52 protein-coding genes and 1 pseudogene (1 of these 53 running past the window's edge) are annotated in these 57,206 nt (G+C 68.1%); 29 read left to right on the top strand and 24 right to left on the bottom strand.

Translation table 11 applies throughout. The annotated features are described in order from the left end of the window. Nucleotides 1–139: 139 nt before the first annotated feature. Nucleotides 140–331 (bottom strand): YbdD/YjiX family protein, encoded by a 192-nt coding sequence (locus APZ21_RS33400; protein WP_082393517.1) that lies wholly within the window; start codon nucleotides 329–331, stop codon nucleotides 140–142. After that, nucleotides 328–2,583 (bottom strand): carbon starvation CstA family protein, encoded by a 2,256-nt coding sequence (locus APZ21_RS28155; RefSeq protein ID WP_054816310.1) that lies wholly within the window; start codon nucleotides 2,581–2,583, stop codon nucleotides 328–330. Before APZ21_RS28155 ends, APZ21_RS33400 begins: the two co-directional genes overlap by 4 nt. Nucleotides 2,584–3,066: 483 nt before the next feature. Between APZ21_RS28155 and APZ21_RS28160 the strand changes: the two are divergent. Next, nucleotides 3,067–3,417, top strand: a pseudogene (locus tag APZ21_RS28160) (carbohydrate ABC transporter permease); the annotation flags it as partial. A 6-nt stretch (nucleotides 3,418–3,423) separates the two neighbouring features. Here APZ21_RS28160 and APZ21_RS28165 read toward each other — a convergent pair. Next, nucleotides 3,424–3,846 (bottom strand): VOC family protein, encoded by a 423-nt coding sequence (locus APZ21_RS28165; protein WP_063125149.1) that lies wholly within the window; start codon nucleotides 3,844–3,846, stop codon nucleotides 3,424–3,426. 10 nt (nucleotides 3,847–3,856) lie between these two features. Further along, entirely contained in the window at nucleotides 3,857–4,693 is an 837-nt protein-coding gene (locus APZ21_RS28170) for a helix-turn-helix domain-containing protein (protein WP_054816386.1), read from the bottom strand. A 176-nt stretch (nucleotides 4,694–4,869) separates the two neighbouring features. On the opposite strand from APZ21_RS28170, the gene ychF reads away from it, so the two are divergent. From ychF to APZ21_RS28190, 5 genes are all read left to right on the top strand, one after another. Continuing rightward, complete coding sequence (ychF, locus tag APZ21_RS28175) at nucleotides 4,870–5,964, top strand: redox-regulated ATPase YchF (protein WP_054816311.1); 1,095 nt, start codon at nucleotides 4,870–4,872, stop codon at nucleotides 5,962–5,964. 331 nt (nucleotides 5,965–6,295) lie between these two features. Next, on the top strand, nucleotides 6,296–6,685 hold the full coding sequence (locus tag APZ21_RS34460; protein ID WP_156371375.1) for a PIN domain-containing protein: 390 nt from the start codon (nucleotides 6,296–6,298) through the stop codon (nucleotides 6,683–6,685). 378 nt (nucleotides 6,686–7,063) lie between these two features. Next, nucleotides 7,064–7,567: a hypothetical protein gene (locus APZ21_RS28180; protein ID WP_156371376.1), complete on the top strand. Its 504-nt coding sequence runs from the start codon at nucleotides 7,064–7,066 to the stop codon at nucleotides 7,565–7,567. Next, nucleotides 7,564–8,952: a KGGVGR-motif variant AAA ATPase gene (locus APZ21_RS28185; RefSeq protein WP_054816313.1), complete on the top strand. Its 1,389-nt coding sequence runs from the start codon at nucleotides 7,564–7,566 to the stop codon at nucleotides 8,950–8,952. Before APZ21_RS28180 ends, APZ21_RS28185 begins: the two co-directional genes overlap by 4 nt. After that, on the top strand, nucleotides 8,949–10,421 hold the full coding sequence (locus APZ21_RS28190) for a hypothetical protein (protein ID WP_054816314.1): 1,473 nt from the start codon (nucleotides 8,949–8,951) through the stop codon (nucleotides 10,419–10,421). The genes APZ21_RS28185 and APZ21_RS28190 overlap by 4 nt, the downstream gene beginning before the upstream one ends. A 45-nt stretch (nucleotides 10,422–10,466) precedes the next feature. Here APZ21_RS28190 and APZ21_RS36080 read toward each other — a convergent pair whose 3' ends face one another. The 5 genes from APZ21_RS36080 to APZ21_RS28215 form a co-directional block, all read right to left on the bottom strand. Beyond that, entirely contained in the window at nucleotides 10,467–12,059 is a 1,593-nt protein-coding gene (locus tag APZ21_RS36080; RefSeq protein WP_156371377.1) for an HD domain-containing phosphohydrolase, read from the bottom strand. Nucleotides 12,060–12,146: 87 nt separating this feature from the next. Next, complete coding sequence (locus APZ21_RS28200; protein ID WP_054816315.1) at nucleotides 12,147–13,466, bottom strand: tetratricopeptide repeat protein; 1,320 nt, start codon at nucleotides 13,464–13,466, stop codon at nucleotides 12,147–12,149. A 68-nt stretch (nucleotides 13,467–13,534) separates the two neighbouring features. After that, nucleotides 13,535–15,148 carry a DUF4331 domain-containing protein gene (locus APZ21_RS28205; RefSeq protein ID WP_054816316.1) on the bottom strand — a complete coding sequence of 538 codons (1,614 nt, stop codon included), beginning with the start codon at nucleotides 15,146–15,148 and terminating at the stop codon, nucleotides 13,535–13,537. Nucleotides 15,149–15,387: 239 nt separating this feature from the next. Then, nucleotides 15,388–15,888 carry a class I SAM-dependent methyltransferase gene (locus APZ21_RS36085; RefSeq protein ID WP_082393520.1) on the bottom strand — a complete coding sequence of 167 codons (501 nt, stop codon included), beginning with the start codon at nucleotides 15,886–15,888 and terminating at the stop codon, nucleotides 15,388–15,390. Nucleotides 15,889–15,903: 15 nt separating this feature from the next. Then, nucleotides 15,904–17,280 carry a metallophosphoesterase gene (locus APZ21_RS28215; RefSeq protein ID WP_054816318.1) on the bottom strand — a complete coding sequence of 459 codons (1,377 nt, stop codon included), beginning with the start codon at nucleotides 17,278–17,280 and terminating at the stop codon, nucleotides 15,904–15,906. 207 nt (nucleotides 17,281–17,487) lie between these two features. Here APZ21_RS28215 and APZ21_RS28220 point away from each other — a divergent pair, with 207 nt between their 5' ends. Beyond that, nucleotides 17,488–17,940 carry a nuclear transport factor 2 family protein gene (locus APZ21_RS28220; RefSeq protein ID WP_054816319.1) on the top strand — a complete coding sequence of 151 codons (453 nt, stop codon included), beginning with the start codon at nucleotides 17,488–17,490 and terminating at the stop codon, nucleotides 17,938–17,940. 209 nt (nucleotides 17,941–18,149) lie between these two features. On the opposite strand, the gene APZ21_RS28230 is transcribed toward APZ21_RS28220, so the two are convergent. From APZ21_RS28230 to APZ21_RS28250, 5 genes are all read right to left on the bottom strand, one after another. Beyond that, a complete protein-coding gene (locus APZ21_RS28230) occupies nucleotides 18,150–19,847 on the bottom strand; it encodes a serine/threonine-protein kinase (protein ID WP_204249166.1) in 1,698 nt (565 codons plus the stop codon). Nucleotides 19,848–19,967: 120 nt separating this feature from the next. Beyond that, entirely contained in the window at nucleotides 19,968–20,861 is an 894-nt protein-coding gene (locus APZ21_RS28235; protein ID WP_054816322.1) for a hypothetical protein, read from the bottom strand. Then, on the bottom strand, nucleotides 20,858–21,481 hold the full coding sequence (locus APZ21_RS28240; protein ID WP_054816388.1) for a hypothetical protein: 624 nt from the start codon (nucleotides 21,479–21,481) through the stop codon (nucleotides 20,858–20,860). The genes APZ21_RS28235 and APZ21_RS28240 overlap by 4 nt, the downstream gene beginning before the upstream one ends. A 129-nt stretch (nucleotides 21,482–21,610) precedes the next feature. Continuing rightward, nucleotides 21,611–21,940 carry an MMPL family transporter gene (locus APZ21_RS28245; RefSeq protein ID WP_156371378.1) on the bottom strand — a complete coding sequence of 110 codons (330 nt, stop codon included), beginning with the start codon at nucleotides 21,938–21,940 and terminating at the stop codon, nucleotides 21,611–21,613. A gap of 87 nt (nucleotides 21,941–22,027) precedes the next feature. Continuing rightward, entirely contained in the window at nucleotides 22,028–22,501 is a 474-nt protein-coding gene (locus APZ21_RS28250) for a MarR family winged helix-turn-helix transcriptional regulator (protein ID WP_054816324.1), read from the bottom strand. 75 nt (nucleotides 22,502–22,576) lie between these two features. On the opposite strand from APZ21_RS28250, the gene APZ21_RS28255 reads away from it, so the two are divergent. Then, entirely contained in the window at nucleotides 22,577–24,046 is a 1,470-nt protein-coding gene (locus APZ21_RS28255; protein WP_082393521.1) for an MFS transporter, read from the top strand. A 4-nt stretch (nucleotides 24,047–24,050) separates the two neighbouring features. On the opposite strand, the gene APZ21_RS28260 is transcribed toward APZ21_RS28255, so the two are convergent. After that, on the bottom strand, nucleotides 24,051–24,779 hold the full coding sequence (locus APZ21_RS28260) for a helix-turn-helix domain-containing protein (protein ID WP_054816325.1): 729 nt from the start codon (nucleotides 24,777–24,779) through the stop codon (nucleotides 24,051–24,053). Between the two features lie 578 nt (nucleotides 24,780–25,357). On the opposite strand from APZ21_RS28260, the gene APZ21_RS28265 reads away from it, so the two are divergent. The 3 genes from APZ21_RS28265 (at nucleotide 25,358) to APZ21_RS28275 (ending at nucleotide 28,263) form a co-directional block, all read left to right on the top strand. After that, nucleotides 25,358–25,966, top strand: a complete 609-nt coding sequence (locus APZ21_RS28265; protein ID WP_054816390.1) for a CHAP domain-containing protein — start codon at nucleotides 25,358–25,360, stop codon at nucleotides 25,964–25,966. A 255-nt stretch (nucleotides 25,967–26,221) separates the two neighbouring features. Continuing rightward, nucleotides 26,222–27,367: a hypothetical protein gene (locus APZ21_RS28270; protein ID WP_239476853.1), complete on the top strand. Its 1,146-nt coding sequence runs from the start codon at nucleotides 26,222–26,224 to the stop codon at nucleotides 27,365–27,367. Between the two features lie 173 nt (nucleotides 27,368–27,540). Continuing rightward, a complete protein-coding gene (locus tag APZ21_RS28275) occupies nucleotides 27,541–28,263 on the top strand; it encodes a DUF1906 domain-containing protein (protein WP_054816391.1) in 723 nt (240 codons plus the stop codon). A gap of 1 nt (nucleotide 28,264) precedes the next feature. Here the strand turns inward: APZ21_RS28275 and APZ21_RS28280 are convergent, their stop codons facing one another. Further along, nucleotides 28,265–28,642 (bottom strand): hypothetical protein, encoded by a 378-nt coding sequence (locus tag APZ21_RS28280; protein WP_054816327.1) that lies wholly within the window; start codon nucleotides 28,640–28,642, stop codon nucleotides 28,265–28,267. A gap of 75 nt (nucleotides 28,643–28,717) precedes the next feature. Continuing rightward, nucleotides 28,718–29,497, bottom strand: coding sequence for an Rv1157c family protein (locus APZ21_RS28285; RefSeq protein WP_082393522.1), 780 nt, complete (start codon nucleotides 29,495–29,497; stop codon nucleotides 28,718–28,720). Between the two features lie 368 nt (nucleotides 29,498–29,865). Here APZ21_RS28285 and APZ21_RS28290 point away from each other — a divergent pair, with 368 nt between their 5' ends. Beyond that, a complete protein-coding gene (locus APZ21_RS28290) occupies nucleotides 29,866–31,128 on the top strand; it encodes a mannosyltransferase (protein WP_371852339.1) in 1,263 nt (420 codons plus the stop codon). On the opposite strand, the gene APZ21_RS28295 is transcribed toward APZ21_RS28290, so the two are convergent. Then, nucleotides 31,046–31,363: a 4a-hydroxytetrahydrobiopterin dehydratase gene (locus APZ21_RS28295; RefSeq protein ID WP_054816329.1), complete on the bottom strand. Its 318-nt coding sequence runs from the start codon at nucleotides 31,361–31,363 to the stop codon at nucleotides 31,046–31,048. The two genes, APZ21_RS28290 and APZ21_RS28295, sit on opposite strands and share 83 nt — an antisense overlap. Nucleotides 31,364–31,595: 232 nt before the next feature. Between APZ21_RS28295 and typA the strand changes: the two genes are divergently transcribed. The 5 genes from typA to APZ21_RS28315 all read left to right on the top strand — a co-directional run bounded on the left by typA (nucleotide 31,596) and on the right by APZ21_RS28315 (nucleotide 36,984). After that, complete coding sequence (gene typA, locus APZ21_RS28300; RefSeq protein WP_054816330.1) at nucleotides 31,596–33,494, top strand: translational GTPase TypA; 1,899 nt, start codon at nucleotides 31,596–31,598, stop codon at nucleotides 33,492–33,494. Between the two features lie 131 nt (nucleotides 33,495–33,625). Continuing rightward, on the top strand, nucleotides 33,626–35,359 hold the full coding sequence (locus tag APZ21_RS28305; protein ID WP_054816331.1) for an ABC transporter family substrate-binding protein: 1,734 nt from the start codon (nucleotides 33,626–33,628) through the stop codon (nucleotides 35,357–35,359). A 102-nt stretch (nucleotides 35,360–35,461) separates the two neighbouring features. Next, nucleotides 35,462–36,334, top strand: a complete 873-nt coding sequence (mshB, locus tag APZ21_RS28310; RefSeq protein ID WP_239476857.1) for an N-acetyl-1-D-myo-inositol-2-amino-2-deoxy-alpha-D-glucopyranoside deacetylase — start codon at nucleotides 35,462–35,464, stop codon at nucleotides 36,332–36,334. Between the two features lie 45 nt (nucleotides 36,335–36,379). Next, entirely contained in the window at nucleotides 36,380–36,538 is a 159-nt protein-coding gene (locus tag APZ21_RS35250; RefSeq protein ID WP_169812088.1) for a hypothetical protein, read from the top strand. Further along, entirely contained in the window at nucleotides 36,535–36,984 is a 450-nt protein-coding gene (locus APZ21_RS28315) for a hypothetical protein (RefSeq protein WP_054816333.1), read from the top strand. The genes APZ21_RS35250 and APZ21_RS28315 overlap by 4 nt, the downstream gene beginning before the upstream one ends. Nucleotides 36,985–37,021: 37 nt before the next feature. On the opposite strand, the gene APZ21_RS28320 is transcribed toward APZ21_RS28315, so the two are convergent. After that, nucleotides 37,022–38,578 (bottom strand): PH domain-containing protein, encoded by a 1,557-nt coding sequence (locus tag APZ21_RS28320; RefSeq protein WP_082393530.1) that lies wholly within the window; start codon nucleotides 38,576–38,578, stop codon nucleotides 37,022–37,024. A 47-nt stretch (nucleotides 38,579–38,625) separates the two neighbouring features. After that, nucleotides 38,626–39,123 (bottom strand): PH domain-containing protein, encoded by a 498-nt coding sequence (locus tag APZ21_RS28325; RefSeq protein ID WP_054816335.1) that lies wholly within the window; start codon nucleotides 39,121–39,123, stop codon nucleotides 38,626–38,628. Between the two features lie 143 nt (nucleotides 39,124–39,266). Between APZ21_RS28325 and APZ21_RS28330 the strand changes: the two genes are divergently transcribed. The 6 genes from APZ21_RS28330 to APZ21_RS28355 all read left to right on the top strand — a co-directional run bounded on the left by APZ21_RS28330 (nucleotide 39,267) and on the right by APZ21_RS28355 (nucleotide 47,099). Beyond that, nucleotides 39,267–41,867 carry a bifunctional FO biosynthesis protein CofGH gene (locus APZ21_RS28330; protein ID WP_054816336.1) on the top strand — a complete coding sequence of 867 codons (2,601 nt, stop codon included), beginning with the start codon at nucleotides 39,267–39,269 and terminating at the stop codon, nucleotides 41,865–41,867. Between the two features lie 238 nt (nucleotides 41,868–42,105). Next, nucleotides 42,106–42,426 (top strand): ferredoxin, encoded by a 321-nt coding sequence (gene fdxA, locus APZ21_RS28335; RefSeq protein WP_011211287.1) that lies wholly within the window; start codon nucleotides 42,106–42,108, stop codon nucleotides 42,424–42,426. 4 nt (nucleotides 42,427–42,430) lie between these two features. Then, nucleotides 42,431–43,534 carry a succinyldiaminopimelate transaminase gene (dapC, locus tag APZ21_RS28340; protein WP_054816337.1) on the top strand — a complete coding sequence of 368 codons (1,104 nt, stop codon included), beginning with the start codon at nucleotides 42,431–42,433 and terminating at the stop codon, nucleotides 43,532–43,534. A gap of 70 nt (nucleotides 43,535–43,604) precedes the next feature. Continuing rightward, nucleotides 43,605–45,239, top strand: a complete 1,635-nt coding sequence (gene pruA / locus APZ21_RS28345; protein ID WP_054816338.1) for an L-glutamate gamma-semialdehyde dehydrogenase — start codon at nucleotides 43,605–43,607, stop codon at nucleotides 45,237–45,239. 108 nt (nucleotides 45,240–45,347) lie between these two features. Next, nucleotides 45,348–46,256: a proline dehydrogenase family protein gene (locus tag APZ21_RS28350; RefSeq protein WP_082393531.1), complete on the top strand. Its 909-nt coding sequence runs from the start codon at nucleotides 45,348–45,350 to the stop codon at nucleotides 46,254–46,256. A 210-nt stretch (nucleotides 46,257–46,466) separates the two neighbouring features. Then, nucleotides 46,467–47,099 (top strand): TetR/AcrR family transcriptional regulator, encoded by a 633-nt coding sequence (locus APZ21_RS28355; RefSeq protein WP_054816340.1) that lies wholly within the window; start codon nucleotides 46,467–46,469, stop codon nucleotides 47,097–47,099. Nucleotides 47,100–47,103: 4 nt separating this feature from the next. Here APZ21_RS28355 and APZ21_RS28360 read toward each other — a convergent pair whose 3' ends face one another. Beyond that, entirely contained in the window at nucleotides 47,104–47,955 is an 852-nt protein-coding gene (locus APZ21_RS28360) for an oxygenase MpaB family protein (protein WP_054816341.1), read from the bottom strand. 181 nt (nucleotides 47,956–48,136) lie between these two features. Here APZ21_RS28360 and APZ21_RS28365 point away from each other — a divergent pair, with 181 nt between their 5' ends. Continuing rightward, on the top strand, nucleotides 48,137–49,567 hold the full coding sequence (locus APZ21_RS28365) for an acyl-CoA synthetase (RefSeq protein WP_054816342.1): 1,431 nt from the start codon (nucleotides 48,137–48,139) through the stop codon (nucleotides 49,565–49,567). 45 nt (nucleotides 49,568–49,612) lie between these two features. Next, nucleotides 49,613–50,002 (top strand): PPOX class F420-dependent oxidoreductase, encoded by a 390-nt coding sequence (locus APZ21_RS28370; protein WP_054816343.1) that lies wholly within the window; start codon nucleotides 49,613–49,615, stop codon nucleotides 50,000–50,002. Here the strand turns inward: APZ21_RS28370 and dapD are convergent, their stop codons facing one another. After that, nucleotides 50,003–50,950 carry a 2,3,4,5-tetrahydropyridine-2,6-dicarboxylate N-succinyltransferase gene (dapD, locus tag APZ21_RS28375; protein ID WP_054816344.1) on the bottom strand — a complete coding sequence of 316 codons (948 nt, stop codon included), beginning with the start codon at nucleotides 50,948–50,950 and terminating at the stop codon, nucleotides 50,003–50,005. It abuts the gene before it with no gap. Nucleotides 50,951–51,053: 103 nt separating this feature from the next. Here dapD and dapE point away from each other — a divergent pair, with 103 nt between their 5' ends. From dapE to APZ21_RS28395, 4 genes are all read left to right on the top strand, one after another. Further along, a complete protein-coding gene (gene dapE / locus APZ21_RS28380; protein WP_054816345.1) occupies nucleotides 51,054–52,154 on the top strand; it encodes a succinyl-diaminopimelate desuccinylase in 1,101 nt (366 codons plus the stop codon). A gap of 103 nt (nucleotides 52,155–52,257) precedes the next feature. After that, on the top strand, nucleotides 52,258–53,067 hold the full coding sequence (locus tag APZ21_RS28385; protein ID WP_054816393.1) for an LOG family protein: 810 nt from the start codon (nucleotides 52,258–52,260) through the stop codon (nucleotides 53,065–53,067). Further along, a complete protein-coding gene (locus tag APZ21_RS34465) occupies nucleotides 53,061–53,651 on the top strand; it encodes an LOG family protein (RefSeq protein ID WP_054816346.1) in 591 nt (196 codons plus the stop codon). The genes APZ21_RS28385 and APZ21_RS34465 overlap by 7 nt, the downstream gene beginning before the upstream one ends. Next, complete coding sequence (locus tag APZ21_RS28395) at nucleotides 53,648–55,417, top strand: long-chain-acyl-CoA synthetase (protein ID WP_156371379.1); 1,770 nt, start codon at nucleotides 53,648–53,650, stop codon at nucleotides 55,415–55,417. The genes APZ21_RS34465 and APZ21_RS28395 overlap by 4 nt, the downstream gene beginning before the upstream one ends. A 9-nt stretch (nucleotides 55,418–55,426) precedes the next feature. On the opposite strand, the gene APZ21_RS28400 is transcribed toward APZ21_RS28395, so the two are convergent. Together APZ21_RS28400 and folP are read right to left on the bottom strand one after the other, a co-directional pair. Continuing rightward, complete coding sequence (locus APZ21_RS28400) at nucleotides 55,427–56,365, bottom strand: glucosyl-3-phosphoglycerate synthase (protein WP_054816347.1); 939 nt, start codon at nucleotides 56,363–56,365, stop codon at nucleotides 55,427–55,429. Beyond that, on the bottom strand, nucleotides 56,362–57,206 hold the 3' portion of the coding sequence (gene folP / locus APZ21_RS28405; RefSeq protein ID WP_054816348.1) for a dihydropteroate synthase. The gene runs 40 nt beyond the window's last position; only the last 845 of its 885 coding nucleotides appear in the window; the start codon falls outside the window, past its right edge; the stop codon is at nucleotides 56,362–56,364. Before folP ends, APZ21_RS28400 begins: the two co-directional genes overlap by 4 nt.

Raw genomic sequence — 57,206 nt, forward strand, 5'->3', positions numbered from 1 at the left:
TTGGTTGTTGCGTTGGTGTGTCGGGTGTTTCTTGGGCTGGGGTACGGGTGGGTGCGGGTTGAGCTGGGAGACATGGGGGTTGGAGACCACATGCTTGCCGGAAAGCACAGGGAATGGGCGGGGGGCGTCTGAGCCGTTGTCAGCAGCAGCGTTGCTGGGGATTACGGTCGGCTTCGGCGTAGCGGTCACGCCAGTACTGCTTTTCGGTGGGGATGGGGTGGTGGGGGTGGGCTCGGCGCAGATGTTCTGTGTAGCGGCGGTAGTCCTGTCCGCCGAGTACCGAACTGAACCACCAGACGACGGCCCGCGCCACGGCTCGCACCGATGTCATGACATACGGTCCGCGTGCGCGGCGCCGGGGGCGCGCACGGTGCCCGCGGCGATCAACGCGTCCCACTCCCGCTGCACCTCCCGCTCGGCGGGGGTGGGCAGGAATCCGCTCGGCGCGAAGATCTTCGACGGTTCCTCGGGCGCTTCGGTGGTCTCCGCGCCGCCGCGCAGGGAGCGTACGGACACGATCGCGCCGACGACCGCGACGATCAGCACCAGCACCGCGAACACGATCGAGAGGGAACCCTGGATGAAGGTGTTGCGTATCGCGGTGTCCACCTGATCGGGTTTCGCGGTGAGACAGCCTTTTCCGGCTGCCTTGGCCGCCTCGCACAGGCTGTGCTGTTTCCAGTAGCCGAGTTTGGGATCGGCGGAGAAGATCTTCTGCCAGGACGCGGTCATGGTGACCACGAGGTCCCAGACGAGCGGGATCCCTGGAATCCAAGCGTATTTCGCCAAACCCTTCTTGATCACGATGACCAGCACCACGGTCAGCGCGACGGCCGCGAGTAGCTGATTGGCGATGCCGAACAGCGGATAGAGCGCGTTGATACCGCCGAATGGATCGTGCACACCCATCAACAGCACCGATCCCCAGGCCGCGACCACGACGAGCGAGCACAGCCACGCGCCGACCCGCCACGACGGGTCCTTGAACGCGCGCAGCGGTCCGCCGAAATTGCCGAGCGCGTCGGAGACGATGAACCTCGCGACCCGGGTGCCCGCGTCGATGGTGGTGAGGATGAACAGCGCCTCGAACATGATCGCGAAGTGGTACCAGAAAGATTTCATGGCCGCGCCGCCGAGGAACTGCGAGAACACCTGGGAGATGCCTACGGCGAGGGTCGGCGCGCCGCCGGTGCGCGAGATGATGGACTTCTCACCGACATCGGCCGCGGCCTGACCGAAATCGGCCGGGGTCGCGGGCGGTCCTGACAGTCCGAGCGAATTGGTGTACGCGGCGGCGGTTTCGGGGGTGTTGCCGGTGAGCGCGCCCGAGGCGTTCATGCCGAAGTACAGGTGCTGGTCGATGATCGAGGCGGTGATGATCGCCATGACCGCGACGAAGGATTCCATCAGCATGCCGCCGTAGCCGATCATGCGCGCATGCGATTCCTTCTCGAGCAGTTTCGGTGTGGTGCCGGAGGAGACCAGCGCGTGGAAGCCGGACAGCGCGCCGCACGCGATGGTGATGAACAGGAACGGGAACAGGCTGCCCGCGAAGGCGGGACCGTTGCCCTTGCTCGCGAAACTCGAGATCGCGGGCGCTTCGAGCACCGGCATGGTGATGAGGATGCCGATGGCGAGCAGTCCGATGGTGCCGATCTTCATGAACGTCGACAGGTAGTCGCGGGGCGCGAGCAGCAGCCACACCGGCAGCACGGAGGCCACGAAGCCGTAGCCGATGAGCAACCAGGCGATGGTGGTGGTCGAGAGGGTGAACCAACTCTCGCCCCAACTCGTCTCCGACACCCACCCGCCCGAGACGATGGCGAGCAGCAGCAGCGTGATGCCGATCGCGGACACCTCGCCGACCTTGCCCGGCCGCAGATAGCGCAGGTATACGCCCATGAACACGGCGATGGGGATGGTCATGCCGATCGAGAAGACACCCCAGGGACTTTCGCCCAGCGCGTTGACCACGACCAGGGCGAGCACCGCGAGCAGGATCATCATGATGACCAGCACCGCGACGATGGCGGCGACTCCGCCCACCGTGCCGAGTTCGTCGCGCGCCATCTGACCGAGGCTGCGTCCGCGCCGTTTGGTCGAGGCCCACAACACCAGGTAGTCCTGCACCGCCCCCGCGAAGACCACGCCGACGACGATCCAGATGGTGCCGGGCAGATAGCCCATCTGCGCGGCCAGCACCGGGCCGACCAGCGGACCCGCGCCCGCGATGGCGGCGAAGTGGTGGCCGAACAGCACCCTGCGATCCATCGGCAGGTAATCCCTGCCGTTCTCGAGAATTTCGGCGGGCGTGGCCACGTCGTCGCGCGGTCTGGTGATCTTCCATTCGATGTACTTGGCGTAGCACCGGTAGGCGATGACGTAGGTGCAGACCGCCGCGATCACTATCCAGACGGCGTTGACGTTCTCCCCGCGCGCGACGGCCAGAATCGCCCATGCCACCGCACCGAGCGCCGCGATCGCGGCGAGGATCGCCTTCTTGGGCGCGGTCAGCGGGGTTCGGTCGACGACGCCCACCGGTGGCAGATCGGAATCGGTCCGCAGATATTCGATTGCCGCCATCTGACCACTCTCCCGTGAACGCGTCGGGGTGTTGCCGAAACAGCAGACAACGTAGCCGATCGGTGACCGTTATCGGGGCGAAATTCCGCTATCGCAAGACGATTGTCGGAAGTCGTCCCGTGTGTCGGTGACCCTTTGCGTGTTGCCGAAAGTATGCTGCCATGCCGTCCGTATTGCGTTGCCACCGTTGGGAGGAGAGCCCTACCTGACTGGATCGCTACGACACCTTCACCGCGGCAACGGCTCTCACCGAACACGGTGGGACGCCGGGCAGCACCCCGTGGGATTTCGTGGACGCGTGGTCCCGTACTTCTCGGCGGCATGCTCCGGCATGAACAACGGCGCGCGGTGTGGTTCACCCCGGCGGTGCGGCCCGCAGGGTCAACTCGATGACCCGCGCTTCGCCGAGGGATTCGAGTTCTACGCCGATCCGGCGGTGCGTCATCGGGTCGCGCCACGGGTCGGCGAACAGCGGTCGGTGTACGAACGCTGCCCGTCGAACTGGAGGAGGCGGCGATCTTGGACGGCTGCACCACCTGGCAGGTCTACCGGCGGATCCTGCTCCCGCACACCCGGCCCGCCCTGACGGTGCTCGCCGTCCTCACCTGGATCTCGGTACGGAACGATTTCCTCTGGCCGCTGGTCATGATCCAGCGCAACGAATACGCCACCGCCACACTGGGTCTGGTCCGGTTGCAGGGCCAGTACCACACCCGGTGGCCGATACTCATGGCGGCGGCGGTCATCGTGCTCCTGCCGTTGGCGGTTATCTATGCCCTCGCCCAGCGCGCGCTCGTGCGCGGTATCGCCATGTCGGGAATGGGCGGGCGCTGACCGCGCTCACTCCCCGGCGTAGGTGCCGAAACTCCAGATATTGCCCTCGGGATCGCGCGCCGAGAATCCGCGCGAACCGTAGTCCTCGTCGCGCATCTCCCGCACGATCTCCGCACCGGCCGCCTTCGCCCGGACGAACAGCGCGTCGGGTTCCTCGCACACCACGTAGATCAGTTCACCGCCCGGTTCCCGGCGGCCGAACGGCGTCTCGTCCTTGCCCGCGCTGCCGAACATGACACCGCCGCCCAGCGGCCAGCGCAGTTCACCGTGTTCGACCACGGACGGGTCGCCCTCGCGGTCGTACACGGCGGTCAGTTCGAAGCCGAAGGCCCGCACCAGGAAATCCGCCGTCGCGCGGGCATCGCGCAGGGCGAGGCAGGGCCACACGCCCGCGGCGAGACGGGTCAGGGGTTCTGTGTTGTCTGTCATGGTTCCAGCATCAATCCCGGCCATCGGAGGTGTCTTGGACGGATGTAACTTCCTGTGCCAACCACAGCGTCGGACTGCATCCGGCCAGGTCGGCGAAATCGCGATCGAGGTGGGACTGGTCGTAGTAACCGCAGGCCGCCGCGACCTGGGCGATCGTGACACGCGAAGGGATGTGCCCGATCATGCGCCGCGCCCGCTCGAACCGCGTGATCCGCGCCGCCAGCTTCGGACTCACCCCGAATTCCGCGCCGAAGCGTCGGGCCAGATGCTGACGGCTCCACCCGATCCGGTCGGCGACCATCCCGATCGAAGCGGAACCGCCGCTGTCCACCAGCGCCCGCCACGCCGACGACAACTCCGGGGTGACCAGTCGGGTCGGATCGGCCAGCCGGCCGAGCACCTCGTCGCAGATCGCGAACCGCCGCGACCACGGTGCGAGCCCCTGCAACCGCTCCCACAGTTCGTCGCCCACCGGCCCCGCCACATCCGCGCACTCGAGCGAGGTATTCCACAGCAGGCTCGCGGGCAGACCGAACAGCGTCCGGCACCCCATGGGTGTCAGCGCGATCGTCACCCCTTCCTGATCACCCGAATGCGCGATCGAGGCCGAACTGGCCTGCAATCCGCTCAATACGCACCGGTAGTCCTCCGGCCGCTGGCGCGGGTCGGTCTGGGCGACCACGTCGATGGTCGCTCCGATGGACACGATGAAGGTGAGGTGACGCGATGGCAGGCCCCTGTGCAGGCCCGCCGGATAACCCGTCATGCGATAGCCGAGGTAGTGGTCGATGACCCCCGCCAACGCGGGCGCCGGGCGTGCCTTCACCACCTCGGTGGTCGGCTCCATGGCCGTCACGCTACCCTCCGAGCCGCCGCGCGCAACCGGCTCGCGCTCGGGCCCGCCGACGGGCGCCGCACGGTCGCACGAGGGCATCGATGGCCGGGCCGATCCGGGCAAGGTCGTGCTGATCCCGCAGCACCGGACGCGGGAGGCGCCCGTCGTCCGCGTAGACTCCCTACCTCGTGAGTCTCACCCTCGGAATCGTCGGCCTGCCCAACGTCGGAAAGTCGACGCTGTTCAACGCGCTGACCAAGAACGACGTGCTGGCCGCGAACTACCCGTTCGCGACGATCGAGCCGAACGTCGGGGTGGTGCCGCTGCCCGATCCACGCCTCGACAAGCTCGCCGAGATATTCGGCTCCGAGCGCACCGTGCCTGCCACGGTCTCCTTCGTCGATATCGCGGGCATTGTGAAGGGCGCCTCCGAAGGAGCGGGACTCGGCAATAAATTCCTCGCCAATATCCGCGAAGCCGACGCCATCTGCCAGGTCGTGCGCGTCTTCGCCGACGACGACGTGGTGCACGTCGACGGCAAGGTCGACCCGACCGCCGATATCGAGGTCATCGAAACCGAACTCATCCTCGCCGATCTGCAAACCCTCGAGAAGGCGGTCCCGCGCTTCGAGAAGGAAGCCAAGATCAAGAAGGAGCGCAAACCGCTCGCCGACGCGGCCAAGACCGCCCAGGAGATCCTCAACGGCGGCACCACCCTGTTCGCCGCGGGTGACAAGGTCGACACCGAACTGCTGAAGGAACTGTCGCTGCTCACCACCAAGCCGTTCCTCTACGTCTTCAACGCCGACGAATCCGTGCTCACCGACGCGGCCAAGGTCGCCGAACTGAAAGCCGCGGTGGCCCCCGCAGACGCCGTCTTCCTGGACGCCAAGGTCGAAGCCGAACTCCTCGAACTCGACGACGAATCCGCCCTGGAGCTCCTCGAATCCATCGGCCAAACCGAACCCGGCCTGCACGCCCTCGCCCGCGCGGGCTTCCACACCCTCGGCCTCCAGACCTACCTCACCGCGGGCCCCAAAGAAGCCCGAGCCTGGACCATCCACCGGGGCGACACCGCCCCCAAGGCCGCGGGCGTCATCCACACCGATTTCGAACGCGGCTTCATCAAAGCCGAAATCGTCGCTTTCGACGATCTGGTGGAAGCAGGCTCCATGGCCGCCGCCAAGGCCGCGGGCAAGGTCCGCATGGAAGGCAAGGACTACGTCATGTCCGACGGCGACGTAGTCGAGTTCCGCAGCGGATTAGCGTCTGCGAAGAAGTAGCGCGACGCGCGCATCGCTGCTGGTAAAGGCCGCTGAGCCCTCACCTGGCACGTCCAATGGCCTCTCGTGAACAGTCGGCACGACCTCGCACTCCAGGTGAGGTTTGGTCCCCTGGGTCGGACGTTCGCCTAGGCTTGTCAGGAGTCGCGGCCGACGGTAGATGCCCGGTGACTTCTAGCGTTGTAAACACAAAGACGGCCTCTCCTGCGGAGAGGCCGTCGAGCCAACCGCCGCGAGGCGGTGGCGGGGTACAGAGCAGCATAACGCATGGATGGCGTGCCCAGTACTAGACCTGCGTCACGCATCCCTACGCCCGAAAGCTGCCATACCGGTGTCCGAAAAGTTCTCGGTCTACGTCGATGGGTTCAATCTGTACTACGGACTCAAGGCGAAGAGCGCGCACAAGTATCCATGGCTCGACCTGGTCAAACTTGCCGAGCGCCTTCGCCCGCGAAGCACCTTGGCCAAGGTTCACTACTTCACCGCGCTGGTGCTGAACGATGCGCAGGGCGCGGCGCGTCAGAGCGACTATCTGGCTGCGTTGAAAGCTACGAACGGCAGCCGGATCGAGATCGTCCAGGGGAGATACCAGTCGAAGACGACGGCATGCCGCCAATGTGAGAGGTCAGTGGCAGGGCGCTCACCGGCGAGCGATCGAACCGAGCCGTCCTCGACCTCGCGTTGCGCCGGCTCATCGCTTCGAAGCAGAAGGGCGCGATGATCGACGGTATCGCAGGATTGACCGACCTCGAGAACGAACTCGGCGCGCCGGTGGTGTCTCCGGGTGAGCCCCATCCCGCGTGACCGACTACCTGGTAGACAACTCGGTCTGGGCAAGGCCGGCTACTGGAGACCCGGGTGTCATCGCGCGGCTGCGGCGCATCGAGCGAGCGCCGTCCGATTTCTGGGCGATGAAGACGACCCGTCTGCTCGGTTCGTGTCGATGGTGGCGAATGGAATATGGCTAGGCACAAGAGATTTCTCGTGCTCGAGCCGAATGAGCAGCGCTGCGTGAATCTCTCTCGGCGTGACAAGGAAGTGAGCCGGAGCGAGGCGTCCGTATAGCGATTCTGGCGAACCTCATCCTATGATCCCTTGCGTGTCGGGGACTTTGGGGACGTCGTCAGCAGCATCGCCTGAGCACCACTACGCTTGCGCCGCTGAGCGGCACCACAGGGACGCCGTCTACCTCCACGATAGTGGTCGCCTACCCAACGCCGACTACCACTTCGGCTTCGCGGTGGAGTGCGCGCTGAAGAGTTTGCTGCTCAGATTCACGTCCGCCACAATGGCTCCGAAGAAGCCCGGGAAGCCTCCCGCAGTCGCCCCGTGGGTGAAGGATCCGGCGACGGGCAAAGTGAGCCACGAGTACGGCCATTTGCCTTGGCTCGCAGCTGATATCGCGCTGCTGACGCATGGACGGTCCGCGGCCAAATTGGCGGCAGTGCTCGGCAACCTCACAGCGTTCGACTCATGGTCGGTCGGCCAGCGTTACCTCGACGGAACCGCGGTCGCGGAAGCTGACGTATCGCAGCGGCGTACCGTGTCGCGAGAGATCCTTACCTTGCATGAGCAGGCCCTGATCACCGGAAGGCTGCAGTGAATCTCTCCCCTGCCCCAGTTCGTTTCGACAATGCTCGTCCTCGTGCCCTGGAGATTGCCTACGAGGTAGCTGCCCAGGGAATTGACGTGTTGCTCGTCCGGGATGTGCTGGGCCGGTTCGCACTCGTCGTCGACGACCGCGAGAACGATGTGCCGACCGAGCATGCGACCGCTTGGAGTGAGCGTCTGATCACCGGCCTGCATAGGTACGCCGCAGACCGGCCTCTGCTCCTGGCCTCGGGAATGTTCTCGGCCGACGACTTGCTCGGATCGGAGCGTGCCCAGCCCGACCCGCTATACCTCCGTGCAGAGGGACACGGCAGCGTCCGTCTTCTGGACAACACCGTGGTTGGGGAGGATTGGGCCCAAGTTTCGACGCCAGCTGTCGAGTTCGATGGGTCACGCACCCACCGCACCGCTTTGTACGGGTTCAAGGGCGGCGTCGGCCGGAGCACCGCTACCGCCATCCTCGCTCGCCACCTCGCCGACCAAGGGCACATTGTCCTAGTTGTGGATTTGGACCTGGAATCTCCTGGAGCCGGTCCGCTACTCGCGGCTGGGGCACGACTGCCTCTGCACGGTATCGTTGACCAACTCGTCGAGTCCGCCGTGGACAATGCGGACGGCCTGGAACTTGTAGCTCCTACCGGCTACAACCCCCGTACTGGCCGGGGCGAGCTATGGGTGGCGCCGGCACGCGGTCGGGACGCCGAGGGCGTTCCTTACTCCTACGTCGACAAGCTCAACCGGGTTTACGCTGACATCCCGGGCATGGACTTCGCTGACCGACTGGCCGCCGCGGTCCGTGCTTGCGAGTGCGCTGTAGCTCGAGAGAGCGAGAGCGGCCGACGCCCCAACATTGTCCTCCTCGACAGCCGCGCAGGAATTCATGACATCGCCGCCGTAACCATCTCTCGGCTGTGCGACCTTGCCCTGCTGTTCGGGGCGGACAACAAGCAGACGTGGGGCGGCTACGGCGATCTGTTCTTCGCCTGGCGCTCTTCAGGGCAAGCCCGCGCGATCCGGGAGAAGCTCCGAATGGTCGCGTCCATGGTCCCAGACTCACCGCAACGCCCTATGGACGGATATTTGGACTCATTTCGCGAGCACTCCTGGGAGTGCTTCTCCGTCCTGTACGACGACGACCTCCCGGAGCCGGATACCCGTCAGCTCATCCCAGGAGCATTTTCTCCATCCATGGAAGATGATTCAGCTCCGCACCACCCGATTCCCATCCTCTTCGAGCCCGGTTTGGTCGGTCTGGACGCGGACAAGGCGGCGGGTTGGCAGGACCGGGCTTTCGTGCAGGCGGCGTACCGTGACTTCCTGACTATCGCAACCTTATTGATCACCGCCAATCCACAGAGCGACGAAGGACCGCGATGAGGACTGTACTGGGGGCCGAAGAATACCGGGAACTACTCTCCGTGGCGCTGCCCGAGGCCACGGACGCCGACACGATTCTTCCGAATCTACACACTCTGTTCACCCCTGACAGCCACCGCGTCGCGCTCTACGTCGACAGCACCGTTGTGCGAGGCGGCAGGGGTGTCGGCAAGACCTTCTGGTATCGCTCGCTACTCGATGAAACCTTACGTGAAGTCGCCGCCGAGGAATACGGGATCGAACGGCTGCGGCAACTCACAGTTTCTCCGGGGTACGGAGCCGGCGTTGAGCCTGATCTGTACCCGGGCACCGGCGTATTGCGGCAGCTCGTGGAGGAGGGCGTGCGACCCTACAACCTGTGGTATGCCGTACTGCTGACTGCTCTCGGCCAATCTGAGCTGCACGAACTTCCGGAATGGCGCGACCGGGTCAGGTGGGTACGTGCCAATCCTGGCGCGGCGGAACGCACCATACAGAAAGCGGATCAAGCGGCACAGCACAGCAGAACTACGCACCTGATGATCTTCGACGCCTTGGAACATCTCCACCGCGATCGTGCCCAAGCTGACCGGCTGGTCGGCGGTATCCTAGAACTCGCTCTCGCTATGCGGCTGGGCACTCGCAACATCCGGTGCAAGGTGTTCATTCGCCCGGACATGTTCGAGGGTGCACTTCTCCACTTTCCTGATGCCTCCAAACTCACGGCCAATGCCGCTGGCCTGACCTGGTCCAACGCGAATCTGTATGGCTTGCTCTTCCACTACATGGGTAATCACGACAGCGACTATGCGGAGCGATTCCGCCGCCTCACGGGTGTCTGGGAAACTGACGCATTCGGCCGTCGCCATATCCCCCCCGCCCGGCTCAGGGCCGACGAGCGATACCAGGCTGAACAGTTCGCGCAGCTCGCCAGCCCCTACATGGGAGCCAACTACCGCAAGGGCAACACCTATACCTGGCTCCCCAACCATCTGATGGATGGCGTCGAGCAGGTCAGCCCACGCAGCTTTCTCAGTGCTTTGAACAAGGCGGTTGCCGAGACACGCGGCACGTACGCAGGCCATGAGTACGCCCTGCACCATGAGGGCATCCGCCGAGGCGTGCAGACGGCGTCCGAATCCCGGGTGAAGGAGGTCGGCGAGGATATGCCGTGGGTTCAGCTGGCCGTCAATCCGCTGGCCGGTCGGCAAGTCCCCATCGAGGAGGATTCGGTCATCGAGGAGTGGCGCGAGGCCGGGCTGACCGAGGTACTGCGCAAGGAGGCCGAGAGGTACGAGGTGGGAACGGAGGAGGACACACTCGTCCGCACCGGCCCCCGCTACCCGGACGACCCGGTCCGCTTGATCGAGGAGCTGATTGCTCTTGGCGTAATGCGCCGGCGACGTGATGGGCGTATCGACTTGCCCGACGTGTACCGGATCGCCTTCAACATCGGCCGAAAGGGTGGCGTACCAAGGGTCGCAAGCTGACCGCTGTGGTTCAGCCGTCAACATTATGCGCCCCTACACCGACGGTCAGTCGGGGAGTAGGCCGTGTTCCATGGCGAAGACGGCGGCGCCCGCGCGGGTGCGGCGGCCTGTCTTGTCGTAGATGTGGGCCAGGTGGTGGCCTACGGTGCGTTCGGAGAGGGTCAGTTCGGCGGCTATCAGGCGGTTGGAGAGGCCACGGGCGGCGAGGCGGAGGACTTCCACCTCGCGTTCGGTGAGACCGCAGGGGTATTCGGTGCGGGGTTTGCGCAGGCCCGCGGCCTCGAGGACGGCGGCGCAGGCCGTGGCGTCGAGGTGGCCCGCGGTGGCCGCGGACAGCAGGGTGCGGGCGGCCTGGTCTGGGGTGTGCGCGGGGCGGTGCGGGCGGGATTCGGTCAGGGCGGCGAAGACGTCGGCGGCGGCGAGGATGCGGGCGGGACGGGATTGGTCGTGGCCGCGGACGCCGCGGTGGTAGCCGCTGCCGTCGAGGCGTTCGTGGTGGCCCGACGCGATCTCGCGCAGATCGGACAGGCCGGGGCAGCGTTGCAGGACGCGGTCGGTCCAGTAGGTGTGCAGGCGGACCCGTTCCCAATCGCCCGCGCTGAGCGGTCCGGGACGATCCCAGATCGCCGAGGACACCGCGACCCGGCCGATGTCGTGGAGCAGGGCGGCGGCACGCAGGGTGTCGAGATCGGGCGCGTCGAGGCCGGCGAGGGAACCGGCGGCGTGGGCGAGGTCGGCGGTGTGGCCGGAGTGGCCGAGTAGCCAGCGGCCTTTCAGGTCGACGACTATGGCAAGCGCCTGACAGAGGCCGATCCGCTCGGCCGGCCGAACATACAGTGGGACACCGGGTTCGGCGCGCATGGCCGCGGCCAACGCGTCGGGCACGTCCAGGCAGTCCCAGACCTCACCCTTGGCGAACAGTTCGACCAGGTGCGGATCGAGATGTCCGCCTGCGCGCCTGCGCAATTCGGCGATGGCGCCGCGGCGTCCGAGGGTGGCGGCCGCCAGGATCGCCTGTTCGGCGACATGGACGATCCGGCCCGGCAACGAAATGTCCTCGCCGCGAAGCTGTTCGGGCGCACCGAGACCGTCCCACCGTTCTTTCACCTCGGTGAGCGCGAGCACCGCGGCATCGGGCAGCCCGAGTCTCGGCCCGAGCGCACGGCTGACCTCGCAGACCGAACGCACCGCCGTGGAGCGCTGCGCGGGTGTGGTGGTGACGAGTCGTTCGCGCACCTGTGGCCGGACCTCGGGGGCCCATGCGCCGAATTGGCTGACCTGCGCGGCGTGTACGGCGGGATCACCGGGGTCGAGCACGTGGTAGACCTGCTGGAAGGCGATGTCGTCGGCGAAGGCCGCGGCGTTCTCGGAGGCGCGGCTGGTGCAGCCGACCGCGCCGAGCAATGCCGCGTGGAACACGACCCGCCGGTCGGCCTCGTCGAGACCGACCTGTTCGGCGAGCGCGGTCGCGACCAGACAGGTCGACAAACCCTTCTCGAACGGCGCCCCGGTCGCCAGATCGGTGGTCAGCGACAGAGCGGCGAGAACCTCGGTGACCCGGATCGCCGCGGATGGGTCGGTCGGTCGGATGGTGGATCTTCGAGGATCGTCGCCGATAGGCCCCGCGGTACCGCTCACGCACCTACGGTATCGCGGGCGAGGTCTCGGTGGACGCTGCTCGGTGGTCGGCACGATGCGCGGTTTCGGACAGCCGTCTTCACTCGGTCAGCGCGCGGCGAGCGTCTCCAGCGCATGTCGGGCGCGCGGTGCGTGCAGGGGTGAGAAATGCGGGTTGATGCGCAGCGAGTCGGTGAGTGCGGCCGCCGCTTCGTCCGGGCGGCCCAGCGCGGCGAGGATCATCCCCCGGTGATAGGCGTGGGTCGCGTTGCGCCAGCCCAGGTCCGCGGCGCGCTCGGCGTATCCGATCGCCTCGGCGTCGCGACCGGCTTTGTGCAGCGCCCAAGCGAGTACGTCCGCGGTGATCACACTCTGGCGGCGGTCGTATTCCAGCTGCGCGAGCCGGACCGCCTCGGCCGGATCCCCGTGTTCGGACGCGAGTTGGGCGGCGTCGACGTTCTCGGTGGCGCCCTGTGCTTCCAGTCGCGCGAACTGTTCGGCGATCTCCCGGAATTTCGCGGCCGCCTCTACGGGTCTGCCCGCGGCCTCGAGGAGTTCACCCCATTCGATCAGGTACTCGGGTAGCGGCGCTCGCGCGGTCAGCGCCTCGTATTGCGCTATGGCACCGGCGAAGTCGGCACGGGCGGCGGCGACCTTGGCGATGCCCTGACGCAGCGCCGCGTTGTCCGGTGCGGCGAGCAGTCCCGCGCGGTATTCGGATTCCGCGCCGTCGACGTCGCCGGTGTTGAAGGCGAGTTCGCCGATGTGGTAGCGGCAGAACGCGATCTGATCGGCGGTGGTCGCCGCGGCCAGAGCCATGCGCAGCGCCCGCCGCGCGTCCTCGGTGCGGCCGTGCAGTTCGAGGTCGTACGCGGCGCGGGTGAACGACGGCACGCCGGGGCGCAGGTCGAGCATGCGCTGGACAGCCGCGGTCGCCGCATCGGTGTCACCGAGTTGGGTGTAGGCGTCGACGAGGACGCCGTACACGTCGGCGCTCTCGGGCCGGAGTGCGCGGGCCTGTTCGCCGTAGCCGCGGGCGGCGCCGAAGTCGTGCAGCGCGTTGGACAATGCGCCAAGGCCGATCAACGCCTCGGCATTGTCTTCGGGCCTCAGTTCCAGTGACCGATCCAGGGCACGGCGCGCCGCACCGTAGTTCTCCGGGTCACCCGTAATGCGCGCGAGCTCGACATAGGAGGCGCCGAGGCCGGCCCAAGCGGCTGTGTTGCCGGGAACGCGATCCAATTGCTCTCTGGTCCTGGCGATTTCGACCAGGATCGGGCCGGCGGGATCGGCTCCGGTGGTCTGCCGTCCCGCGGGCGGATCATCGGGCAGCGCCGCCCGCACGCTGATGACGGCGGCGAGGACACCCATCGAGACGAGTGCGATGAGAGCCGGTCTGTGGAAGATGCGAAAAGGGAAGTGGGGCATGACGAATCCTGTGGTGTGAGGTGGGATTCGCGCGGGCGGCCGACAGCTGCCGCCACCCGCGCGAAAGGTCAGTCTTCCGAGGATGATTCGGCGCGGCGGGAACGTCGGCGGATCAACAGCCAGGCGCCGCCCGCGACGAGCGCGCCCGTGCCGACCCCGGCGGCCACGAGCAGCGCGGCGGGCGTGGTGTCGGCGGTCTCGTCCAAGGGTGCCGCGGTAGCGGTGTTCGCGGGCGCACCGTTGGCAACGACGAGCCTGCCCTGCGCGGGCAGCGCGACGTAGGGGAACGACTTCGAGAACGCCGCGTCGTTGGCGTCGACCTTGTCACCCGCGGCCAGCGCGTCCACGAGTTTGCCGGTCTGCGCCGCACCCACCATCGCTTGCAGCGCGATATCGACAACGTCGTCGCCGAGCCGCCGACCGTTCGGGAACCCTTGCAGGTCACCGGCGAGAACGCCGAGACGATCCGGATTCGCGGTCACGGGTACGGACATGTTGAGCCGTAGCATCTCCGACGGCTGGAAGTTCGCCGCCTTGACGTCGGCATTGAGGATCTGCGAATTGAGATCGGCCTGGATGGGCGGTGCGCTGCCGTCCGGAATCGGCGCCTTCTCGGCGATTCCGGTGAGGAAGATCTCCACCAGATCGTTGCGCGGGGTGGCGGGGGCGGGCACCTTGTACAGCGACTCGATCAGTTTCGGCAGTTCCGGATCCGTGACTCGTCGCACCACTTCGGGAATCGTGGCGTCCTTGCTCGGCGACAGCGTGTTGAAGGCGTCTTTCAACCCGACCGGCACCACGACCTCGTTGACGAGCGGATTGCCCAGCCGCGAGACCTGCACGAAATCACCCGTCGCGGTCGCCGCGCCGGGTGTGAGTTGCATCGTGCGACGTTCGGTGTCGCTCCACACGCCGATCACCGGATTGCGCGCCGCGTCGTTGCGCAGTGCCAGATCACGCTTGGGGACTTGCAGCACAACGGTGTTCACGTTCATCCCGGCGAGGGTGTCGGTGCCGACCTCGGACAGGTTCGCCCCGTAGAGCAGGTCGAAGACACGCAGGTCGAGGAAGAACGGATCCTCCGCGGCGCCCACGTACGCCGATCCGCCGCCGGGCAGACTCGTCGTCGCTTGTTTGCGCAGTGCGCCGTAGTCGGGCATCGACGCCGCGCCGGTGTATGACGGGGCCGCTCGGCCGTGCGCGATCGGCCGCCAGTCGTCGACTCCCTGGCTGACCGACACCGTGTAGTTCTGCCGGAACAGTAGATTCTCGTCGTCGAGCGAGGTGACCGGTCCGTTGTTGTAGAGGAAGGTGCCGCCGCCGCGCCGGTCGTCCGTGGTGAAGGTGATGCGGTAACTGGTATCGGGTTTACCGTTGCCGTCGTTGTCGATATTGATGTCGTAGTTGGCGTCGGTGGCCCACGGGTAGAAATTGGGGCCGCCATTTGGTTCCTGAAGACCGAACCAGTTGGCGACGATGGTGACGGTGTCCTGATTATCGGGGCTGACGAAGGCGTAGACGTCGGTATTGTCCACCGCCGGATCGCCCGCGATGAGTGGCGCCTCGCGGTGGCTGGACGCATCGGCCGCTTGCGGTGCGATGGCGCCGACCGCGCCGAGTGCGACGGCGCTCACGAGAAGTCCGGCGCGGCGTCGCAGGCCGCGCCGAGGGTGACGGGACATGGGGATCCTTCGGGAAGATCGAGGGTCGCGCACACGGACGCGTTTGGTTGCGGTCTTCGAGAAGTGTTGGTGGGCAAGGCTATCGGCACGGGGCCTTCGAGCCTTCGATTGTGGTTATCGAGACCGTGTGACCAATGGTGGTCTACCGATGCGTTCGACACATCGGTCGATCGACCTATCCCGCGTCGTGGACGGTCCGGGAGCGTCGGGCTGGTTTCGTCACGAGCCCGTCGAACCGCTCAGGTGCGGGTGATCGTCGCGAACCAGGCGGATGCGCCGTTGTCGTGGAAACGGGTGTGGATGCGTTCGGATTCGACGCGCTCGATATGCCATCCGGTGTCCGGGCCGAATATCGAGGTGAGTTCGGTTCCGGAGAGGGGGTGGGGTCCTGTGTCGGGGCCTTCGTCGCTGAAGCAGAGGATGTGGAGGGCGCCACCGGACTGGAGTACGTCGGCGACGTTCGCCACGTATTCGCGGCGTTCGTCAGCGTCGAAGGTGTGCAGTAGTCCGCAGTCCAGGACCGTGTCGAAGGTGCGGCCGAGGCGGTCCAGGTGCAGGGCGTCCACCTCCGCGAATTCGATATCCAGGTTTCGGGCCGCGGCCTTGGCCCGGGCGCTCGCCAACGCGGTTCGCGCGACGTCGACGCCGAATACCGAAAGCCCCCGTTCGGCCAGGTACAGATCCTGGGGTGCGTGCGGTCGATGGGACCGCGGCCGTGGAAGCGAGGCGGATTCGGATATGCCGGGGCGGAGGAATCAGTTCAGGGCCGAGAAGTCGCGCAGCACAACGTGATTGCGGTCGGCGACGGTGCCGAAGGAATGGTCGGGATGCAGACCGAGGTACTGCCGTCGTGTGCGGGTGCTCCAGCGCCGCGCCGACTCCGAACGCGACTTGTAGAAGTTCACCGTGTAGCCGCCCTCGTACAGTCGCACCAGCATGTACCCGCCTGGATATTCCTTCGCGGCGGCGACTTCGAGGAATTCCACCTCGATACCGGAGTCCGGTCGGCTGCGCCGCGTCCGGTGGGTGTGGCCGCTGTGGTGCAGGAAGACGCCGGGCGCCTGCCGGTACAGGTCGTGCAGGGCATCGGCGCCTGCCCGGTCGAGGATGAATCCCGGACCGCCCGGATTGCTGATGGCGGCATGCCGGGTGACGGGGTGGTGTCCGTAGATCAGGGTCGGGCGGTCGGGCTCGGCGCGCAGTACATCGCCGAGCTGCCGCAATTGCGCCGGGTCCAGATCGCCGCGGGAGGTGCGCGGCACGGTGGTGTCGAGTCCGATGAGCCGCAGCCCGTCCACATGGTCGACGACGAGTTCCCGGCGGGGATGGAAATAGGCGCCCCAGTGGTCGTGGGGGCCGGTCCCGTTGTCGTGGTTGCCGCGGCAGACGAAATAGTCCTCGCCGAAGGTGCCCCAGGTGTCCAGACCCGCACGCACGCGACGGGATTCGTCGGCCGCGCCGGTGTGGGTGAGGTCGCCCGCGACCACGAGCGCGTCGGCCGCGCGATCCGGTGCGTGCGCGTCGTCGAGGATCGCCTCCAGCATGAACTCCGGGTACTGGCCGGAGTCCTCGCGCAGTCCCGACACCCGCGGGGGCACGAGCACGCCGTTGCCGCGCTCGCCGAAATGCAGGTCGTTGGTGAGGGCGATGGTGCGAAGCAGTTGGCCGGGCGGCCTGGTCAGGGTGGTGAAGACGCCGGTGGTCTCCGGCGCGTCGGGGCGGCGGGTGACCAGGGTGCGGGCGGGCAGCGCGCGACGGCCCGCCGAGTACGCCTCGAAGCGGTATTCGCGTCCGGGTTCGAGTCCGGTGATCTCGGCGTAGTGGTAAGCGGTCGGTTCGGGGTCGCGGTAGTGCGCGATACTCGGCCCGCGTCCGTCGGCGGCCGCGATCCTGACTTCGGTGTCGGCGGCCACCGGGTGCAGCAGACCGGAGTGGTCGCGGGTGCGGGTGGTCCAGGTCAGGATGACCGAATCGTGGGTGACGGTGACCACCTCGAGGTCCCAGGCCAGTACCGCGTGCCGCGCGGGTCTGGTCCCGACGGTGGTGATCGGTCGCTGCGCCCGGACCGCGACCGCCGCGGTCCCGACAACGACATTTGCCAGCCACAGTGTGCGAAGCCGAGGGTTAAGCATCCGTCCGCCCTTCGTCCCCGCTCACGGTAGGGGCGTCGGTTGAACGGTCCGAAACCCGCCGGTAACGGGGTGGCTGCCGTCGCGGGATCGTTCGGCGGCGCGGATGGCCCGCGCGAACTGTTCGGCAAACGGGCTCGGTAGGCCCGCCGCGGGCCCGGACCGTCGCTCGGGTGTGCGGGCGGGGCGGCCCGCGACCAAGATTGCCGTATGACCGCACATCTCGATCTGGCCGAGTTGATCATCGGCATGCACTGGGAACTCGCCGAATGGATGGGTTCGAATGCGCCGCCCAAGGTCTTCGACCGGTTCTCGACGCTGTTCCACGACGAGTTCACCGCCGTGACGATGGCCGGGCAGATCGTGGACCGCGACACCTTGCTGGCCGGTGTCTGGGCGGTGCGGAACAAGGTGCCCGGGTTGGAGATCGAGGTCTACGATGTCGAGGCGCTGATCGCCGACGGTGACCTGACGGTCGTGCGGTTCCGGGCGGAGAACCGGCTCGGCGCGGTGCGCCAGCCGCGTCTGGCGACCGCGACCGTGCTGGCCACCGAGAACGGCTATCTGCTGCGGACACTGCACGAGACGGCCGCCGCGCCGCCGGGCGCGCAGAATCCGACGATCGAACTCATCCGCGAGGGCTCGGCGACACTCGGGGAGTGAAAGTTCTTGCTCGGCAATAGGTTACGTCTCCAAGGCGATGCCGCTACGCGAGCCGCCGCCATGGCCGCGCTGCCTCGCCCTCGCCTGTCCGATACTGCGGCCGGTGCCCGGATGGGGCGTCGATCCGCGCTTCGATCCGACCGAGGCGATCGCCGAGACCGGTGCGCATCTGCCCGGTGATGACGAATACGATTCTGCCGCCGATGGATTCAGCGACCGCGCGGGTACATCGTGACGATCGAACCGTCAGGATTGGCGGCGAGATACGCGCCGCCGTAATCGTCGGTGAGGTACACCAGCAAGGTCGGCCGTCCGTCGTTGAAGGTCCACGCCGGATTGACGATCACATAGCGCAACGTCGGTTTGGGAACGCCCAATTTCTCGTTGGCCGTGGCGAAGAGGCCGGGCACGATATCCCAGTTGATCGAACTCAGCGTGATGGTCGCGGTATCGGTGAGCTCGCCGCCCGCGCCCTTGCGGGTGGCGGTGCCGTTGCGGTAGACGAACTCGTCGTAGAGCTTGGGCTGGTCGCGGACCGGGGCCTCGGCGTTGACGAAGGTCGGGTAGAACGTCGCCTCGGTGAAATCCTTTCCGCCGGAAGCCTTTTCCAGTGCGGTGACGGCGGCGCGCATGGCGGCCGGGGTCAGCAGGTCGGTGGAATCGTTGGGGGTGGTGGCGTCGGCGATGCGCACACCCGTGGCGGGAACGGTGCCGCTGGCCAGGATGGTGCCGGGAAGTGAACCTCCGCCGGGGCCGCTGTCCGTGCCGGTCGGCCGCAGGGCCACGACCGCGGCGGCCACGGCGGCGACGGTGACGAGAGCAGCGGCCGCCAGAGCGATCTTCGAGCCCGTCGAAGGTGAATTCCGGCCCGGATAGTTGGCGTGCTGAATCGGTTCCGGCGGATGCCCGGTCGAGTACGGCGTCGACGGACTTCCCGGGTACGGGGAAGTCGGTCCGCCCGGATACGGTGCGGCGGGCACACTCTGGTAGCCGGCGGGACCGTTCGGGAACGGTGTGGCCGGGCCACTCGCGGGCGAGCCCGCGAACGGCGCGGGCGGCGTGAAGGGGGCGGACGGCGCGGTGGCGCCTCCGGCGACCTGACCGAGCATGTGATCGACCTGCTCGACCGAGGGTCGCTGGTGCGGATCGGCCACCAGGATGGACTGGAGAACCGGTGTGAGGGGTCCGGCGCGATGGGGGACCGGGACGGTGCCCTGTAAGACGGCGGCCAGGGTCGCGACGGTGGTCTCGCGGCGCATGGGGTGATAGCCCTCGACCGCGACGAACATGAGCAGGCCAAGCGACCACAGGTCGGAGGCCGGATTGCCCTCCTGCCCGGACAGGCGCTCCGGGGCGACGTAATCCAGCGAGCCGACCAGGTTGCCGGTGCCGGTGAGTCCGGTGGCGTCGTTCAGCGCGGCGATGCCGAAATCGGTGACCACCGGCGACCCGTCCTCGCGCAGCAGCACATTCGCCGGCTTGATATCGCGATGCAGCACGCCGACCTGATGAGCCGCGCGCAGACCCGCCAGAATCCCGCGGCCGATCCGGGCCGCCTCTGCGGGCGGGATCGGTCCCTGCGCGAGATGATCCGACAGCGACCGGCCTCGCACCAGTTCCATGACGATCCACGGATGCGCGGGCGGCGGTGAATCCACGATGTGGTGAACGGCCACCACATTGGGATGGGTGATCCTGGCCAGCGCCCGTGCCTCGCGCAGCACTCGTTCGCGCTGCACGCCGGGTGCGCCGCCGGGACTGTCCGTATCGGCGGGCCGCACCTCCTTCAGCGCCACCTCGCGGTGCAAGGCCACGTCATAGGCCCGCCACACCGTACCCATCCCGCCGCTGCCGAGCGGTTCGAGCAACTCGAAACGCCCGTCGACCACTGTCCGCTCGGAAACCACCGCGCAAGCCTATGTGCCGGTGCCCACCCGCGCGAGGGCGCGGGTCCACGAACGCGTCGAACCGCACATCCGCCGCCGGACCGGGGCGGATATGCGGTTCGTGGCGGCAGGGCGATCCGCTCAGCCGGTCGGTGAAAGCAGCTGATCGAACAAGGCGCGATAGCGCCGCAACGCCTGGCGCAGTTCCTCGGTGTCAGTCCTATCCGACCATCCGGCGGCCAGTGCGTCCCTGCGTTCGGCGTACGCGGCGGTGAGCTGGTGGATCAACTCCGCGACCAGGTCGTCGGCCCGCGCCACCGCATCGCGCGGTGTGTCCACGAACGTCCCTTGGAGCTCACGCCACCGGGTGCGCAACAATTCCACTGTCGGCTCGTCGAACAGCGGTGCGGTCGCCACCTTCTCGACCGGCTCCCGCAGCATCGGAATCAACTCGGTGTGCGGACCGGGTCCTTCCGCCGCGCCGGAGTCGGTGGCCGAGTCCCGCGCCTTCCCGTCCGCCTGTCCCGGTTCCGAAGGCGGCCCGTCGTCGCCGCGCGCCGCGGCTTTCGGAGAGGCACCCGCCGCACCGGCCGCCCACAGATCGCGCGACGTCACGGCCCCGCCTGCCGCGCCATTGTCCGAATCTTCGCGCTTCACGGTTTCGGCGGAGCTCGACGTCTGCTTGCTCGTCGCCTCCCCGGCGGCGTGCGGTTTCTCCTCACGGGCGGCGTGCAATTTCTCCGTGTCGGCGGCGTGCGGTTTCGCTGTGCCGTCCGACCCGGCGGTGTGGTCGGAACGATCGACACCGCCTGCAACCGCTGTGGGGGCGATTCTTTCGGTGGCCTCCGCGGCCTGTGTCCCGCTCGCGCGTCGAGTCGGCTCGCCGTCGGTCGAGGCGGTGGAGGTGGCGGAAGAGGGTGCGGTCACCGAATCGGAGCCGGCGACGAAAGCTCGGGTGCCATCGGGAGCGGACGGTGGATTCGCATCCGTGGTGTCGGGTCGGTGTGTGCGGTCGCGTTCGGATTCGGTGCTCATATCGTCGCGTCCTTCTTCGCCGGGTCGGTCTGTTGTTCGCTGCTATTGTGTTGCGCCGCAACTTCGGTCGTGGATTCGGCGGACTTGCCGCCGCCTTTCATGAGGTCGAGGAACAGGGTTCGGTAGTGGACCAAGGCGGCGCGCAGATCCTCGGTGCTCGCCCTGCCTTCGGATTGGGCCACGGCGACGGCGTGGGCGTCACGATAATGGCCGAGGGTGGCGGCGTGCTCGACGGACAGGTCGGCGAGCTGTTGATCGTAACTGCCTGTGGGGTAGCCGCGTTCGGCCATGAGGGCGGTGAGCAGACGGTCGGCCGCGGTCACCGAGTCGGCGGGCTGGTCGACGAACCGTTCCTGCACGGTCGACCAGGTACGGGTGAAGTATTCGCGGCGGTCGGCGGGTAGTTCACGCAATTCGAGCTCGGCGTGCCTGCGTTCGCGTTCGGCCATTTCGCGTTCGGCGGCACGGCGATCGGGCGCCTCGGCCACGATGCGTTCGTATTCTGGGCCGAATGTCGAGCGTAGGCGGCGGCTGCGTACCGCGGGCCACAGCAACATTGCCGCGCCCGCGAGTACGACCAGGACCACGACGATCACGAGGATCAAGATTCCGGACGACACGGGGTTCTCCTTCGACGAGCCTTCTGTCCGGTGATGCCTCGAAATCCGGCTCTCAAACGGGCCGATCGCCGCGAAGTCCCCGTTCATGATCGAATTCCGCCCATGCCGAGCGGAATTCATCCGGGTGGATCAGCGCCGGGCGTTCGACCAGTACTTTCGGGCCCGCTTGCGCAGCGCCGGACTGACCGCCAGCGCGGGTGTCAGCAGCGCGAAGACCAAAAGTGTGCCGATCAGTAGCGCGATGGCGAACAATTCACCGACGGCCTGGTAGGCGGCGGGCAGTGCGAAGGCGAGGGCGAGCGCGGTCATCGCGACCGCCGCGAGGTAGTGCCCGGACAGGGCCACGGTGGCGGCGACGGTGCCGAGTGCCGCCGCGATGACGAGTCCCAGTGCGCCCACCAGGTAGTTGTCCAAGGAGAGCCAGGTCGCGCGCGAGGTGCTTCGATGGCGGTGTCCCACGGGTGCGCAGCCTAGCCGCCGCGTGGTGGGCGACGCGGCGGTTCCTCGGGGAGCGGGCGATTTGCCGGAAGATCGCGCCGGGGGCGATCAGGACGGCCGCGGCCAGCGATTGTCCTCGAGTTGTTCGATGGATTCGTTGAATCGGGCGATCATCGTTCCCAATCGGTCGATATCCTCGGCCGACCAGTGCGCGACCACCGCGCCGATGCCGTCCTGACTTCGGGCTCGATCCTCGGCCAGCAGCGCCAGACCCTTTTCGCCCGCCCGGATCTTGCGTGCGATACCGCCCTCGGGATCGGGCACCCGTTCGACCAGGTCCTGTTTGAGCATGGCCCCGATCTGCCGGTTGATCGTGGAGATGTCGACTTGGAGGGCCACGGACAGTTCGCGCAGGCTCAGCGGGGAATCCAGCTCCAGCCTGGTCAGGATGACGTAGGCGGAGCGGTCGAGCTGGAATCCGGGGCGGCGCAGCATGGAGGCCGGATAGTGCCGGGACAGCAGCGTCAGCTCGAAGACGAGCCGCCGCAGCGCCGCCGGGTCGGCGGGGGTCTGATCCGACATGGCACACACTATGTCGTTCGCCACACGCCGAGAGCAAATTGTGCACCATACACAACATGTGTACCGTACACATTCATGTCCCTGACTGCCGACGCGGCCGCGGCCGTCTCGAAGACCGGTAAACGGCGACCGCCCGCGCCCGCCGTGCTCATCGGCACTCTCGGCATGGTGGGCATCGTCGTATCGCTCATGCAGACACTGGTCATCCCGATCATTCCGCTACTGCCGACACTGCTCGACACCTCCGCGTCCGACGCCTCCTGGGTGATCACCTCGACCCTGCTCGCGGGCGCGGTCGCCACCCCGATCAGCGGTCGCCTCGGCGACATGTTCGGCAAGCGCCGCATCCTGTTCGTCACTCTGCTGCTGCTCATCACGGGTTCGGTCATCTGCGCGAGCTTCTCCGCGCTGATCCCCGAGATCGTCGGCCGCTCGCTGCAAGGCGCGGCCGTGGGCGCGATCCCATTGGGCATCAGCATCATGCGCGACGAACTGCCCCCCGAACGCGTCGGCTCGGCCATGGCCATCATGAGCGCCACCCTCGGCGTCGGCGGCGCCATCGGCCTGCCCACCGCGGCGCTCATCGCGCAGAACGCCGACTGGCACACGCTGTTCTGGACCGCCGCGGGCATGGGCGTGCTGTGCGCGATCGCGGTCTTCGTCTTCGTCCCCGAATCGCCGGTGCGCACCCCCGCGCGCTTCGACTTCGGCGGCGCCGTCGGACTGTCGATCGCCCTGCTCGCGCTGTTGGTCGCCATCACCAAGGGAGCCGACTGGGGCTGGACCGGCCCCACGATCCTGATGCTGTTCGCGGTCTCGGCGGTGGTCCTGCTCGTCTGGGGCTGGTTCGAACTCCGGCGGAAATCCCCGCTGGTCGATATCCGTGTCTCGGCGCGGCCACGGGTGCTGCTCACCAATCTCGCCTCCATTGCGGTCGGCTTCGCGCTCTACGGCATGTCGCTGAGCTTCCCGCAACTGCTCATGGCGCCCGAGGGCACCGGCCACGGCTTCGGGCTCTCGATGGTCGAGGCGGGCCTCGTGCTCGCACCGACCGGCATCGTCATGATGCTGCTTTCGCCGGTGTCGGCACGTCTGTCGGCCGCGCGGGGCCCCAAGGTCACGCTCATGGTCGGATCGGCGGTCATCGCGATCGGCTACCTCAGCGCGGTGGTGCTGATGAGCAGCGTGTGGGAGATCCTGGTGGCCGCGCTGGTCGTCGCGGGCGGCGTCGGGCTCGCCTACGCGGCTATGCCCGCGCTCATCATGGGCGCGGTCCCGATCACCGAGACCGCCGCCGCCAATGGCCTGAACTCGCTCATGCGCTCGATCGGCACCTCGACCTCCGCGGCCGTCATGAGCGTGGTGCTGGCCCACATGACCATCACTTACGGCGGTCGCGCGCTGCCCTCCCGCGACGGGTTCCACACCACGTTCTTCATCGCGATGGCGGCGGCCGTGCTGGCGATCGTGCTCACCGCTCTCATCCCGATGGGCCGCGAGGTGGTTGCCGCGCCCGCGGTGCGCGAGGCCGACAGCGCGGGCTGATCGGCTAGGCGGCCGGCACCAGCGAATACATCCACCAGTGGCGACGCGGGAAATCGAATTTGAGATTCCCCGCGTACATTTCCCGATCCTCGCCGGTATCGGGATCGCGCACGGTGACGGTGGGCCGCGGGATATCGTGCGGCGCCACCTCGGTGCTCCATAGTTCGGCCCACTCCGGCGCCCGCTCGCAGGCGCGCACGATCGCGGCGATGCGTTCCGGCGGCACGAGTCCCGGGCCCATGATGCGAAACGCGTAGACCATCAAATGGGTCTGCCTGCGCCATTGCGGCAGCAGCCGCTTGGCGGCCGGGTGCAACATCATCCATTCGATGATGTTGGTCCCCGGATCACAGCCCGGAAACCAATGTGTCCATGCCGCGTTGACGGCCAGCACATCGAAATCCGGCTGGGACTGGAAGCAGGCCGGATGCGGAATGCTGTGCAGCAGAGCCAGATCCGCGGGCAGCACGGTCCTCGACTCGGCGCTCTGCGCCGGGTCGAGGCGGCTCGGCAGGGTCAGGCCGATGATGTGGTCGCGCAGCGTCGGCGGCACCTCGAGCGCGTCGAACAGCGTCGCCAGCGCGTCCAGGGTCGGTGTGCGCGTACCTTGTTCGATCTTCTGGATCAAACCAGGCGAGATATCGGCCGCCTTGGCCAGCGCGGTCCGGGTCATGCCGCCCGCCTCGCGGCGCTCCCTCAGGTAGCGGGCGATGGTGCGATGGGGGTCGGCCATCGTGCGGTCACCTACCTTCCGGCGGTGTCGAAGTGGGACAAATTGGGACAGCGAACATGTTTGACCATGCCTGTTGCGCTACGCAAAACTCGATTCCGGCCGTTCGGTTCGCCGGAGGCCAACGGGAAACAGGCGCGGTCGTCGCCGCGGCGCCGAATCGGGAAGGGGCGATTCGAGCGGCCGGAGCGACCGCGTCTCGCCGCGCCGGGGGCGGCGGGACGATCGCCCGTTCGACGGTCGGACACCAGGCATGCACGGTCGGTGTTCGGTGGAGGGGACGGCACGGCCGAATTCGCTTCGCGCGGAGAACGATACGTGCCGGCAACACCGTCGGACGGTCGGTTCCGCCGTAACCGCGCCCGTGTCACGGCGCCGCGACCGATTCGGTAGGGCGGCGCGCCGGTGCGACCGCGCGCGTGGATCGCCGCCACCACGCCGACGGTGATCCGCTCGATGACGGTCTGCGCGGTATGCCGTGCCGGTGGGGGCTCCACCTCGGACCGGCCGGGATCGACGCGACCTATAGTGGGGACACCGCGTCGAACGTCGACGGCGGTACCGGGGAGGAATCGGGGGATATGGCGGAGCGTGGCGCGGTGCGATCGCGCGTGTGGATCGTGTGGGCGGTTGTCGTCGCCCTGGTCGGCGCGGGCGCGGGCGCGGTCGCGGGTGACCGGTGGTGGCGGGAGCATTCGACGCAGGCCGCGATAGCGGGGGAGGCGCTGACCGTGTTCCCCCGCCTCGACCGGTCGGACCTGAGTCCCGTCCGTAAGTCGCTGGTGGATGTGCTGGAACGCGAATTCGCGCATCCTCGGAGCGGGCCCGATTACGCCGAGGGCGCACGTGAGCCGTGGTGCGCGGATTTCGTCAGTTGGGTCATGCGTGAGGCGGGCGTCCCGCTGGCGAACCCCAATTCGGGCTCGTGGCGGATACCGGGGGTGTACACCTTGCAGGAGTACTACCGGGGCGTCGGGCGTTTCGTCCCCATAGATGCCGACTACCTGCCGAGCACCGGAGACGTGCTGCTCTACGACGCTCCCGGGCCGTTCGGCCAGCACACCAATCTCGTGCTGACCGCGGCGAACGGCACGGTCACGACGATCGGCGGCAACGAGAACGGCACGGTGCGCATCCACCGATTCCGTCTGTCCGAGGTGCCCGGCGCCGTGGGCTTCGGCAGGCTGTGAGGTTAAGATTGTGAGAATCATTGCCGCTCAGCCGAAATGGTGAGACCGTACCGGTTCTGAGAGTTCGGCTCGAAGACTTACCATTGAGTAGACAGCGCCCGGCAGCGCTGTCGCCCGAGCCCTGTCCTGCTACCCCCTCATCAGCAGGACAGGGCTCCCCCCGCGCACCCGAGCGAGCCGAGCACTCCCGATATTCGCGTACCGTGTCCGATGTCCTGTCCACAGCTGAGGGGTCCGGAACATCCGATGGAGCCGATGACGCAGGCGACCGACGAGACCGGCGGTGATCCGGTCTGGATCGATTACGCCGAATTCGGCGAACGCTTCGTCACCCGCGCGGTGACCGAACAGCGGATCGTGGCCGCGGTCGCCGGTATCGCGGGTCAGGGGGTGACCATCGGCCCGTTCTCCATCGGACCCGCGGGACTCGCCGGATTCGTCGCCGAGGGCAAGATGGGCGAGCCCGCCATCTCACGGCACCCCACCCACGTCATCTTCGAGCTCACGGTACCCATCTCCCTGACCATGAAGGTGCTGCTCGGCGGACGCCGACTGCGCGTGTCCGCGGTCGTGCACATCGATCTCACTCTGCACGCCCGCACCGCCGACCCACTGCTGATCGTCATCGACATCGCGTCGGTGCGGCCGAACGACGTGAGTCTGGTGCTGCGGGCGCAGGCCGTGGACTCCGCCTGGGAGTGGCTGCTCGACCCCATCGCGGGCATGGTGCAGCGCGAGGTCGCCAATCGGGTGAACGGCATCCTCGCCGAACCACAGGCCCGGCGCGGCCGCGTCTTCGACGTGCAGGCCATCATCGACGGCGCCCGATCACCGCATCGGGAACGTCTCGACTTCGACTGGATCGATTACGGCGAATTCGGCCACCGCTTCTTCGAACGCATCGTGACCCGTGAGCGGGTGAGCGAGGTGGCCGAGCGCATGGCCGGACGCGGTATCGAGATCGGGCCGCTGCGAGCCGGTCCGGGGAAGAAGGCGACGCTCACCGTGCAAGGGGCGATTCGGCTGCCGCGTGTGCACGAGCGCGCGGTGTCGGATTCCCCGCGGACGCCGGTATCCTTCGATCTGATCGTGCCGGTGCGCTTGGACATCACCGTCGATGTGCTGAAGTCCAATCACTACCGCGCCGACGTGGAGATTCCGCTGGTTCTGACCGTGCGGGCGGCCGATCCGCTGCTCGTGGTGATCGACGTGCCGCCGCCGCGAGCCGAGGACATCCGATTGGAGTTCACCGCCCACGGTCTGCGAGCCGCCACCCTCGGGGCGCTGGCCAAGATGCGCAAACAGATCGTCGCGCAGGTCGTCAAGGTCGTGCGTGACCAACTCGATGACGCCTCCGAGCGCGTCATCGACGTCGCGGCGCACTTGGACAAACTCGGCTGAGGGTTACCACTGTGGCGAGTGTGGTGAATGGGTCCGATGGGTCTAGCGGTTCCCATGTGAATGTGGTGAAATGAGACCACGTTCGAGGCTCCCGGCGCGCGAATGGATTTGGGGAAGGTGCGCCGGGCACGCTGTCGCTTTCCATTACGGGGGGCCGCGTGAAGGAGTCCGCGATGCGTTTCACTCCGCTATCCAGACGTGAACTACTCGCCCTCACCGCGGCGGCCGCCGTCACCGGCGCGACCGCCTCCGCGATATCCCCCGCCGGTGCCGCCGCCACCGCGCATCTCGGCACCCTGCTCGACTACGCGGGCGGCGTGCCTGCGGCGCTGGCCATTCGGGACGCAGGCCATATCGGCGTCATCCGCTACGTCTCCGACCGCAGACCCGGCGCGGAGTGGATGGAGGGCAAACCCCTGCTCGCCGATGAGGTCGACGCGCTGCACGAAGCCGGACTGACCATCGTGTCGAACTACCAATACGGCAAGGGCGCCACCGCGGACTGGCGCGGCGGACTCGAAGCGGGCAAGCGGCACGCCCGGCGCGGACTGGAATTGCACCGCGCGGCGGGCGGCCCCGACACCGTGCCCATCTACGCATCCATCGATGACAATCCGGGACCGATCGATTTCGCGACCATGATCGCGCCCTATCTCGCGGGCTGGCAGTCGGTGCTCGGCAAGCAACGAGTCGGCATATACGCGAACGCACCGACCATAGAACTGGCCAGGATCGCGGGCCTGGCTTCCTGGTTCTGGCAGCACAACTGGGGATCGCCGAAGGGCTATATCCATCCCGCGGCGCATCTGCACCAGTTCGAGATCGACAAGCGCGCGGTCGACGGTGTCGGCGTCGACCTCAACGCGGTACTGCGGCCGGAATACGGGCAGTGGTGAGCTACGTCTGGCAGTGACACGCCGGATCGGCGCGCAGATCGGGTTCGTCGTCCGGTACCACTCGAAGAGCAGGCCGTGAATCCGGGCACTCGTGATCGCCGTGCCAGGCCAACAGCGACCAGCGCGACAGGCCGGAGAAGGCGGAGCCCAGACTGGCGAAGGAGCCGGAGGAGAACACCGAGGCGAACGATCCGACCGAGCCCACCGACAGCACCGAGCCGACGCTGCCGATGGACAGGATCGAATACGCCGAGCCGATCGACAGGATCGAGCCCTCCGAACGGAAGCTCAGGATCGACCGGCGTGATCGCCTGCTGCGGATCACATGACCGCTCGGAATCGGGGGGACAGGTCGTGCGGGTGCCTCGACAGTCGCCATATCTTCGGTCTACCACAGACACGCGCGAGTCGCCGCCTGCCGCGCGGTGCGGCCTGCGGCGACTCGGGGTGCGGACTAGACGGTGAAGAAGCCGAGGGTCGGCAGGAACGAGCAGGTGCGCGGCGCGGCGTCGGGCGCCTGCGTGGTGAGCGAACCGCCGATGACGGCGACGATGCGGCCCGATCCGGTGTTCACGATGGCCGAGAGGGTGGCCGGACCGTCGGGGTTGATCTTGGCCTCGTCGGTCAGCGGGACGACGCCGCTCTGACGGGTGTCAAGGTTCAGCCACTGCACGGTCATGGGCGGATTCTGCACGGCGGTCGGCGACTTGGTGCCGAGCGCGGTGAAGACGAAGCCGGTCTCACCCGCGGCCGGGCCGGGCGGGGGCAGCTGCGCGGGACCGGGCACGGCCAGCGCCGTGCCGATCGAGTCGGCGGAGTCGCTGATACAGCCCTTACCGATGCTCGGGTAGAGGAACTGCGCGATGACCGGGCCGTCCTGCGGCAGTTCAGGGCCGCCGCCGCCGCTGCCGTCGAGGAAGGTGATGATCCGCTCGAGTGTCGACTTGATCTGCGGTGGCAGATTCAGCGTGGCGAGCAGTGCGCGCGCCTGGGCCAGGATGGCCGACTGCGGTCCGCCCGCGATATCGGCCGGACCCGCGATGGAGCCGACGATGGCCGGGGTAAGCGCGGCCAGCGCATCCACGGGAACGCCTTCGGGAACCATGGGGATGCTGCTGGGGGCCGCGGCGGGCGCGGGCGCGGGGGCCGCGACTGCGGTCGGCGCGGCAAGCGAAGCACTCGCCGCCAGGGCGAGAGCGGACAACGCGATCCGCGTTCCTCGGGTGCGAAGCACTGGTCTAGCCGTCCTTACCTTCGGGTACATCTGGAGCGATGCAAAATACCATCGTTTCGGGGGTCACTCTAGGGACACAGCCACCGAGTTGTACAGCGGCGAATGTCCCGGCAGCGCCGTGGACGAATCAGTGTCATCAGAAGGTAGCGCGCTGCGGGTGTTACCTGTGGTGAAGGTGATGCAAATGTTATCAGCGGTAATCCACTGTACGCACATGCGTCGACGTTCGCGGCATGTGGCAGCCGAACCTGGGACGACGGCCTCCGGTTAATGTAGTCCGAGCCTTCGGCTCGCGCCGACGAACACACCGAGACAATTTTTTCGGCGGGTCGCGGCAGGCGATCCGCTCCGACTCGAAAGTCAGGGATTTGAATCGAGAGAGCGCTCGGACACCATCGCGTCCGACCGCCATACCCTTACCGCTGGCGGCGTCGGCGCTCGCGGTATCCGTGCTGGTCCGCTTGGCGTGGATGCTGTTCGCGGACAATGGAATGAATTTCGTCGACCTGCATGTCTACGTGAACGGGTCGGCCGATCTGCTCACCGACGAACTCTACGACTACACCTACGCGGACAAGACCCCCGACTTCCCGCTGCCGTTCACCTATCCGCCCTTCGCGGCGGTGGTGTTCTTCCCGCTGCATTTGCTGCCCTTCAGCGCGGTGGCCATCGGCTGGCTGTTCGCCACCGCGGCCGCGCTCTACGGGGTCGTGCGTTTCAGCATGGAGCTGCTGCTCGGTGTCGAACGATCGCGCGAGCCCGGCAGGCAGGCCGTCATCCTCGCCTGGACCGCGGTGGGCATGTGGACCGAGCCGGTGCGCACCACACTCGACTACGGCCAGGTCAATGTGTTCCTGGTATTCGGGGCCATGCTGGCGGTGCGCAGTTCACGCTGGTGGATCTCCGGCGGACTGGTCGGCCTCATCGCGGGCATCAAACTCACTCCCGCCATCACCGGGCTTTACTTCGTCGCACGGCGGCGCTGGGCCACGGTGGTGTGGTCGGCGGTGGTCTTCGGCGCGACCGTCGGCATCAGCTATCTGATCAACAAGCACGAAGCGACCAGGTACTTCGGCACCCTTCTCGGGGACGCCGACCGGATCGGCCCGGTCGGGTCGGTGTGGAACCAGTCGCTGCGCGGCGCGTTCAGCCGCATCCTCGGCTACGACGTGGAATCCGGGCCGTGGTGGATCGCGGGCGTGCTCGTGGTCGCGGCGCTGGCCTTCTTCGCCTGGCGGGCGCTGGAATCCGAGGACCGGCTCGGCGCCCTGGTGGTGGTCCAGCTGTTCGGGCTGCTGGTCTCGCCCATCTCCTGGTCGCACCACTGGGTTTGGCTGCTGCCCACGGTGCTGTGGCTGATCTACGGACCGCTGCGCACCGCACCCGGCGCGCGCGTCCTCGCCGGGTACTGGTTGGTGACCATGCTCGCGGGCGTGTCGTGGCTGCTGTCGTTCCTGCAACCGACGATCTGGGAGATCTCGCGGCCGGGCGTGTTGTCGTGGCTGGGGACGGTGAACGTCTTCGGCGCGCTGGTGTTCTACTGCTGGGTCATTCGTTCGGGACGTCGCCGCCCGCGAATTTCGGCGCGAGCCGATCGATCTCCCGAGCCAGCGCCAGATCCAGTCCGGTGATTCCGCCCGCGGAATGGGTGGACAGCGTGAAGGTGATCGTGCGCCAGCGGATATCGATGTCGGGATGATGGTTCGTCGCCTCGGCGACCTCGGCCACCGCGCGGACCAGTTCGATTCCGACCGGGAAGGAATCGGCCTGGATCGACCTGGTCAGCGCCGTCCCCGACCTGCTCCAGCCCGGGAGCGTGGCGAGTGCTTCGACGATCTCGGATTCGGTCAACAACGGGGTACTCATATCCTCGTTGTACCCCGCGGCGCGGGTTTCCTCCGGCGTTCGGCCGGGAACTCCGCGGCATGTCGCGAAACCGGACTTTCGGGTCGGCCCACCCTCGGTCGGACGCCTGGCCGGTGGTGGCGCGCGGGCGGACGGTAGGGTGTAAACGGCCGTGATGCCCGGTGAGTCTCGCTTCTCCGCCTGTTTGCAGGGGTCGGCCGGCACCTATACCCAACAGCAGGAGGATTCAGGCGTGTCGTCTGCACGCGATTTCCGCAATGTCGCCATCGTGGCCCACGTCGACCACGGTAAGACGACATTGGTCGACGCCATGCTCCGGCAGTCCGGCGCCTTCGCCGAACGGGCCGAACTCGTCGATCGGGTGATGGACTCCGGCGATCTCGAGCGCGAGAAGGGCATCACGATTCTCGCCAAGAACACCGCGGTCCACCGTCATCACCCCGATGGCTCGGTGACTGTGATCAACGTCATCGACACTCCCGGACACGCCGATTTCGGCGGTGAGGTCGAGCGTGGCCTTTCCATGGTCGACGGTGTCGTCCTGCTGGTCGACGCCTCCGAAGGTCCGCTGCCGCAGACCCGATTCGTGCTGCGCAAGGCGCTGGCCGCCTCGCTGCCGGTGATCCTGGTCGTCAACAAGACCGACCGGCCCGACGCCCGCATCGAGGAGGTCGTCGAGGAGAGCCACGATCTACTGCTCGACTTGGCCTCCGACCTGGACGACGCCGCCGCCGAGGCCGCCGAACTCGCCCTGGACCTACCGGTGCTCTACGCCTCCGGCCGTGAGGGCAAGGCGTCCAAACAGCGCCCGGAGAACGGCAACGCGCCCGACGCCGAGAATCTGGACGCGCTGTTCGACGTGCTCATGGAGAACATTCCCGCCCCCAAGGGTGATCCGACCGCGCCGTTGCAGGCACACGTCACCAACCTCGACGCCTCGGCCTTCCTCGGCCGCCTCGCCCTGGTGCGCATCCACAACGGTGAACTGCGCAAGGGGCAGAACGTCGCCTGGATGCACGCCGACGGCGTGAAACAGGTCAAGATCACCGAACTGCTCCAGACCGTCGGCGTGGAACGGCGTCCGGGCGAGGTCGCGGTGGCCGGTGACATCGTCGCGATCGCGGGCATCGCGGACATCATGATCGGGGACACCCTCGCCGACATCGACAATCCGGTCGCGTTGCCGCGCATCACCGTCGACGAGCCCGCCATCTCGGTCACCATCGGAACCAACACCTCGCCGCTGGTCGGCCGGGTGCAGGGTCACAAGCTGACCGCGCGCATGGTCAAGGCCCGCCTGGATGCGGAACTGGTCGGCAACGTGTCGCTGCGCGTGCTCGACATCGGTCGACCCGACGCCTGGGAGGTGCAGGGCCGAGGCGAGCTGGCGCTGGCCATCCTGGTCGAGCAGATGCGCCGCGAGGGCTTCGAACTCACCGTGGGCAAACCGCAGGTGGTCACCCGCCAGGTCGACGGCAAGGTGCACGAGCCGTTCGAGGAGCTGACCATCGACTGCCCCGACGAGTATCTCGGCGCGGTCACTCAGCTGCTGGCCGCGCGCAAGGGCAAGATGGTCCAGATGAACAACCATGCCGCCGGGTGGGTGCGCATGGAATTCATCGTTCCCTCGCGCGGTCTCATCGGCTTCCGCACCGACTTCCTCACCGAGACCCGCGGTACGGGTATCGCCAATGCCGTCGCGCACGGCTACGCGCCGTGGGCCGGTGAGATCCGCGCCCGCCACACCGGATCGCTGGTCTCCGACCGCGCCGGTTCGGTGACGCCGTTCGCGATGATCCAGCTCGCCGACCGGGGGCAGTTCTTCGTCGAACCGGGCGCCGACACCTACGAGGGTCACGTGGTCGGGGTGAATCCGCGCGCCGAGGATCTCGACATCAATGTCACGCGCGAGAAGAAGCTGACCAATATGCGCAGCTCCACCGCCGATGTCATGGAGACCCTCGCCAAGCCGCTGCAACTCGATCTCGAGGGCGCGATGGAGTTCTGCGCCGCCGACGAATGCGTCGAGGTCACCCCCGAGATCGTGCGGGTTCGCAAGGTCATACTCGGCGCCACCGAGCGCGGCCGGGAGCTGTCCCGGCGAAAGGCGCGGGACCGGGCCGCGTTGTAGTGCGAACGCGCGGAACGAAAGCCCGGACCGGCCGCCTCTGCTCCCGTGGCCCGCTTCGGGCCGTGCTGGGTAGAGTGCCCAGCGTGAGTTCGGGGGCAAGACGACGCGCGACGAGGCGCGTGAGACCGGCGATGGTGACGGCGGCGGCTGTGGCGGCGGCGATGCTCGCGGGCTGCGCCGCCAATCCGCCGCCGCCCATCGAGAGCACCGACAGCCCGAAGACGACGCAGGCCAAACCGGGTAAGCACACCGTGGTGGTCGCCATCGACGATATCGGCATCGGTTTCAATCCCCATCTGCGCGCCGATCAGTCGCCTGCCACCGCGGCGGTCAGCTCCATGGTGCTGCCGAGTCCGTTCCGGCCCGTGCCCAATCCGGCGGTGCCCGGCGCCACCGAATGGGTGGCCGATACCGCGCTGGTGGTGTCGGCGGAGGTCACCTCGCAGGAACCGTTCACGATCACCTACACGCTGCGCAACCAGGCCAACTGGTCCGACGGCGCGCCGATCGCCGCCGAGGACTTCCGCTTCCTGTGGCAGCAGATGATCACCCAGCCGGGCACGTCCGATTCCGCGGGCTACCGGATGATCACCGATGTGAGTTCCGCCGAGGGCGGCAAACTGGTGACGGTACGGATGAACGCGCCGTATCCGGCTTGGCGCGGACTGTTCGCGAACCTGCTGCCCTCGCACCTGATCAAGGATTCGCCCAGCGGATTCCAGGAGGGCTGGGGTTCGCAGATCCGGGTGTCCGGCGGTCAGTTCCAGATCAAGAATGTCGACCGCGGTCGCGACGAGATCCAGTTGGAGCGCAACGACCGGTACTGGGGTACGCCCGCCGCGCCGGATCAGATCCTGCTGCGCCGCGGTGGAACTCCGGCCCAGCTCGCGGATTCCCTGCGCACGGCGGACGCGCAGATGGCGCTGACCCACGGCGGCATCGCGACCCAGGCGCAACTCGCGGCGATTCCCTCGGTGCGCACGGCGATCATGCCGCAGGCCCGCGAACTGCAATTCGTCCTCAACGGCCGCAACGGCGATCTCGCCGACGTCCGGGTCCGGCGCGGTGTGCTCGCCCTGCTCGACCCGGCCCTGCTCGCCACGGTCGGCGCGCAGACCGGCGGCTGGGTGGATCCGGTGCGCGCGCAGATCCTCGCGCCGTCGGATCCGGGCTACACCCCGACCATGCCCGCGCGCCCGTCGGCGGACGAGGCGTTCGCACTGCTCGCCGAGGCGGGCTATCGGCGCGCGGCCGAGCAGCCGCCGGTGGCCTCGCCGACCTCGCCCGCGCAACAGCCGCGGCTGGTCGCCAAGAACGGCAAGGCGCTGGTGATCAGGATCGGCGCGGTGACCGGTGACGCGACGGCGCTGGCGGTGGCCAATACCGCGGTCGACCAGTTGCGCAGCGCCGGAATCGACGCGAGCGTGCGCAATCTCGCGCGCGACGAGCTCTACGGGACGGAATTGGTCGGCGGTGGGGTGGACGCCGTCGTCGGCTGGGAGGTCGCGGGCGCCGATCCGGCGACGGTACTGGCCTCGCGATTCGGCTGTCCGCCCGCGGAAACCGGAACCGGCGACGGTGATACGTCGACCGCGGTGGAGATCGCGCGGCGCGCGCCGAGCAATCTGTCCGGGATATGCGATCCGGGCCTGCAACCCTCGATCGATGCCGCGATCCGCGGTATCGACGTGGGACGGGTGCTCGGCGATGCCGAACCGGTGCTGTGGGGACTGTCGACGGTGCTGCCGATCGTGCAGGACAACGTGGTCGCCGCGGCCGGTCCGCGGGTGGACGGCGCTTCGCTGAGCGGCGCCATCCAGGTCAGCATCTTCGGTGACGCCGCCATGTGGCAGCGGCTGCCGTAGCCGATCGGCCGGCTGCGCGGTGCGATATGGTGCCGATGTGGAGGCGTGCGCACTGATCGTTGGACGGTCCCGAGTCGTCCCGGTCCGTTGGGTGGTGGGCGCGTGAACGGCGGAATCCTCTTGGTGCACGCCCATCCCGACGACGAGTCCATCACCACCGGCGGCACGATCGCGCTGTATCGCCGCCGCGGCGTCCCGGTCACGGTGGTGACCTGCACCCTTGGCGAGGAGGGCGAGGTCATCGGGGAACGGTGGGCCCAGCTCACCGCCGACAAGGCCGATCAGCTCGGCGGCTACCGAATCCTGGAGTTGACAGCGGCGTTGGCGGCGCTGGACGTGGACGCCCCGCGTTTCCTCGGCGGCGCGGGCCGCTGGCGGGATTCGGGGATGGCCGGTACGCCCTCGGCGCGCAATCCGCGCGCGTTCGTCCATTCGGGCGAGCAGGCCGTGGCGGCACTCACCGCGACCCTGCTCGAGGTCCGGCCGCGGGTGGTGATCGGTTACGACCCGCGCGGTGGCTACGGCCATCCCGATCACGTTCGGGCGCACGAGGTCACGACCGAGGCCGTGGCCGCGGCGGCCGAACAGGGTTGGGACACACCGAAGTTCTATTGGACGGTGACCGACGCCGACATGCTGCGGATACACACCGAGACGCTGGCCCGGCGCACGATAGCGGGCCTGCCCGGCGCGTTGCCGAAGGGCTGGCGACTACCGGGCGCGAACGAATTGGCCAGTGTGCCCAGTCATTCGGTGACCACCACGATCGAGGTCTCCGATGTGCTCGCCGCCAAACGGGCCGCGCTGCGGGCCCACGCCACTCAGGTCACGGTGGCCGCGTCCGGTCGGGAGTTCGCGCTGTCGAACAATGTCGCGCAACCGGTGCTGCCGGAGGAGCACTACGTGCTGGTGCGCGGTCGCCGCGGGCCGTCGGGGACGGACGGGCGCGAGCACGATCTGCTCGCCGGACTGTAGCGGCATCGTCCACCGCACCGGAACACCGCCGAATAGACTTCGGGTATGTACAACTGGGACCTCCAGGACGCGATCGTGGCGTTCGTGGACAGCTTGAAACCGAATTGGCCCGCCCAGCACGAGCTGTATATGTCGGCGTTGTACGCCTTCGTCGATATGCAGAGTCATTTGCTCACACTGCTCGGCTACCCGCCCGTTCCGTGACGGCGACCGCCAAGGGCGGCCCCGCCGCCGTCGCGGTCATGGTGCTGATCGTGTTCAGCGGCCTGTTCACGCTCGTCTTCGAGGTGCTGTACCTGCCGATCTACCTCGGCAGCGGCACCCTGCCCGCGCCGGAGCCCGAAGTGGTGGCCGCCCCCGCCGGACTCGCCGCGAGTCTGCACGACGGCGCGGTCGCCTTTCCGATCACCGCCCTGCTCGCCGCGGTGCTGAACGTGCTGCTGGTCGCGGCCATGCGCACGCTCACCGACCGGCCCGGCGTCGCCTTGCTGCCGGTGGCGGCGTGGCTGTTCGGCTTCCTGGCAAGTTCGGTCAGCGGTCCGGGCGGCGACATCATGCTCCTCAGCGATTGGCCCACGCTGGCGCTGCTGCTGTGCGGCCTCGTGCCGCCGCTGTTCTACGCCTACACCCGCTCACTGGTCGCGAGCTGAGGCGGGTCGTTCGATCCGCACGCGGACGAGCGGCATGTCACCGGGCGCCCCGCGTCGGCTGATCGCCGTCGATGCCGATGCGACCCGGGGTCACGGCTTCGATCAGGGCGTATGCCTGTTCCAGTGGGACGTCGACGACGAGATAGCGCTTCTTGCCCGCGGCGGTCGCGGCGACCACCGTCGCCACGCCCGAGCGGCGCTGCCAGAAGGACTGTCGGACCGTCCAGCCGATGATGCCGGGGCCCTCGAGGCAGTCGCGGTCGCGGTCGAGGGAACCGGAGCGGGTGATGAGCCAGGCGCGGGTGGCGGCGGTGGCGGGAAGGACGGCGTGACCGAGGCCGCGGTAGCGATCTTCGGCGAGCGCGAGTGCCGCGACGGCCGTCAGCGCGGGCAGCAGCCACCACCACGGGGAGAAGGCGAACCCGAGCACGGCGAGCAGCAGCAGTGCCGCGGCGGCGCCGCCGGGGAGGGCGAGTGCGCGGGTGTGGCGGCGGCGGCGGGCGGCGGGTCCGTGGGGGATCAGCGCGACCGTGCCCTGCGTACTGACCACCGCTCCCGTATTCGACTGCGCGGAAGTGACTTCCGCGGTATCCGGCGCGGAATCGGCGCCCGGGAGGGCCGCGCGGGAGGCGAGCAGTTCGGCGAGGGTGCGCTCCACCGCGGACCGGGGCGCTTGCGGAAGCAGTTTCTGGCGCGAATTCTCCCCGACCATGATCGCCTCGAGTTCCGCGCCGCCCGCCATGCGCAGCAGCAGGGGCTCGTTCACGGTCGCGCCGCGAAAGCGCGCCAGGTCCAGGGTGATCTGGCGGGTGGTGAATAGGCCGTGGCGCAGTTGCAGGGTGCGACCGCTGTCGAGTACCCGCAGGCCGAAATACGTTGCGAGATAACGGGTGCATGCCGCCGCGCTGACCAGCACGAAGATCGCCGCGAACAGTCCGATCGCCGCCGCGGCGACGAGTGCCGCGGTGCCGTCCTCGAGTGCGTGCACGGCGGTGGAACGGAAGAAGACCTCGCCGAGGCCGTACTGGAAGGCCGCGCCCGCGATGGGGGCGACGACCGCGAATCCGGTGAGCGAGAGCGGCGCGTAGCGGACCCAACTCGCCCGCCAGTGCCCGATCTCGCGCTCACCCGGCCCGGCGGCGTGCCGTGGCGCGGACGGAATCGACTGTTCGACTTCGGATTTCACGACGTCGGTGAGGTGTGTCAGCAGGGTCGCGCGCAGTGCGGGCACCAGGCGGCGATCCAGGGAGTCGAGTTCGAACTTCTCCCCGGTATCGGCCTGCTGACCCGTACCGAGCACCACCACCGAGAGACCGAGCGCGCGGTGCAGCAGATCGGATTCGATGTCAACCGAACGGATTCGGGAGCGCGGCACCGACAGCATCCGGCGTCGGAGCAGGCCGGTGCGCAGTTCGACGTGGGTGGGCCCGATCCGGTAGGTGGTGGTGAACCAGCGGGTCAGCGCGAAACCCACGACCAGCGCGAGCGGGACGAGACTCCAGCCGTGATTGCCGCTGCTGGTGCCGAGGATGAGCGTGCCGACGAACACCGGGATGAACTTGACCACCTCGGTCACCGGGTGCACCAACAGCATTCGCTTGTCCAGCCGCAGCCACGGCTCGACCTCGGTGACCTGCGTGCTCACGTGGCGTCTCCGCGGTGCAGCGCGGCGATCTCGGTCAATCGTGTCACCGTCTGCTCGGCCACGGACAGATCCAATGCCTCGATGCGTACCGCGCCCGCCGAGGACGCGGTGGTCACCGTGACAGTCGACAAGCCGAGCAGGCGCTCCAACGGACCGCGTTCGGTGTCGACGGTCTGCAACCGCGAGATCGGGGCAACCCGGCTCTCCTGGTTGAACCAGCCCACCCGCGTGTAGACCGCCTCGTCGGTGACCTCCCAGCGGTGCACCGCGTAGCGCCACAACGGCACCGCCACCACGTTGAAGATCCCGAGGACCAGCGCGGCGGACAGCGCCACGACCTGCCAACCGCGGCGATCGGCATCGAAGGACGCCCAAACCAGCACGGCCACGATCGGGATCAGCCAGAAAAGACCGGCTCGCAGCCCCCACAGACGCTTCGCGCGGGGACTCGGACGCCAGGCCGGATCGGCCAGGATGGTGCGCGGAGGCGACATGCTTGCCATCGTGGCACGGATTCGCGGAATAACGCCGTGCCGCGGTGAGGTTGTGCTGCTCACGGCCGCGCCGCGCGGGCGCCGTCGCCGTGCGTGTGCCCGATGCGGTGCACTGGAGTGAGACAGCGAAGGATGGGTAGCGCATGATCGAAGGCGTGACCGAGCTAGCGACACCGAGTGTTCCCCCGGCACCGCCCACGCCGTCGGCCATGCGCCGGGCGCTGCGCCGTGCGCGCGACGGTGTGACCCTCAATGTGGACGAGGCCGTCGTGCTGCTGCACGCGCGCGGCGACGACCTCATCGATCTGTGCCACAGTGCCGCCAGGGTGCGCGACGCCGGACTGGGGTCCGCGGGCCGTCCGGGCACCATCAGTTACTCGCGCAATGTCTTCATCCCGCTGACGCGGCTGTGCCGCGACAAATGCCACTACTGCACCTTCGTCACCGTGCCGGGAAAACTGCGCGCCGAGGGCAAGGGCATGTTCCTCGAACCCGACGAGGTACTCGAGATCGCTCGCCGGGGCGCGGCCCTCGGGTGTAAGGAAGCGCTGTTCACCCTGGGCGATCGGCCCGAGGACCGCTGGCCGGAGGCGGCGCGGTGGCTCGACGAACGCGGTTACGACTCGACCCTCGACTACCTGCGCGCCGTCTCCATCCTCGTGCTCGAGGAGACCGGACTGCTCCCGCATCTGAATCCGGGCGTGATGAGCTGGGCGGAGATCTCCCGCCTCAAGCCGGTGGCGCAGTCGATGGGCATGATGCTCGAGACCACGTCCACTCGGCTGTTCACCGAGAAGGGCGAATGCCACCACGGCAGTCCCGACAAGGACCCCGCGGTGCGGCTGCGCGCCATCACCGACGCCGGGCGGCTGTCGGTGCCCTACACCACCGGAATTCTGGTCGGCATCGGTGAGACGCTCGCCGAGCGCGCCGATTCCATCATGGAGATTCGCAAGCTGCACAAGGCTTTCGGGCACATCCAGGAAGTCATCGTGCAGAACTTCCGCGCCAAGGGCGATACCCCCATGCGCGACGCGCCCGATGCCGGGTTCGAGGAGTTCCGCGCCACCATCGCGGTCACCAGGCTGCTGCTCGGACCGGATGTGCCGGTGCAGGCGCCGCCGAATCTGGTGTCGGAAGCCGAATGTCGCGCACTCGTCGACGCGGGCATCGACGACTGGGGCGGGGTCTCCCCGGTGACCCCCGACCACGTGAATCCCGAACGGCCGTGGCCGAATCTGGACACTCTGCTCGAGATCACCGAGGCGGCCGGATTCCGGTTGGTCGAACGGACCTCGGCGCACCCGAGATACGTCCGCGCGGGCAATCCGTGGATCGATCCGCGCATCGGCGCGCACGTCGCGGCGCTCACCGACGCGGCGACCGGCTTGGCCGATCCACAGGCGATGCCGACGGGCCTGCCCTGGCAGGAGCCCGACGAGTCCTGGGAGTCGACGGGCCGCGTCGATCTCGACACCGACATCGACGTGACCGGTCGTCGTACCGAAAGCCGAAGTGATTCCGGGTTGGGAGCGGAGATCGTCGGCGCCTTCGGCGACTGGGACACCATTCGCGAACAGGCGCGCGATCTGGTCACCGCCGCGCCGGAGCGGCTCGACGCGGACGTGCTGGCCGCCCTGCGCGCGGCCGAGCGCGATCCGGCCGGACTGTCCGACGCCGAATACCTGGCGCTGGCCACCGCCGACGGCACGGATCTCGAGGCCGTGGCGGCGCTGGCCGATCAGCTGCGGCGTGAGGTGTCCGGCGACGAGGTCACCTACGTGGTGAACCGGAACATCAACTTCACCAATATCTGCTACACCGGATGCCGGTTCTGCGCGTTCGCCCAGCGCAAGGGCGATGCCGACGCGTTCACGCTGAGTACCGACGAGGTGGCCGACCGGGCTTGGGAGGCCCACGTCGACGGCGCCACCGAGGTCTGCATGCAGGGCGGTATCGATCCCGATCTGCCGGTCACCGGATACGCCGATCTGGTGCGCGCGGTGAAGCGGCGCGTGCCGTCGATGCACGTGCACGCCTTCAGTCCCATGGAGGTCGTAAACGGCGCCTCGCGCGGCGGTCAGAGCATCAGGGACTGGCTGGTCGCGCTGAAGGAGGCCGGACTCGACACAATTCCCGGTACCGCGGCCGAGATCCTCGACGACGAGGTGCGGTGGGTGCTCACCAAGGGCAAACTGCCGACCTCGGCTTGGATCGAGGTCATCACCACCGCGCACCAGGTGGGGCTGCGGTCGAGTTCGACCATGATGTACGGCCACGTGGACAGCCCGATGCACTGGGTCGGCCACCTGCGGGTGCTGCGCGGAATCCAGGACGAGACCGGCGGTTTCACCGAATTCGTGCTGCTGCCGTTCGTACATCAGAGCGCGCCGCTCTACCTCGCGGGAGCGGCCCGGCCGGGCCCCACCATTCGCGACAATCGCGCCGCGCACGCGCTTGCCCGCATCATGCTGCACGGGCGCATCCCCAATATCCAGACCAGCTGGGTCAAACTCGGTGTCGCGGGTACCCGCCTCATGCTCGACGGCGGCGCGAACGACCTCGGCGGCACCCTCATGGAGGAGACCATCTCCCGGATGGCCGGGTCACAGCACGGTTCCGCCAAGACCGTCGCCGAACTGCGCGATATCGCCGACGGCATCGGCCGTCCGGTGCGCGAGCGCACCACTGTCTACGGCCGCGTGGACCGGGCCGCGCGACCCATTCCGATCGCCGCGGGATGAGCTCACGGTCCGCCGCGCCGCGTGGCTTTGCGTGGCCACGGTGGAAGGGCGGATTCGGCGGCGCGGCACTAGGATCGGGGTGGTCGCGTCGAAGTCGGCGGATCGGTGTGGCACCCGCGTCTACCGGGGGCGGAGCCGGACAAGTTAGGGCAGGCTGACCGGTAGTACCGTGGGGTGCCGGGATAGGGTTTCGCAGGCGGAGCATTCCCGCAGGCGAGGACAGACTAGGAGAGCGGCAGTGCCGTACATCATCGCTGAACCGTGCGTTGACGTGAAGGACAAGGCATGCATCGAGGAATGCCCCGTGGACTGCATCTACGAGGGCGGCCGCATGCTCTACATCCATCCCGACGAGTGCGTTGACTGTGGTGCATGTGAGCCCGTGTGCCCGGTGGAGGCGATCTTCTACGAAGACGACACGCCGGATCAGTGGAGCGGTTACGTGAACGCCAACGTCGATTTCTTCGACGAACTCGGTTCGCCGGGCGGTGCGACCAAGGTCGGCAAGGTGGACTACGACCCGCCGTTCATCAAAGAACTCCCTCCGATGGGTGAATGAGCGCGTGAAGGTACGCGCGCGGGTCAGCAGTCTGCTGCCCGATTTCCCCTGGGACACGATCGCGGGGGCCAAGGCCGTCGCGGCGGCGCATCCGGGCGGAATCGTCGACCTGTCCGTCGGCACCCCGGTCGACCCGGTCGACCCCCTCATCCGGGCGGCGCTCGATTCGGTGGCCGAGGTGCCGGGCTATCCGGCCACCCACGGCACGCCCGAATTGCGCGCCGCCGCCGTGCGCGCGCTCGAGCGCCGCTACGGCATCACCGGGGTCGACCCTGCGGCCGTACTGCCCGTGATCGGCACCAAGGAACTGATCGCGGGTTTGCCGCGGCTGCTCGGACTCGGCGCGGCGGATCTGGTCGTCATCCCGGAGGTGGCCTATCCGACCTACGAGGTCGGCGCGCTGCTCGCGGGCGCCGAGGTGCTGCGCGCGGACGGGTTGACCAGGCTCGGTCCGCGCAATCCGGCGCTGATCTACGTGAATTCCCCGTCCAATCCGACCGGCAGGGTGCTCGGCGTCGATCACCTGCGCAAGGTCGTCGCCTTCGCGCGCGAGCGGGGCGCGATCGTCGCCTCCGACGAGTGCTACCTGGGCCTGACCTGGGAGGGCCGCGCGGTGTCGCTGCTCGATCCCGAGGTCTGCGACGGTGACCACACGAATCTGCTCGCGGTGCACTCGCTGTCCAAGACCTCCAATCTGGCCAGCTACCGCGCCGGATTCGTGGCGGGTGATCCCACTGTCGTCGCCGAACTGCTGGAGGTGCGCAAACACTCCGGCATGATCATGCCGCTGCCGGTGCAGGCGGCCATGACCGCCGCGCTCGGCGACGACGCCCACGAGGCGCGCCAGCGCGAGCGGTACCGGGCGCGCCGGGAGATCCTGCGCGCGGCACTGCTCGGGGCCGGATTCCGCATCGATCATTCCGAGGCGGGCCTGTACCTGTGGGCGACCCGGGGCGAGAACTGCCGCGGCACCCTGGACTGGCTGGCCGAACGCGGAATCCTCGCGGCTCCCGGCGATTTCTACGGTCCGACCGCCAGCGAGCACGTGCGCCTCGCGCTGACCGCGACCGACGAGCGCGTCGCGGCCGTCGCCGAGCGACTCGGCTGATACGGGCCGGGTTGCTGACACGCTGTTCCGCCTGGGGCGACGAGTAGGCTTCGGGGCGCTAGCCTGGGGTATGGACGCTGTCACGGTTGTCCCTACCCCGGCGAACGAGCCGGTGCGCACCTACGCACCCGGCAGCCGCGAGCGTGAAGTGCTGCACACCGAACTCGACCGCATCTGGGCCGAATCCGTCGACGTCGCGCTGGTGATCGGCGGGAAACATCGGCCCGGCATCGGCGAGCGGCACAGTATCGTCGCGCCGCATCGGCATCGCCACATCCTGGGGACCTACACCGATACCACCCATTCCGAAGCGCGCGGCGCGATCGAGGCGGCGACGGCCGCCGCACCGGGCTGGCGCAACCTGCCATTCGCCGAGCGGGCCGCGATCTTTCTGCGCGCGGCCGATCTGCTGGCCGGTCCGTGGCGGGAGACCGTCGCGGCGGCGACCATGCTCGGACAGTCCAAGACGGCGATTCAGGCCGAGATCGACGCGCCCTGCGAACTGGTCGACTTCTGGCGGTTCAATGTCGCCTTCGCCCGCGACATACTCGCCCAGCAGCCGCGGTCGAGTCCCGGCGTGTGGAACCGCATGGATTACCGGCCGTTGGAAGGTTTCGTCTACGCGATCACTCCCTTCAACTTCACCGCCATCGCGGGGAATCTGCCCACCGCGCCCGCGCTCATGGGCAATACCGTGATCTGGAAGCCCGCGCCGACCCAGACCCTGGCCGCGTTCTACACCATGCGGCTGCTGGAGGCGGCGGGACTGCCGCCGGGGGTGATCAATATGGTGACCGGCGACGGGGTCGCGGTGTCGGAGGTCGCGCTCACCGATCCTCGGCTGGCGGGCATTCATTTCACCGGTTCGACGGCGACCTTCCGGTACCTGTGGCAGCAGGTCGGCGCGAATATCGGCCGCTACCACGGCTATCCGAGGTTGGTGGGGGAGACCGGCGGCAAGGACTTCGTCGTCGCGCATCCCTCCGCCGATCCCGCCGCCCTGCGCACGGCGCTGGTGCGCGGTGCGTACGAATACCAGGGACAGAAATGTTCGGCGGCATCGCGCGCCTATATCGCGCGATCGGTGTGGCGGGTCATGGGCGATGAATTCCTCGATTTCACAGAGCATCTCGCATACGGTGACGTCGCGGATCTGACCAATTTCGGCGGCGCGCTGATCGACCGGCGAGCCTTCGACAAGAATGTGGCCGCGATCGAACGGGCCCGCGATGCCGGGATCACGATTCCGGTGGGCGGCTCCTACGACGACGCGGAGGGTTATTTCGTCCGCCCGACGGTGCTGTTGGTCGACGATCCGCGCGATCAGTCCTTCAGCACCGAGTATTTCGGCCCGATACTGGCCGTGCACGTCTACGACGACGCCGAACCCGGCGCCTACGCGGCAATTCTGGCCGAGGTCGAATCGGCGGCACCTTACGCGCTGACCGGTGCGATCTTCGCCGAGGACCGCCGCGCCATCGAACAGGCGGGCGCCGCACTGCGTTTCGCGGCGGGCAATTTCTACATCAACGACAAGCCCACCGGCGCGGTGGTCGGTCAGCAGCCCTTCGGCGGTGCGCGCGCATCGGGCACCGACGACAAGGCTGGTTCGCCGCTGAACCTGCTGCGCTGGGTGGCCCCGCGCACGATCAAGGAGACTTTCGTCCCGCCGGTCGACCACCGGTACCCGCACATGGATGTCTGAGTCGAGCGAGGACAGAGGAGGCGCGGTGCGCGAATCGAACGCGATGGCGGACGCGCGGTGGTGAATCCGCTGCGTCCGGTGATTCTCGCGGCGGCCGGGTCGCCGCGGATGAAGCGGGTGGTGACCGGGACGCCGGTCACCGCGGATATCGTGCGGCGATTCGTGGCGGGGGAGGACCGGTCGCGTCTGCTGCCGGTCGCGGGCGAACTGCTGGGAACCGGCCGCATGATCAGCGTCGACTTCCTCGGTGAGAACACCACCGACCGGTCACGGGCCGAGGCGACCGTGGCCGAATACCGCTCGCTGATCAACGATCTCGCGGCCGTAGCGCGACCCGACTTCTCGGCGACGCCCGCCGCGCCGGTCGAAGTGTCGGTGAAGCTGTCGGCGCTCGGGCAGGCGCTGCCCGTGGTCGGCCCGGCGGTCGCCACCGAGAATCTGCGCGTCTTGTGCGCCGAGGCGGCCGAGGCCGGGGTGTGGGTCACCGTGGACGCCGAGGACCACACCACCACCGACGCCACGCTGTCCACGGTGCGGGCACTGCGTGCCGAATTCCCCTGGCTCGGTGCGGTTCTCCAGGCATATCTACATCGCACCGAGGCCGACTGCGCCGAGTTCGCCGGGCCCGGCTCGCGAATTCGGTTGTGCAAGGGCGCCTATCGGGAACCGCAGGGCGTGGCCTTCCAGCACGCGACCGAGGTGACCGACGCCTATCTGCGCTGCCTGGAGGTACTGATGTACGGGCAGGGATATCCGATGGTGGCATCGCACGATCCGGTGGTGACGCTCGCCGCGGCGACTCTGGCCGCCGAAACAGGCCGTGCCGCTTACCGTTTCGAGTATCAGATGCTCTACGGCATTCGGCCCGCCGAGCAGATGCGGCTCGCCGAGGCCGGAAACGGGATGCGGGTCTATATTCCGTACGGCACCGAGTGGTACGGCTATCTGACGCGCCGACTGGCCGAACGGCCGGCCAATTTGACCTTCTTCCTGCGCGCGCTGGTGCGCAGGAACTGATCGGACCAGTGGCTTGCCGAGCAGATACCGCGCCCGCTTATCCCACAGGAAGGCATTGAGCGGAAACAGCCTGGCTTGCTTGGGCAGCGCGCGGTACACCTCGTCATGTCGGGGTGGTGTCAATCGGGCTGGACCCCGCTCGGTGGTGACACTATGCGATGCTTAACGCATCATCGTTTCGACAGTCGAGTGTGGACGGGGTTGGAACATATGACCGGGTTTACCAAGTTGCTGCCGCTGGTACGCGGTGCGAAGGCCGACGACGAGCAACAGGCCCATGTCCTGGACGCCGCGCTGCTGGCATTCCTCGACTTCGGAATCAAGCGCACCAGTATGGTCGAGGTCGCGCGGCGGTGCGGGTTGTCCCTCGCCACCCTCTATCGCCGTTTCGCGGGCAAGTCCGACCTGATCCAAGCCGTCGCGCTGCGTCAGACCCGCGAGTTCATCGATGAGGTCGACGGCGTGCTCCAGCGTCAGGTCGATTTGGACGCGGGCGCCGAGGAACAGATCATCGAACTGTTCGCCGCGTTCATCAACGGTCTGCGCGACAACAAACTGGTGCACCGGCTGCTGTCCACCGAACCCGAACTGGTGCTGCCCTACCTCACCACCCGCGGCGCGCCGATCATCGAACTCGGCCGCGACTACCTGACCGAGTTCGTGACACGCCTACAGCGCGAGGGCAAGTTACCCGCCTACGATCCCGAGCCGCTGGCCGAGATGATCGCGCGCACGGCGGTCTCGCTGGCGCTGACCCCGCAGACGGTGATCCCGCTCGGCGACGACGACGCGATCCGGCGCTTCGCCCGCGACCACGTCGTCGTCTCCTTCCGGGTGTCCTGAACCGTCAGACCAGGCGCAAGCCGAGGCGGCGGCGCAGACGCATATCCCACAGGAAGGCGTACACGGGCAGCGTCGCGAGTTGCCGCGGCATCCGTTCCTCGACCGCGCCGACCGCGGTGAGCAGGCGCGCGAGTCTGCGGTCGTCGTCCTCGCTCCAGCTCATGCCCATCTGTTCGCGCAGGCGCGCGGGCAGCATGCCCGCGGTGACCCAGCGGTGGAACGGGCCGAGGCTCACCCGGACCGGCCACGGGAACATCTTCAGGTCGACGATGTCGTCGAGCATGGCGCGCACCGGGGGATCGATGCGGGTCTCGGCGAGATGTTCGTTCCAGTAGCGCTCGAAGGCGGCGCGGTCGGCGGGCCATAGTGCCGCGGGCATCTGAAGGGTGCTGCCGAGGCGTTCGGCGTGCCGGTAGAACCCGTCGGCCGCGGCGTCGTCCATGAGGCCGTGCATGCGCTCGTACAGATCGCGCGCGCCCCAGTAGAGGCAGGCCGCCACCCACAGTTGCAGTGTCGGGTCGAATGCGTTGTAGCGCACCGGACTCGACGGGCCCGACCGCACCGCGCGATGGGAGGCGTTGACCGCCTCCCGATACGCGGCCCGCTCGTCATCGGTGCCGAGCATGGCGACGGCGAGATAGGTCAGCGTGGTCCGCGTCCGCTTGATCGGATGCCGCATGAGGTTGCCGCTGTCCACCGGACTCTCCAACACCCCGTACCCGACCTGCGGCGCGCTGAGCTGCATGATGACATTCGCGGCCGCCCCGAAGAAGACGGCAGATCCGTCCAGATGGGCCCCGATGTCGAATCCGCGCTCGGCGGCGGCGGTGGTTGTGGCGCGCGATGGGCTGGTCATCGTCGACCCCCGAATTCTCGTCGTTGAGAACGATATGCACAAACCGTCTCATCATCTCGAAAGCCTGTCAACCGGCATTTCGATAACGATCCCCGCGCCTCTCGATCCACCGGCTCGGTCGACGGCATACGGCCCGACCCCGGACGGAGGGCGGGCGTCGGGCGGCAAGTAACGTGGGCGAATGCCGTTCGGACCGCCGTCGCCGCTGCTTCGATCACTGAATCCGCACACCGTGGCGGCGGGGGACGATATCCCCGATGCCGTCACCATCGACGGCGTGCGGCTGTCGCGCGGCGACCTGCTCGGCGCGGCGACCTCGGTCGCGGAGCGAATCGCTCGCGCGGATCGGGTGGCGGTGCTGGCGGCGCCTACCGTCACAACGGTGCTGGCGGTGGTCGGGTGTCTGATCGCGGGGGTGACGGTGGTACCGGTGCCGCCGGATTCCGGGGCCGCCGAACTCGCGCACATACTCACCGATTCGGGGGCGCAGGCGTGGCTCGGCGCGGCGCCGGAAGGCACGGATCTGCCGGTGGTGCCGGTTCGGACGCACGCGCGGTCGTGGCACACCTACCCGGAGCCGGACCCGGCGGGCGCGGCATTCGTGCTGTACACCTCCGGCACCACCGGATTGCCCAAGGGAGTGGTGCTGAGCCGGGCGGCCATCGCCGCCGGACTCGACGCGCTCGCCGACGCCTGGTCGTGGACGGCGAAAGATACTCTGGTGCACGGACTTCCGCTGTTCCACGTGCACGGTCTCATACTCGGCCTGCTCGGCCCGCTGCGGGTCGGTAGCCCGCTGATCCACACCGGGAAACCCACGCCGAAGGCGTACGCGGAGGCGGACGGCACCCTGTACTTCGGCGTGCCGACGGTGTGGTCGCGCATCGTGGACGACGCGGAATCGGCACGGCGACTCGCGGGCGCCCGGCTACTGGTCTCGGGGAGCGCACCCCTGCCGGTGCCGGTGTTCGAGAAGTTGCGCGAACTCACCGGACAGGCGCCGGTCGAGCGCTACGGCATGAGCGAGACGATGATCACGCTGTCCACCCGCGCCGACGGCGAACGCAGGCCGGGCTGGGTCGGCACGCCGGTGCTCGGGGTGCGCACGCGCCTGCGCGACGAATCGGGCGCGCCGGTGCCGCACGATGGTGAGAGCGTCGGCGCGCTCCAGGTCACCGGGCCCATGCTGTTCGACGGCTATCTGAATCGCCCGGAGGTCACCGCCGAGAGCTGGACCGAGGACGGCTGGTTCCGCACCGGCGACGTGGCCGCCATCGACCCCGAGGGTTTCCACCGAATCGTGGGCCGGGAATCGGTGGACCTCGTCAAATCCGGCGGCTACCGCATCGGCGCGGGGGAGGTCGAAACCGTACTGCTCGGCCACCCCGCGGTCGCGGAGGCCGCGGTGGTCGGACTGCCCGACGACGATCTCGGCCAGCGGGTCGTCGCCTTCGTCGTACTGCGCGACGGCGCGTCCGCGACCCCGGAATCCGAACTCATCGATCATGTGGCACAGCGACTCTCGGTGCACAAGCGCCCGCGGGAGATCCGCGTGCTCGACCGGCTCCCGCGCAATGCGATGGGCAAGGTGCAGAAGAAACTGCTGAACTGATCCGCGCTTGACCTCGAGTGCGGTAGAGGTTCTACCGTCGCTGACATGAACGCACAGCTGACCGTCGAACAGATCGACTACCTGAGCACCCAGCGACTCGGGCGCCTCGCCACCGTGCGCCCCGACGGTACGCCACAGAACAATCCGGTCGGATTCCGCTACAACGCCGAACTCGGCACGATCGATATCGCAGGCTGGAACATGGGCGATTCGTACAAGTTCCGCAATCTGTCCGGCAACGCCCGCGTCGCGTTCGTCGTCGACGATGTCGCCTCCGTGCAGCCGTGGCGGGTGCGCTGCCTCGAAATACGTGGCACCGCCGAGGCTTTGACGGATGTGGAACCCTATGTCAGCGGCCTCGCACGGGAGATGATCCGCATCCATCCGCGGCGGATCATCTCCTTCGGACTCGACGCGGCGAGCGTGCGGCGCTGATCAGTCGTTGGCGTGCAGTTCCGCATTGAGTTCGATACCGGTGCCCGCGCGCGCGACGACCTCGACCGCACCCGTGCGGGAGTTGCGTCGGAACAGCAGATTGTCGCGCCCGGCCAGGTCGCCGGCCTTGACCACCGTGCCGTCCGGGGTGAGCACCTTGGTGCCCGCCGTGACGTAGAGGCCGGCCTCGACCACACAGTCGTCGCCCAGCGGAATGCCGATACCGGAATTCGCGCCGAGCAGCGATCGCTCGCCGATGGAGATGACGGTGGTGCCGCCGCCGGACAGCGTGCCCATGATCGAAGCGCCGCCGCCGATATCGGAACCGTCGCCGACCACGACACCGGCGGAGATGCGGCCCTCGACCATGGAGTTGCCGAGGGTGCCCGCATTGAAGTTCACGAAGCCCTCGTGCATGACCGTGGTGCCCGCGGCCAGATGCGCGCCGAGGCGGACCCGGTCGGCGTCGCCGATGCGCACACCGGTCGGGATGACGTAGTCGACCATGCGGGGGAACTTGTCGACGCTGTAGACCGTCACCGGTCCGCGGGCGCGCAATTTGGCGCGGGTGAGTTCGAAGCCCTCCACCGCCGCCGGACCGTAATTGGTCCACACCACATTGCTGAGCAGGCCGAACTGCCCGTCCAGATTGACCTCGTGCGGTTTCACCAGGCGGTGTGAGAGCAGGTGCAGACGCAGATAGACGTCGTGGGCGTCGACCGGGGCGGCCGACAGGTCGGCAATCTCGGTGCGCACCGCGATCACGTCGACCCCGCGCGCGTCGTCGCGGCCGAGCAGCGCCGCGTACTCCTCGGGAGCCTCGTCCAGCCGTTTGGTGCCGGTCGCGTCGAATTCGCCCAGCTCGGGACCGGGGTACCAGGTGTCGAGGACGGTGCCGTCCACGGTCACATTGGCGATGCCGACTGCTGCTGCTCCCTTGATACTCACGTCGTCAGAGGTTACCGGTCCGCGGGTCGCCGCGGTCGGCCACCTCCGGGCTATCGCCGTCCCGACGGCCCAGGTGACCGCGTGCGCTCCGTAGGGTGGGCACGTGAGCATCGACCTGCGCGAGGACCCCATCGCACTGACCGCCGCCCTGGTGGACATTCCGAGCGTCTCCCGCGACGAGACCGCGATCACCGACGCCGTCGAGGCGGCGCTGCGCGAGCAGACCACCGGATTCGAGGTGCTGCGGCACGGCAATGTGGTGCTGGCGCGCACCGATCGCGGCCTGCCGACGCGGGTGATCCTGGCCGGCCATCTGGATACGGTGCCGATCGCCGACAATGTGCCGAGCCGCACGGTCGTCGACGCCGACGGCGCGGAGTCGATGTACGGCTGCGGCACCGTCGACATGAAATCCGGTGACGCCGTCTTCCTGCACCTGGCCGCCACGGTCGCCGATCCGGTCTGCGATCTCACGCTGATCTTCTACGACTGCGAGGAGATCGCGGCGCGGTACAACGGACTCGGCCGGGTCGAACGCGAACTGCCCGAATGGCTGAGCGGGGATCTGGCGATCCTCGGCGAGCCATCGGGGGGATGGATCGAAGCGGGTTGTCAGGGCACGCTGCGGGTACGGCTGACCACCAAGGGCGTGCGGGCGCATTCGGCGCGATCCTGGCTGGGCGACAACGCCGTTCACCGTCTCGCGCCCGCGCTGGCCCGGCTCGGCGAATACCGGGCGCGGCAGGTCGACATCGACGGCTGCGGCTACCGGGAGGGGCTTTCTGCGGTGCGGGTCAGCGGCGGTGTCGCGGGCAATGTGGTGCCGGACGCGGCCGAGGTCGACGTGAATTTCCGTTTCGCGCCCGACCGCACGGTGGACGAGGCGGTCGACCACGTTCGCGAGGTGTTCGCCGGACTCGAGGTGGATTTCGAGGTCACCGACGCCGCGGCGGGCGCGCTGCCCGGTCTCGGCGCGCCCGCCGCGGCCGATCTCATCGCCTCGGTCCGCGCGCACGGCGGCGGCGGGGTGCGGGCCAAATACGGCTGGACCGATGTCTCCCGATTCGCCGCGCGCGGCATGCCCGCGGTGAACTTCGGACCGGGTGACCCGAATCTCGCGCACAAGCGCGACGAACACGTGCCGACCGCGCAGATCACCGCGGTCGCCGCCGTGTTGCGGTCCTATCTGACCGGCGGCGGCTGACCCGACGTGCCGCTCGATCCGGCACGGCGTGTTGCCCCGAATACGCCTGACGTTGTCGCGATGGTTCGGTGCGGGTCATCGGTATCCCGGTAGCGTGGACATCATGTCTACCGACGCCGCCGACCCCGAGGTTGCCAGCTCGCGGAAGTCGACTCCCAAATATCGCGGACCGATCATGTTCCGCCGTGACCGGAAGGACGGATTGGTCACCGCCGACCAGAATCTCCTCGACCGGCACGAACCCGGTGACTGGGTGCACACCGACCCGTGGCGGGTGCTTCGCATCCAGGCCGAGTTCGTGGAAGGTTTCGGCGCGCTGGCCGAGGTCCCGCGCGCGGTGGCCGTCTTCGGTTCCGCGCGCACCCCGGTCGACCACCCCGAATACGATGCCGCCCGCGCCATCGGCGCGGCGCTGGCCCGTGCCGGATTCGCGGTGATCACCGGCGGCGGTCCGGGTGTGATGGAGGCGGCCAACCGTGGCGCGTCCGAGGTCGGCGGCTACTCCATCGGACTCGGTATCGAGTTGCCCTTCGAACAGAGCCTCAACGAATGGGTCGACCTCGGCATCAACTTCCGGTACTTTTTCGCGCGCAAGACCATGTTCGTGAAGTACTCGCAGGCGTTCGTATGTCTCCCCGGCGGTTTCGGCACGCTCGACGAACTGTTCGAGGCGCTGACGCTGGTGCAGACCCGCAAGATCACTCGTTTCCCGATCATCCTGTTCGGCACGAGATATTGGGCGGGACTGGTGGATTGGCTGCGCGACTCGCTGGGCGGGTCGGGCAAGATCGACCAGGGCGATACGGATCTGCTGCACGTCACCGACAGTGTCGAGGACTTGGTCGCGGTGATCGCCGCGGCGGGCCGATCGGGCGGTGCGGTCGATGCGCTCGGCACGGAGGACCAGTGGTGAGCGATACGGGGTACCGGCCCGCGGGCTTCGGTCTGTGCGTCTACTGTTCGGCCGCCACCGCGGACCCGGCGCACCTGGCGCTCGCGGCCCGGGTCGGCACCGAAATCGCCCGGCGCGGTTGGCATCTGGTTTCCGGCGGCGGTCACGTCTCGATGATGGGCGCGGTGGCGACGGCGGCGCGCGCGGGCGGTGCGCACACCGTCGGCGTGATACCGAAGCATCTGGTGCACAAGGAAGAAGCCGATGTGCACGCCGAGGAGTTGATCGTCACCGACACCATGCGCCAGCGCAAACAGGTCATGGAGGATCGCGCCGACGCATTCCTGACCCTGCCCGGCGGCATCGGCACGCTGGAGGAGTTCTTCGAGACCTGGACCGGCGGCTACCTCGGCCAACACGGCAAGCCGGTGGTGCTGCTGGATCACGACGGTTTCTACACCGGTCTGCTGAGCTGGATCGATGGATTGCGCACGCGCGGATTCGTGTCGAGGCTCGCGCTGGACCGCATCACCGTGGTCACCGATCTCGCCGCCGCCTTCGATACCGTCGCGGCCGCGCTCGGCACCGCTGCGAGGCCGCGGTGAGCGAAGGAAACCGTGACACCGTAGGCATATTCGACATCGTCAAGGCGCTGCCCGGTATGGCGCTCGATGTGCCGGTGATGCTGCGCAATGTCACCGGCATGTTGGTCGGTTCCGGCGACCGCGCGTCCGTCGGGCTCTACTTCCAACGCGCCGCGCACCGGCATCCGCGGCGGCTGTTCCTGAGGTTCGAGGGCCGCACGTACACCTACGAGCGGGCCAATGCCGAGGTGAACCGGTTCGCGCACGTACTGGCCGAGCGCGGTGTCACCCGCGGTGACGTGGTCGGCGTGCTGTGCACCAACCGGCCCGAAACCCTGTTGGTGGCACTGGCCGTCGTCAAACTCGGTGCGACGGTTGGTCTGATCAACCACAATCAGCGAGACCGCGTGCTGGCGCATAGTTTCGGGCTGCTGAACAGTGTGCTGAACGTGGTCGGCGAGGAATGCGCCGATGCGCTGGACTCGCTGCCGGAGCCGCTGCGCGATGTCGTGTTCACCGCGGATCTGCTGGCGGCCGCCGAACACGCCGACCCCTCGGACCCGCCGGTCTGCGCCGAGATCACCGCCCGCGAACGCGCGTTCCTGATCTTCACCTCCGGCACCACCGGAATGCCCAAGGCCAGCGTCATGACCCATCAGCGCTGGACCAAGAGCATGGCGGGCCTGGGCGGACTCGGCATCCGCCTGCGCGGCGACGACACCATGTACTGCTGTCTGCCCCTGTACCACAACAACGCGCTCACGGTCGCGCTGTCGGCGGTGCTGGCGAGCGGCGCCACCTACGCACTCGGCCGCAAGTTCTCCGCCTCCGTATTCTGGGACGAGGTCATCCGGGAACAGGCCACCGCCTTCGTCTACATCGGCGAACTGTGCCGTTATCTGCTCAACCGGCCGCCGTCGTCCACCGATCGCGCCCACCGCGTCCGCATGGCCGTCGGCAATGGCCTGCGCCCGGAACTGTGGGACGAGTTCTCCACCCGATTCGGCATCGGCCGGGTGGTCGAGTTCTACGGGTCGAGCGAGGCGCCGATCGCCTTCGTCAATGCCTTCGGCGTGCACCGCACCGCCGGATTCGGGCCGCTGCCGTACGCCATCGTGGAATACGACGACGACACCGGGACGCCGAAGCGCGGCGCGGACGGCCGACTGCGCCGTGTCGGGACGGGCGGGGTCGGACTGCTGCTGGCCAAGGTCACCGACCGCCAACCCTTCGACGGATACACCGACGCCGAGGCCACCGAGGCCAAACTGGTGCGCGACGCCTTCCGCCCCGGCGACATCTGGTTCGACACCGGTGACCTGGTGCGCGATCAGGGCTGGTGGCATATCGCCTTCGTGGACCGCCTCGGCGACACCTTCCGGTGGAAGGGCGAGAACGTCGCCACCACCGAGGTCGAGGCCGCGCTCACCGACGACCCGAATATCGCGCAGGCCGTGGTGTACGGCGTCGAGGTCCCCGGCGCGGACGGCAAGGCCGGTATGGCCGCGGTCACCCTGCGCGCGGGCGTCGAGTTCGACGGCATGGCGCTGGCGAAGACGGCCTACGACCGGCTGCCCGGCTACGCGGTACCGCTGTTCGTGCGGGTCGTGGACGAACTCGAGCAGACCTCGACCTTCAAGAGCCGCAAGGTCGGACTGCGCAAGCAAGGCTACGCCCGCGACGGTGACGGCACGCTCTACGTCCTGGCCGGGCGCGGCGACGGCTACGTCCCGGCCTACGACGACTACCCGGCGGATGTGGCCGCCGCCCGCGTGCCGAAGGGCTGATCCGCGGGCTCAGGCGGCCACGCGAGTTGGGCGCAGGGTGTTCATGGGCGGACGATCGGCCAGCGACACCTCGGTGTGGTGCGCGGTGAACTCGGCCCCGACCAGCGGGAACTGGGTCAGCGCCGCACCCGAGTCCTGCACCCCGCTGCGCCCGAGCACGGTGCCGAGGATCTGGCGGCTCATGACGCCGAGATCGGCCAGTGGCCGGTTGCGGTGGGTGCGGACGCCGAGATTCACCTGAGCGATGGCGTCGAGGCCGAGCCGGTCGTAGGTATCGAGCAGCAGACCGATTTCCACGCCGTATCCGGGCGCGAACGGCACCGCGGTCAGCAACTCCCTGGTGCCCGCGTACTCGCCGCCGAGCGGTTGCAGCACCTGGCACAGTTGCGGGCGCAGCGCCGCCAGCAGCGGCCGGGCGACCAGTTCGGTGACCCGGCCGCCGCCGTGCGCGTCGACCGAATCGCCCTGCCGCAGTGGACGTCGGTAATAGGCCTTGACCAGCTGCGTGTCGTCCACGGTCAGCAGCGGGCCGAGAAGTCTTGGCACGAAGGCCGGATCGGGATCGATCAGGTCGGAGTCGACGAAGGCGATCAGATCACCCGTGGTGACCGCGAGCGACCGCCACAGCACCTCGCCCTTGCCCGGCCTCGGATCGAGTTCGGGGACGGCCTGTTCCCGGGAATACACTTGCGCGCCCGCGGCCGCCGCGCGTTCGGCGGTCGCGTCGGTGGAGCCGGAGTCCAGCACGACCAATTCGTCGACCAAGCCGCCGAGCAGCGGCCGGATGCTGGCCACCACGTCAGCGACGGTGCGTTCCTCGTTGAGTGCGGGCAGCACCACCGAGACGGTGCGGCCGTTCTTGGCGGCGGTGAGTTCGTCCACCGACCAGTCGGGGTTGTCGAAGGTGTTCGTGGTCGCCCACGCGGGCTCGCGGTGTTGGATGTTCATACCAGACCTCGCAGAGTTCGTGCTGGGGGCCGGATGCCCTGGATCGCGGCGATCATGTCCACCACCCGGCGCGCGGCGGCGACTTCGTGAACTCGGAAGACACGGGCCCCGGCTGCGGCCGACCACGCTGTCGCCGCCAATGTGCCCTCCAACCGTTCGGACAGATCGACACCTAAAGTCTCCCCGATGAAATCCTTGTTGCTCAATGCCATCAAGACTGGCCATCCGGTATTAACAAGAACGTCGATTCCGCGCAACAGTGCGAGTCCGTGATAGGTGTTCTTGCCGAAGTCGTGCGTCGGATCGATGAGGATCGAGTCCGCGCGGACCCCCGCCGCCCGCGCCCGCTCGGCCGCCTCTACCACGGTCTCGGTCACCTCGGTCACCACATCCGTGTAGCGGACCCGATGCGGCCGGGTCCGCGGAACCGCGCCGCCGGTGTGACTGCACACGATGCCGACGCCGAGTTCGGCGGCAACCGGCACGAGATCGGGATCCGCGCCCGCCCAGGTGTCGTTGATCAGGTCCGCGCCGACCGCGACCGCGGCCCGCGCCACCCGCGACCGCCAGGTGTCGATGCTGATCAGCAGGTCCGGGTACTTGTCCCGGATGGCGCCGACGAACGGTAGCACCCGCCGCGATTCCTCGGCCGCGTCGACGTGATCGCCGGGCCCCGCCTTCACTCCGCCGATATCGACCAGATCCGCGCCCTCGTCCACCGCGCGGGCCACCGCGTCCATCGCGGCGGAGTCGGCGAAGGTCGCGCCGCGGTCGTAGAAGGAGTCGGGGGTGCGGTTGACGATCGCCATCACCAGTGCGCGGTCCGTCGCCACCGGTTTGC

The organism is Nocardia arizonensis (assembly GCF_001310275.1).
Classification (GTDB): domain Bacteria; phylum Actinomycetota; class Actinomycetes; order Mycobacteriales; family Mycobacteriaceae; genus Nocardia; species Nocardia arizonensis.

What these genes read in the sequence shown, in the direction of transcription:
- pruA (WP_054816338.1), top strand. Translation starts at nt 43,605, where the DNA reads ATGGACGCTGTCACGGTTGTCCCTACCCCGGCGAACGAGCCGGTGCGC.
- APZ21_RS28400 (WP_054816347.1), bottom strand. Translation starts at nt 56,365, where the DNA reads ATGAACATCCAACACCGCGAGCCCGCGTGGGCGACCACGAACACCTTC.
- APZ21_RS28325 (WP_054816335.1), bottom strand. Translation starts at nt 39,123, where the DNA reads ATGTCGCCTCCGCGCACCATCCTGGCCGATCCGGCCTGGCGTCCGAGT.
- APZ21_RS28385 (WP_054816393.1), top strand. Translation starts at nt 52,258, where the DNA reads ATGTCTACCGACGCCGCCGACCCCGAGGTTGCCAGCTCGCGGAAGTCG.
- APZ21_RS28280 (WP_054816327.1), bottom strand. Translation starts at nt 28,642, where the DNA reads ATGGCGACTGTCGAGGCACCCGCACGACCTGTCCCCCCGATTCCGAGC.
- APZ21_RS28270 (WP_239476853.1), top strand. Translation starts at nt 26,222, where the DNA reads ATGACGCAGGCGACCGACGAGACCGGCGGTGATCCGGTCTGGATCGAT.
- APZ21_RS28170 (WP_054816386.1), bottom strand. Translation starts at nt 4,693, where the DNA reads ATGGAGCCGACCACCGAGGTGGTGAAGGCACGCCCGGCGCCCGCGTTG.
- APZ21_RS28265 (WP_054816390.1), top strand. Translation starts at nt 25,358, where the DNA reads ATGGCGGAGCGTGGCGCGGTGCGATCGCGCGTGTGGATCGTGTGGGCG.
- APZ21_RS28365 (WP_054816342.1), top strand. Translation starts at nt 48,137, where the DNA reads ATGCCGTTCGGACCGCCGTCGCCGCTGCTTCGATCACTGAATCCGCAC.
- APZ21_RS28355 (WP_054816340.1), top strand. Translation starts at nt 46,467, where the DNA reads ATGACCGGGTTTACCAAGTTGCTGCCGCTGGTACGCGGTGCGAAGGCC.
- APZ21_RS28275 (WP_054816391.1), top strand. Translation starts at nt 27,541, where the DNA reads ATGCGTTTCACTCCGCTATCCAGACGTGAACTACTCGCCCTCACCGCG.
- APZ21_RS28320 (WP_082393530.1), bottom strand. Translation starts at nt 38,578, where the DNA reads ATGCTGTTGGTGCACCCGGTGACCGAGGTGGTCAAGTTCATCCCGGTG.
- APZ21_RS28260 (WP_054816325.1), bottom strand. Translation starts at nt 24,779, where the DNA reads ATGGCCGACCCCCATCGCACCATCGCCCGCTACCTGAGGGAGCGCCGC.
- APZ21_RS28330 (WP_054816336.1), top strand. Translation starts at nt 39,267, where the DNA reads ATGATCGAAGGCGTGACCGAGCTAGCGACACCGAGTGTTCCCCCGGCA.
- APZ21_RS28305 (WP_054816331.1), top strand. Translation starts at nt 33,626, where the DNA reads ATGGTGACGGCGGCGGCTGTGGCGGCGGCGATGCTCGCGGGCTGCGCC.
- APZ21_RS28360 (WP_054816341.1), bottom strand. Translation starts at nt 47,955, where the DNA reads ATGACCAGCCCATCGCGCGCCACAACCACCGCCGCCGCCGAGCGCGGA.
- APZ21_RS28350 (WP_082393531.1), top strand. Translation starts at nt 45,348, where the DNA reads ATGAAGCGGGTGGTGACCGGGACGCCGGTCACCGCGGATATCGTGCGG.
- APZ21_RS28255 (WP_082393521.1), top strand. Translation starts at nt 22,577, where the DNA reads ATGTCCCTGACTGCCGACGCGGCCGCGGCCGTCTCGAAGACCGGTAAA.
- APZ21_RS28235 (WP_054816322.1), bottom strand. Translation starts at nt 20,861, where the DNA reads ATGAGCACCGAATCCGAACGCGACCGCACACACCGACCCGACACCACG.
- APZ21_RS28165 (WP_063125149.1), bottom strand. Translation starts at nt 3,846, where the DNA reads ATGACAGACAACACAGAACCCCTGACCCGTCTCGCCGCGGGCGTGTGG.
- APZ21_RS28205 (WP_054816316.1), bottom strand. Translation starts at nt 15,148, where the DNA reads ATGTCCCGTCACCCTCGGCGCGGCCTGCGACGCCGCGCCGGACTTCTC.
- APZ21_RS33400 (WP_082393517.1), bottom strand. Translation starts at nt 331, where the DNA reads ATGACATCGGTGCGAGCCGTGGCGCGGGCCGTCGTCTGGTGGTTCAGT.
- APZ21_RS28220 (WP_054816319.1), top strand. Translation starts at nt 17,488, where the DNA reads ATGACCGCACATCTCGATCTGGCCGAGTTGATCATCGGCATGCACTGG.
- APZ21_RS28200 (WP_054816315.1), bottom strand. Translation starts at nt 13,466, where the DNA reads ATGCCCCACTTCCCTTTTCGCATCTTCCACAGACCGGCTCTCATCGCA.
- APZ21_RS28250 (WP_054816324.1), bottom strand. Translation starts at nt 22,501, where the DNA reads ATGTCGGATCAGACCCCCGCCGACCCGGCGGCGCTGCGGCGGCTCGTC.
- APZ21_RS28215 (WP_054816318.1), bottom strand. Translation starts at nt 17,280, where the DNA reads ATGCTTAACCCTCGGCTTCGCACACTGTGGCTGGCAAATGTCGTTGTC.
- APZ21_RS28295 (WP_054816329.1), bottom strand. Translation starts at nt 31,363, where the DNA reads ATGAGTACCCCGTTGTTGACCGAATCCGAGATCGTCGAAGCACTCGCC.
- APZ21_RS28155 (WP_054816310.1), bottom strand. Translation starts at nt 2,583, where the DNA reads ATGGCGGCAATCGAATATCTGCGGACCGATTCCGATCTGCCACCGGTG.
- APZ21_RS28370 (WP_054816343.1), top strand. Translation starts at nt 49,613, where the DNA reads ATGAACGCACAGCTGACCGTCGAACAGATCGACTACCTGAGCACCCAG.
- APZ21_RS28190 (WP_054816314.1), top strand. Translation starts at nt 8,949, where the DNA reads ATGAGGACTGTACTGGGGGCCGAAGAATACCGGGAACTACTCTCCGTG.
- APZ21_RS35250 (WP_169812088.1), top strand. Translation starts at nt 36,380, where the DNA reads ATGTACAACTGGGACCTCCAGGACGCGATCGTGGCGTTCGTGGACAGC.